The following is a 57671-nucleotide window of genomic DNA, read 5'->3' on the forward strand; positions in this document are numbered from 1 at the left end:
GATAGTCTGCGACAATCGAATCCAGAACCAATTGGTAACTATGATCCTTCATGGGAAGAAAATCTTGAAAGCGACGAATCGGATCTTTGCTAGGATTTTGGAAAAGCAATTGAAAGAGTTGGGGTTCTTTTGAGGCGAAAAGGATATAAGCAACCCCGACAGATCGGAAAGGTTTCTCATCTTCTAAGGCCTTGCGAATATACTCCACCACGACCATCTCCGCAGCACCAATAACCTCTGCTTGTAACTCAGCCATATTAGCAAATTGCCCAAAAATGACTCTTGGTGTGGCTCCCAGTTTCTCTGCTAAAGCTCGAGCCGTCAAACTAGCCATGCCCTGCTCTCTCACCAATTGTAAAGCCGTCCCAATCATAGTCTCTTTACTAAATTTAACCTTTGGTGGCATAAGACTCCTTTCGCGCAACAGTTGTTACGCAACATGTGTTGCATAAAGAATACCATAACAAAGGGAGAATTGTCAAGAAAAATCCGTAAAGCATAAAACAAAAAAACCAGCCCACTGATACAAGTGAAGTCTGGTCTACTAATAAATATTCTATGGCAAATCATTTCCTGCAGCCAGGTAGACTTGGTACCATTCCTTACGCGTTAGGGTGACTGTTGCTACTTTCCCCGCTTCAAGGACATGCTGGGGTTTGGTCGTTCCGATGACGGCCTGCATCTTACCCGGATAGCGGAGGACCCAAGCCAGGGCAATGGCTGTCGGAGTGACCTGGTATTTCTTCGCCAAGTCATTGAGGACGTGATTGAGGGCCGCAAACTCTTCCTTGCCGACAAAATTTCCCTTGAAATAGCCATGCTGGAGGACAGACCAGGCTTGAATCACTGTATCCGTTAAACGACAATACTCAAAGACACTGCCATCTCGCACGGCTGCTTTTGGCCCTTCCATATTGACATGAAAACCAGCTTCAAAACTCGGTGTAAAGGCAGCACTCAACTGCAACTGGTTAACCTTGAGAGGCTGTTTGACAGCCGTTTTGAGCAATTCCATCATCATAGGATTTTGATTGGACACCCCAAAATGACGGACCTTGCCCGCTTGCTCCAAGTGATCGAAAGCTGCTGCCACTTCTTCAGGCTCCATGAGAGCATCAGGTCGGTGAAGGAGGAGACTATCTAAGCGCTCGATCTGTAGGCGCTCGAGAATGCCATCGACGGATTCAAAAATATAGTCCTTAGAAAAATCAAAATAGGTAAAGCCGTCTTTGCGAATCCCACACTTGGACTGGATCCACATCTGGTCCCGAAGATCCGGACGACGCTTGAGAACCTTACCCAGCAGGACCTCACACTGGCCATCGCCATAGATATCTGCCAGATCAAAGGTGTTGATCCCAATCGACAAGGCCGCCTCCACCAAGGCCTCCACTTCATCTTCACTCATCTGGCTGATCCGCATCATCCCAAGGACAATCGTGGACAGACGCTCATTTTCAGCAAACTCAATATAGTTCATGTCCGCCTCCTTTTCTGTAGTTCTATTGTAGTGAAAAGGCTTGCAAAAGTCAATTTGCAATCAAAAAGCCCTCAGCTGTAACTGAGAGCTTGTTTGATTAGCGATAGCTAAGAGCACGTTTGATGGTCTTCCATGGTCCGAGGTCATCGGTCTGAAGGATCAGGCTGGCATAGATACGGGCGATGAGCACTGTTCCCACGATGGTAAAGAGAACCGCAATTCCCAATGAAGCCCAAGATTCAAGACCAGTCGCATAGCCATTAATGGTACGGAAAGGCATGAAGAAGGTTGAAATGAATGGAATGTAGGAACCGATCTTCAATAAGAAGACATCACCGGCACTTCCCAAGGTGGTTACCCCAAAGAAGCTAAAGAGGACTAACATCATCAGTGGCGAAATCGCTTTTCCTGAATCTTCAGGTCGTGCTACTGTGGAGCCTAAGAAGGCAGAGAGCACCACATACATAAAGACCCCAAGGATAATGAAGAAGACGGTATTGAGCGAGATCGCTTCTGCTAGGTGTTGGGTAATTGGAGAGTTTGGAGCGAGAAAATCCTTGACAACAGGGATATCTGCTCTAAAGATCCAAACAGCTACTAGCCCAACTACATAGACAAAAATATGGGTAATAATCACACCGAAGAGTCCGAGCATGCGTGCGAAGAAATAGTCGGTTGCTTTGATACTAGAGAAGACCACTTCCATGATCTTGGTTCCTTTTTCACTGGCCACTTCTTGGGCTGTGATACCAGAGTAGAACATCAAAATCATATAAAGCAGCATTCCTAGAGCACCTGCAACCATGGTTTGCACCATTTTCAAGCCTTCTTTTTTCTCATCAATCTTTTCTTTCAGAGAAACCTGTTGAGACAAGGCTGTCAGTTGTTCTTTGCTTAGATTGGCACGCGCTAGATTGATTCCTTGTTGGACTTGGCTTAATTTCGCAGTGACAAGGGATTTCAATCCCATTTTCATGGCTTGGTCGCCCACATAAGTAGCTTCTAGCTGGCCATCTTTTTCATCGACCGTTAAGTAAGCAGCTGCTTTCTCATCCTTGATGGCTTTTTTAGCTGCAGCTTCATCTTTGTAGTCTAAGGTCAAGCCATCGGTTCCTTTGAGGCTTTCTTTGACAGCTGGCACTTCTGTCACCAAGGCCACCTGGTTTTTGGCTTCTGTAGAAGAACCCGTCAGATAACTGATTCCAATGCTCAATCCTAAAAAGAGGAAGGGACCGAAGACCATGAAGAGGAAACTCCATGATTTTACTTGTCTGATATAGGTTTCTTTCATTACGACAAACATCTGTTTCATACTTCTACTCCTGATTCAAGTTTAAAGATCTCATCAATGGTTGGGGCTTGGTGGTCAAAGGTTGCTAGGTAGTGGCCCTTGGTCAAGTGGTCAAATAATTCTGGACCAGCTGACGCATCATCCAAGATCAACTTCCAAGTCCCTTGCTTGGTCATGCTGACCTTGGTCACGTGTGGCAGAGCTTCTAGCTCTTCTTTGCTAAAGTCGTTAGAGACAAAGAGGCGAGTCTTGCCATAGCTATTCCGGACCTCTTGGACAGGCCCTGAAAGGACAACCGAACCATCACGGATCATTAGGATATCATCACACAATTCTTCGACGTTGGTCATGACGTGGTCAGAAAAGATAATGGTTGCCCCACGCTCTTTTTCTTCAAAGATGACCTGCTTGAGCACTTCTGTATTGACCGGATCCAAGCCACTAAATGGTTCATCTAAAATGATCAATTTAGGCTCATGGATCAAGGTGATGATCAGTTGCACCTTCTGTTGGTTCCCTTTTGAGAGACTCTTGATCTTATCGGTCAATTTCCCTTTTACTTGGAGTTTTTCCATCCAAATCGGTAATTTTTCCTTAACCTCGGCGGTGCTCATTCCTTTTAAGGCAGCCAAATAGCGGACCTGCTCGTAGATGGTCAACTTAGGCATGAGACTCCGCTCTTCTGGCAAATAGCCAATTTCCTTGTAGGTCTCTTGGGTAATCGCTTTGCCACCTAGGCGAATCTCACCGCTGTAGTCCAAAAAGCGCAAGATACTGTGGAAAATAGTTGTTTTCCCTGCCCCATTTTTCCCAACTAAGCCAAGGATATGACCTTGTTGAGCTGTCAGATCCACTCCGAAGAGAACCTGTTTATTCCCAAAGCTTTTTTCTAAATTTCTAATTTCTAACATGGATGACTCCTTTACTCTTTATAATAACGTTTGGTAATTTTGTATTGTGAAATAAGGATATAAATATAGAGAATGGATACGACGAACAAAGCTAAGAGGATATCCGTTTTGAAGGCAACTCCAATGAGGAGGAGAGCAAGGAGAAGGCTCGGCAAGATATAATTGCTTAACTTAATCACCACTTCGAAATTTTCCTCGTAGTTTATCTGTTTTTCTGCCTCATCCATCATACTCATCATAAATTCACGCATTTCCTTGGCATCGGCATTGCGGGGAATCGGTTTCCCGTAAACCAAGTTAAAGGTCTTACGATAGAAGATACCCACTAGGAAAAATAGGACAATCAAGGCAAGAAAAAGATAGAGCATGGTAAAAGGTCCAAAGATAAAAGCCGCAGGTTTATCCAAATACACCAATTGAATATAAAAGATGATAATAAAAAAGTATGGCAAGATCATGATTCCTTTAAAGATGGTCGCTAACCCATACAGTTTTTCCTTCTGGATATCATAGTGATAAGCTTCATCCTCGTCTTCTATATGGAGAATCTTGTAATGAAGTATACTTACCCGCATCAATAGGACCATCGTGATCATAAACACGACCAAGAATAAAACTACTGAGCCCAAAAGGAGCATCTCTTTACTAAAGAAGGATTGGATTTCTAGGGGCTTTTTGGATCCAAACATCACTGTCAAAAATCCGATGACTCCTCCGATCAAAAAGGAAACTGTGATGATTCCCACATTTCTCCAAAAACGGTAACGATCAGATCGTTCTTGTTGTCGCTTTTTCACTTTTATTCTTCTCCCTCTACTAGACTAAATACATTCTCCACCGGTTCCTTGAAAATCTGGGCGATGGTGATGGCAATGATAACCGAAGGGGTGTATTCCCCCCGCTCCAAGAGACTGATGGACTGGCGCGAGACCCCTGCTAGCTTAGCTAGCTCGGATTGGTTGAGCCCATCACGCGCCCTCAGCTCTTTCAGTCGATTTTTTAAGATCATGGCTTTCGCCCCCTTATAGTTGAATACCTTGAATATCTTCGATGCGAACTAATTTTGTCTCTCTTTGTTGTTTATTATTCACACGAGTCAGTTTGACCCAATCTTCGTCGATATCCAAAATTTCATACTCGAACCCAACACCACTCACTGTAACAGTGGCCGTTTGACCTTTCAATTCTTCTAAAATTCTAGACATGTCTTGATTTCCTTTCACTTGTTTTTCTAATCGTCTAATGCGTTTGTTCAACCTTTTAATCTTCTTTTCTGAGCTCGCATAAACCATAATCAGAAAAGGGATAAAAAGAATCCATATGGCTCCCATAAGAAACCTCCCCTTCTTTCAACTAAAATCATTGTAACACTTCTTTTTCTTTTTGACAAGTATGTTTGTCAAAAAAATAAAAATATTTGTCAAAAATAGAAAGATGGTTGACATGGATATTTTGAGTTCTTAAAGGAATTTCTTTATTTTTATAGGGTTTCAAGGCCTATAACTTGCAAATCCTGTAAGAAAAAAACAGCTGAGAAATTCTCAACTGTTTCATATTTTTACGATTTAACGCACTTCTGCGTCTACTTTTTCTTCAAGTGATGCTTGGATTTTTTCCATGTAGCGTGCGACTTCTTCGTCGGTCAAGCTATCTTCTGGATTTTGGAAGGTCAAGCTATAAGCCATGGACTTCATTCCGATACCCAGTTTTTCACCTGAGAAGACGTCAAAGAGTTTGATATCTGTCAAACGTTTCACGCCTGCAGCTTGGATGGCATCGACCACTTCTTGGTGAGTCACTTCTTCTTTGAGGAGAAGGGCGATATCACGGCTGACCGCTGGGAACTTCGTAATTTCCACAAATGGAGCAGCTGGTTGAAGGGCTGCTTCGATAGCTGAAAGGTTAAGCTCAGCCACATAAGTCTCTGGAATATCATAAGCCTTAGCCGTCACAGGGTGTACTTGACCGAGGAAACCAAGAACTTGATTACCGAGTAAAATCAAGGCTGTACGTCCTGGATGGAGACTAGCGATTTCAGAGGTTGCTGTATAAGTCACTTCAAGACCCAAGCGAGCAAATAGGGCTTCCAAGATTCCCTTAGCATAGAAGAAATCAACTGGAACAGCTGGAGTCTGGAAGTCTTTTTCAGCGACTAAACCTGTCAAAGCAAAGGCAAAGCTGTTGATCTCATTTGGCAAGTCTTCTTTTGGATTACCCGTTTGCTCGAAGACTTTTCCAATCTCGTAGAGAGCCAAGTCTTTGTTCTTACGTGCAACGTTGTAGGCAACTGTATCAAGGATACCAGAAACCATATTTTGACGGAGAACTGAGCGGTCCACGGTCATTGGCCACATGAGCTCTGTTAAATTACTTGGGGCAGTTGTAAACTCAACGGCTTTTTCAGGAGTTGTCAGAGCGTAGGTAATGATTTCAGTCAAACCAGCTCCTTCAGCAATCGTCCGAACTTGACGACGGAGTTTTTGTGTCGCAGTCAATTCACCTGCTGTCCCATCGTCTTTTGGAAGACTGGTTGGCAAGCGGTCATAACCATAGATACGAGCGATTTCTTCAAAGAGGTCCGCTTCGATGGTAATATCCCAACGACGACGTGGAACGCTTACTGTGAAGCTGTCAGCATTTCCAGAAAGGCCAAAGCCAAGACGACGGAATACATCTTCTACATCCGCGTAAGAAAGTTCTGTACCAAGGACACGGTTGACGTCTGCAAGGGTTGAAGAAACTTCTACATCAGAAGTATCCAATTGACCTGCTGAAACAATACCTTTACGAACAGTTGCTCCTGCAAGTTCAGCAATCATGCTCGCTGCCGCATCAAGGGCTTCATTGACTGTTGCCACATTGATGCCTTTTTCAAAGCGAGAAGATGATTCAGAACGAAGGTTGAGACGACCACTAGTCTTACGGATAGATTTGCCATTGAAGACAGCAGCTTCAAGGACTACACGACTAGACTTTTCAGAGATTTCTGTAGCCTGACCACCCATGACGCCTGCAAGGGCAACTGGTTTGTCAGCGACCGTAATCACGAGGTCTGACTCCGCCAACTCACGCTCTTCACCATCCAAGGTTACTAATTTTTCACCCGCACGCGCTTCTCGGACACGGATGTCGTTTCCTTCAAAGGTATCCAAATCAAAGGCATGCATCGGTTGACCAAAGTAAAGCAGGATGTAGTTGGTCACGTCAACCACATTATTGATCGGACGGATACCTTCGTTCATAAGGAGGTTTTGCAACCATTGTGGACTTGGTGCGATGGTTACGTTGTCCAAGATACGAGCTGCATAATAAGGAGCCTTGTCTGTGTCAATGCTGACAGAAAGAGCATCCGCTGCAGCTTGGTCTGTTTCTGTTAAACTGAATTCCTTAAAGTTGACTACCTTGTCATAAATCGCTGCTACTTCGTGCGCTACCCCACGCATAGAAAGAGCGTCTGCACGGTTTGGAGTGATGGAAAGTTCGATAATTTCATCATCCAAGTCGAGGTAAGAGAAGACTTCTTCTCCTGGAACAGCATCTTGAGGCAAGATTTGGATTCCATCTGCAAATTCTTTGGGTACAACGGAGTCAGAAATCCCTAATTCACCAAGGGAACAGATCATTCCGAGAGATTCCAAACCACGGATTTTCCCTTTTTTTATCTTGTAGTTGTCCGCGATGCGAGCACCTGGAAGAGCTACCATGACCTTGATGCCAGCGCGAACATTTGGTGCTCCACAGACGATTTGACGGGCTTCTTCTTCACCCACATTGACTTGGCAGACATGCAAGTGTGTTTCTGGCACATCTTCACAAGACAAGACTTCTCCGACGACAATTTTTGAGAGACCGGCAGCTGGTGATGCCACACCTTCTACTTCGATCCCTGTGGTTGACATTTTTTCAGCCAACTCTTGTGATGGCACATCAATGTCCACCAATTCTTTTAACCATTTATAACTAACTAACATATGTAAGATACCAAGGGCCAAGCAGAAATCTAGTTATCTTTCCTAGATCTCCATCCACCCTCGTTTTGATCCTTTCATTTTGTGTTTTCCAGCTCGAGGCTAGCTTAGGAAGGTCTAATAACCTCCCCTTCTCTAGAATGGAAGCTTCCAATTCTGAGACTTCTTGTCCATTCTAGATCAATTTCTTTCTCAACAACCAGTCTGTATCCACGGTATCTCCGGTAACATACTGGTGTTCACTAAATCGTTCAAAACCAAAGCGATAGTAAAAATCTTGCGCCTTAAAGTTGCGTTCCCAGACACCTAGCCAGGCCCACTCAAAGCCCCGGCTCTTGGCTTGATCCAGCGCAAAGATAAACATTTCCTTGCCAAAACCAGCCCCATGAAATTCCTTTTTGACATAGATCCGTTGGATCTCAAAGGACTTGTCCATCTCTACTGGCTCCGTCTGTGCTTGCCCCCAATTGATCTTGAGAAAACCACAGATTTCTTGTTCTTCATTGAGGACAAAATAGATTTCAGATTCTGGATCTAGCAGATCCTTCTCGATTTGCTCCAAAGAGAGCACGGTAGAGAAGTACTCTTCCAAGTCTTCCTCAACAATATAGGGACCAAAGGTCTCCCGATAGGTTTCCACCTCTAGGTCACGTAAGGTCTGTAATTGATCGATTTTTACTCTAACTAACATGATTATTTAAACTGTTCTGAGAAGCGAACATCTCCTTGATAAAAGCCACGGATATCATTGATTCCATAACGAAGCATGGCTACACGCTCCTGACCAAGTCCAAAGGCGAATCCTGAATAGACTGTCGAATCAATGCCACTCATCTCGAGCACGCGTGGGTGAACCATACCGGCCCCCATGATTTCGATCCAACCTGTCTTCTTACATACATTACATCCCGCTCCACCACATTTGAAGCAAGATACATCGACCTCAACGGATGGCTCGGTGAATGGGAAGTAAGAAGGACGCAGACGGATTTGACGTTCTGCACCAAACATCTTTTGCACGATCAACTGAAGCGTTCCTTGAAGGTCCGCCATAGAAATGTTCTTCCCAACAACCAAGCCTTCGATCTGATGGAACTGGTGGCTGTGGGTCGCATCATCTGTATCCCGACGGAAAACACGGCCTGGAGAAATCATTTTCAAAGGTCCCTTGCTAAAGTCATGCGCATCCATTGCACGCGCCTGAACTGGTGATGTGTGGGTCCGAAGCAAGATTTCTTCTGTGATATAGAAGGTATCCTGCATATCACGAGCTGGGTGATCCTTTGGCAAGTTCATGCGTTCAAAGTTGTAGTAGTCTTTTTCGACTTCAAAGCCATCTACAACTTGGTAGCCCATCCCGATAAAGATATCTTCGATTTCTTCACTGGTTTGGGTCAAGACATGGCGATGACCAACTGCGACTGGACGTCCCGGAAGGGTCACATCGATACTCTCACTAGCTAATTTGGCTTGGACTTTCTTTTCTTCCAAGAGCTTAGCTGTTTCTTCAAAGGCAGCCGTCAAAACATCACGGGCTTCATTAACGTGTTTCCCGATGACCGGACGCATCTCAGCAGAGACATCTTTCATCCCTTTGAGGATCTCGGTTAGAGAGCCTTTCTTCCCAAGGACAGAGACGCGTAGCTCTTGCATCTCTTTTTTATTTTCAGCAGAGATCTGCTTCAAGGCTGCCAGCGTTTCTTCTCGAAGCGCTTTTAGTTGTTCTTCAATCGTTGACATATTTCCTCCATCATGGTCCTCACTCAGACATAGAAAAAACCACGCGCCACATCCATATTCGGAGCGTTGACACGCGGTACCATCCGTTTTTTATCTGAAACTCAGACCTTAATTTCTAAATCCTTGCGCAAGTGAATTCACTCAGCTTTCATGCAAAGAGCTTTCAGTCACGGCTCTTCTCCCTGTTGCACTTCCCTTGAGGTACTAGTCTTGCAGATTTCTATTCAATTACTATCTAGTTTAGCAGATTTTTAGTTAAAAAACAAGTTAGATGAGACTAATTTCAATAGACAAAGAAACAAGACCCAGGGCATTATTTATTTGCCTTGTCTGTTTCATCTGCTTTCCTTTTCAATAGAAGAGTTGCTGCTTGGTTAAAACCATCACACCAGTTATACCATTTTGCTTCATACTCATCTTGAGGTAAGATACGATGTTTTAAATCCAAAACAGAGGATATCTTTCTTTCCTCACAAGCTTGCGCATAGAGATGATAAATTTCATCACCACCATCTTTATCAAACTCAGCAGAAATCGTATCCCGACCTGCCAATAAAGACTGATAAGCCCTGTGATGCCCGTTTGTAATCAAGAAGCAATTTCCAAACGCAAGAATACTAATTGGATCCACATTGATGATTTCCGCCGATTGATCAAGCATCTGGATATCATGTAACTTCTTTTCTGATAAATATAGTTGGGTCGGATGAAGATCTGTTATTTTGATTTTCAATTCTTTCTCCTCTACCAAGAGTAAAATAAGCTGGTCCTGGGCACTGGTGAACATTTTTAAAGGTCAGGATTTAAAGACCTGCCAAAGCCAAATTCCTCTGCCGTTCTTGTTATCCGTTTGTTTTTATTCGATGACTTGTCCAGCTTCTTTCAAGACAGATTCTGGAATGGTAATGCCTAATTCTTCTGCCACTTTTTTGTTGATGACAGATTTACCATCTGTGAAGATTTCGACTGGTGTATCACCTGGTTTTTGACCTTTCAAGATTTTCGCAGCCATTTTACCAGTTGCCACTCCAAGATCGTGTTGATCGACAACGACTGAGCCTAAACCACCAGCTTCGACCATGGCTGTCGCACTTGGGAAGATTGGTTTTTTAGCTGTTTTGTTTGCTTCGACTACCGTTGAGAAGGCTGAAGCGATGGTGTTGTCAATTGGAACCCAGATAGCATCCACTTTACCAGTCATGACAGAAACCGTTGAAGCAATTTCATTTGTAGAAGGGACTGAATAAGGAACCACCTTGTAGCCTGCTTTTTCAGCCAATTTTGTAAATTCTTCTACTTGCGTTTTAGAATTATCTTCACTGGTTGAGTAAAGGACACCGATTGTTTTCACGTTTGGAGTCAACTCTTTGATCAATTTCAACTGTTGTTCCGTTGGGTTGTGGTCAGATACTCCTGTGATATTGCCACCTGGTTTTTTCAAATCTTTGACCAAGTTAGCGCCGACTGGGTCTGTGATAGCACCCATGACGATTGGTTTGTCCTTGGTTGCACTAGCCAAACCTTGAGCAGATGGGGTTGCGATTCCGATCAAAACGTCGTTGTTGTTTTGGACCAATTGCTTACTCATGGTAGCAACCTTGTTTTGGTCCCCTTCTGCATTGAGGAATTCAATCTCAATCTTGTCCTTGTCATAGCCTTCTTCAGCCAAGCCATCTTGAATCCCCTTGTAGATTTCGTCTAGCGATGGGTGGCTGACCAACTGCAAGACACCGACTTTTACCTTTTTAGTTCCATCTGCTTTATTAGCTTCATTTTTATTGTTTAACATTGGATAGACTACTGCTACTAAAATAATAGCTAGCAAAGCACCAATCATTCCCAATACACGTTTGTTTTTCATTTTCTTTACCTCAATTATTTATTTTTTCGTTTTTTCGCATCTTTGTTAAAGACTGAGTCGCCATCGTTTCTTCATCTTCTTTTCTCCCTTCTTTTTGAAACAAAAACACGCCCACACATAGCTATAGCTATGTGAGGACGTGTCATCGCGGTGCCACCTCACTTATGGGAAAATGGATATACTCCTCCCATGTCTCTGTCTTGTCTAGCAACAAGTTGCACGATAAGGTGTGCCGACCGAATTTTTATTGTTTCAAATTCATCTCATCATTAGTCCAATTTCATAAATGTCCACTACCCACTTCCACCAACCGTGAGCTCTCTATTAAATTTTCATTTATTACTTTTCTAATTGAATCCATTGTAAATGTTTCCGTAAGCCTTGTCAATACTTTTTTATGTTTTTTTTGAAAACGTTCGTCATTTCCTGAAATTCATTTTCTAACGGATGCTTTTACAAGGATTGAAAACCGCCTTCTTACTGGGTTTTCAGGCACTTTTTTGATATAATTTACTAGAATTAGTCTAGAATGTTGAGGAACCCCATGTCTTTTGATGGATTTTTTTTACACCATATGGTGAATGAATTACAAAGCGAACTCCTAAATGGTCGCATCCAAAAAATTAACCAACCCTTTGAACAAGAGTTGGTTTTACAAATTCGTAGCAATCGCAAGAATCAAAAACTCTTGCTGTCTTCCCACTCTGTTTTTGGTCGGATCCAACGGACTCAGACCAATTTTGAGAATCCTGCCTTCCCTAATACCTTTATCATGGTCATGCGCAAGTATCTCCAAGGGGCAGTCATTGAGCAGATCCAGCAACTGGAGAATGACCGTATTTTAGAAATTGCCGTCTCCAATAAAAATGAGATTGGGGATGATATATCTGTAACCCTGATTATTGAAATCATGGGTAAGCACAGCAATATCATTCTTCTGGACAAGGCAACTGGAAAAATCATCGAAGCAATCAAGCATGTGGGCTTCTCACAAAATAGCTACCGGACCATTCTCCCTGGATCAACCTATGTAGCTCCTCCAAAAACCGAAGCGGTCAACCCCTTTACCATTAAAGACGAAGCCTTATTCGCCTTTCTTCACCGAGAAGAGTTGACACCTAAAAACCTTCAAACCCATTTCCAGGGTCTTGGTCGAGATACTGCTCAAGAATTGGCCAGTCGATTAGAAAGCGGAGAAAAATTAAAAACCTTCCGAGCATTCTTTGAAGCTCCAACAGATCCCCGTCTAACGAAAAAATCTTTTGCTGCTCTCGCTTATGCAGATAGCCAGGAGGAGACCTTTGAAACCTTATCAGATCTACTCGACCACTACTACTTGGACAAGGCTGAGCGCGACCGGGTCCAACAACAAGCTGGGGAACTAATCCGCAAGGTGGATAATGAGCTAGAAAAGAACCGGAAAAAATTGGCCAAACAGGAAGCCGAACTAGCAGCGACAGAAAATGCCGAAGAATTCCGTCAAAAAGGCGAACTACTCACTACCTTCCTCCATCAAGTCCCAAATGATCAAGACCAGGTCACCTTGGACAACTACTATACCAACCAGCCTATTACCATTGCTTTGGATAAGGCCTTGACCCCCAGTCAAAATGCTCAACGCTACTTCAAGCGTTACCAGAAGCTAAAAGAAGCCGTCAAACATTTGACCTCTCTCATCCAGGAAACCAAGGAAACTATCTCCTACCTAGAGACGGTCGAGACCGCTCTGGCCCAAGCCAGCCTTTCTGAAGTAGCCGAGATTCGCGAAGAGCTGATCCAAACAGGCTTTATCAAACGACGCAACCGAGAAAAGATCCACAAACGGAAAAAACCAGAGAAGTACTTAGCATCAGATGGCAAGACCATTATTCTGGTCGGCCGGAACAATCTTCAAAACGAAGAATTGACCTTCAAAATGGCTAAAAAGGACGAACTCTGGTTCCACGCTAAGGATATTCCAGGTAGTCACGTGGTCATTACAGGTAACCTCAACCCTTCAGATGAGGTCAAAACCGATGCAGCTGAGCTTGCAGCCTATTTCTCTAAGGGACGCCTGTCCAATCTGGTCCAAGTCGACATGATTGAAACAAAAAAACTCAACAAACCGACCGGAGGAAAACCTGGATTTGTAACCTATACCGGTCAGAAAACCCTACGGGTCACCCCTGAAGAAGAAAAGATCAAATCTATGCGCATCAATGAGTAATAAAAAGGGCTGAGAATCATCTCAGCCCTTTTGTTTTATTCTGATTTGTGGATATCCTCTTTGACCTGGTCAACGTTGAACTTGGCAAAGAGATACTGGCGGTCCTGGACAGGAAAGCGTTGGTCCAATTGATCAATGGCTCCAACTTCGACGATGCCCTCTTTGATGACAAAATCCATAACATGTCCTCCAAAGGTATGGTCATCTGAGATAAAGTGAAGGTGATAGCCTGCTACACTGACCCCATGAAACATCTCTGGCGTCCAAAAACCAACAATGGTTCCTGTAACATTTTCTCGTGTAAATTCTGGCTGATGGGTTGCTACATCTGCAAACTTGGTCTCCGAAGTTGATTTGGGAATCATGCGCACATGCATTTTGGCGAAATCACCGTGAATCTTGATGGAACGAAACAAATTTTCGCCATCGTAATAAGATTCAATGCGAGCCTCTAACTCCTCATCTGTCATTTCAAAGCGTTGTCGAAAAATCACTTCGGCCTGGTGGGGAACAATGGCTGCATAGGGGACAGTCGCATCTGAAGATACTTCCACAATCTCTGGTTCCTCTCCTGAACCCTTAGCTTGATAAGCCTTACCATCTAAGACAATCAATTCGCCATCGATTGAGTCCAGGGTCCCAATTCCTAAATCTCCATGCTCTAGTAATTCTTTAACCGTAAAGGATCCTCCATAGAGACCAGCCATCAAAGCCCCCAAGGTATTGTATTGAAACAATTTCACCGGTTCCATTATCTTCTCCCTCATTCATCTTGTCTTCTTTTTAGCCCTTCCAGTATACCATATTCTCAAGGACAATAACAGAAAGACTGATTAAAAAAGAGCGGGACCGAACCATGATACAAACTTGTTCTGATTCCCGCCCTTCAAGGGTCAAGTAGTTAATCTTCTAACAGGCTCTCATAGAAAGCTTGCATTTGCCCATCATCTGGGACTAGCTGCAAATAGCCTTCTGCCACTTCCCGGGCTCTTGCGATATTCCCCAACTCTCTCAAGAGGTAACTATAGCTTTCTAAGTACTCTGGATTTTCTTTCAAATCTGGGTAGAGCTCTTCATAGATCGGAGCCGCTTTTTCAACCTCTTCGAGTGCTACCAAGGCACGAGCGATATTCCAACGGGTGACGACATTTTCCACTTCCACTTCTTGCCATTCAAGGACGTCTTCATAACGTTCCTGTTCCAGATAAAGAGTTGTCAGACGAAGGGCGATATCTTCAAGATCCTCAGCAACTTCTTTGGCTTCTAACAAATACTTCTCTGCTTTTTCTGGCTGGTGCAACTCGTAGGCCAATTGGGAGGCTAGAAGGAGGAGATAAGCGTCAAAAGGATTCTTTTGGATTCCTTGCTCTGCTATTGCTAACGCTGTTTCTCGGTCATTTTCAGCTTGAAGAGCCAAGGCATAGCCGTATTCATACCCTTCAAAGTCTGGCGACAGTGTATCAATCTGCTTGAAGTAGATCAGAGAACGTTGATACTCTTCTCGGTCAGAGAGAAGGGTTGCCAATTCATAGGCAATCTGGTCATCAAACTCAATTTCCAAGGCCTTTTCTAAAAACTCAATAGCAGACTCAAACCGACCCAGATTCGCATAAGCATAGCCAATCCGCTGGTATGTGGAAATGCCCGTTTCTTCTAAAATGAGACGGTTGTCTAACTGAGCATACTCTTGAATGGCTTCTTGGTAATTTTCAAGTTCTAAATCAATCTCTGCCAAGCCTAGTTGAATAATAGGGTCATCTGAAAGAGTCGCTGCTTCCATCAGTTTTTCTCGAGCCACATCTGCCAAGCCCTCACTTTGGTAGAGGTCTGCCTTGACTAAGAGACTGGCTAGATACCATTCCGAACTTTCCGGGATTTCTTCCAAATAAGCAAAGGCTTCTTCCATTAGTCCATCTTCCGCTACGATAGTGGCTAGACTCAGATAGACCTCTGGATAATCATCTCTCAGATGCAAGTAGGTTTGCTTGGCTTCTGGGTAAAAACCAATACTTTCAAAATATTGTCCCAATTCTAACAAGGTAGCTGGATCATCTTCTAGCAAAGCCTTATCCAAATAAGCTGGCAGACGATCTAGCTCTTGTTTCTCAATTGCTTCTAGAATTTTTTGACTATTCTTCACTTTGAATTTCCTCAACTTCGTCCTTTTCGTACAAACCACTGACCTCTTTATACCATTCAAATAGAGCACTGATGACTACTTTAGCCGAAGCATAAACCGGGATTCCTAAGAAGACTCCCCAGATTCCAAACATAGAGCCAGAAGTAATCAATACAAACAGAATCGTGATTGGGTGGATATTGAGCTGACTCCCCAAGACAAGTGGGGAAACGAAACGTCCCTCGATTGTTTGCTCAACAATAAAGACAATGACGACTTTGACAAACATCTCTGGTCCTGCCACCAACCCCAAGACTAAGGCTGGGAGCATGGCCAAGAAGCTGCCCAAGTATGGTATCAAGTTCAAAAAGCCAGCGGTTACACCGAGTGTCACAGCGTAACGAAGCCCAATGATCTTAAGCAGAAGAATAAACATTAAAGCTACGATGATAGCAACAGTAATCTGACCTCTGACATAATTAGCCAATTGTGTATTGACATCAGACAGTACTTTGTCTGCAGATTTACGAATCTTGGTTGGCAAGAAACGGATGATTTGCCCTTTTAAGTTCTTTCCATCTCTCAAAAGATAGAAGACGATAAAAGGCATAATAATCAAAGCGATAATGACCTGAGAGGCGACAGTAATCAGATTGCTGACCCAGCTGACTGCTCGGGCGGAAAAAGAACTCGCCCAACTGGTAATATTCTGCGACAATTGGCTGGTCCATTCATCCAGCTGAGGCTTGATTTCTGGCGACACTTTGTTGTCTAAGACATCATCGATGGTCCTATTGGCCTTTTCCAAGTAATCTGGCAGGTTCTTCATAAAACTAAGAACTTGATGTTGAATAGCTGGAATAGCGACAGCCAAGCCCCATAAAATGAGAAGCGCGATCAAAATAAAGACGATGGAAATTGCAATGATCCGTTTGACTCGGTGCCTTTCCAAAAAGTCCACGATTGGATTTAACAAATAATAGAGGAGCCCTGAAATAATGACTGGTAGCATGACTGCTGCTCCAAACTCTAACAGGGGTGTAAAAATAAAACTAATCTTGCTGAGAACTAAAATATTCAATCCCATCAGTAAGGTTACTAGAAAAACAGTAATGGCTTTATTATCTACAAACCATTTAAAAAACCAGGATAAACTAAAATCTTTTTCTTTATGTTCCACGGGAATCTCCTTCGTTTTCAATCTGTCTTTATTTTAGCATTTTTAGTCCATAATTTCACGATATAGCTGAAATGTGAGCTTTTTTTTAATGCTTAGCTTGTCAATCCTTCACCTAATCGTTTTCCATCCCCTTCTTTTCTGATATAATGGAGCTATCAACAAAGTCGAGGTGCATGTGATGCAAGATATTTATTTCGGAACCTATACCAAACGAGACTCTAAAGGAATTTATAAGGCTTCCTTCGATGAAAGAACTGGTCAACTTAGCGACTTAGAACTAGTTGCTCAAGAGCCAAACCCAACCTATCTCGCTTTTTCAAAAGCTGGTTTCTTATACAGTGTGGGTGCGGAGCAAGGTCTTGGCGGCATTGCAAGCTTTAGTCCTGATCACCAGTTAATCAATCATGTGGTCGAGGAAGGGGCGCCCCTCTGTTATGTCTCTGTTGATGAGGCGCGTGGCTTGGTCTATGGAGCTAACTACCACAAGGGACAAGTCCTCTCATATCGCATCCATGAAGATGGTCATTTAACCTTTGTCGACCAAGCGACTCATCAGGGTTCTGGACCTCACGAAAACCAAGCGAGTCCCCATGTACATTATGCAGATCTCACTCCCGATAAGCTACTCATCACTTGTGATTTGGGTACCGATCAAGTAGTGGTCTATCAAGTCGATGATCTTGGTAAACTAACGAAGACTCAAACCTATCAAACAGCTCCAGGTGCTGGTCCACGTCATATCATTTTCCACTCTCATTACAAGACCGCCTACCTCATTAACGAATTAAACGCTACCATCGATGTCCTTTTCTATGACGGACTTGGCTACTTTGAACATTTCCAAACCATCTCAACCCTACCTAAAGAGTATGAAGGTCAAAAATGGGCCGCTGCTATTCGCCTCTCAGAGGATGGGAAATTCCTCTATGCCTCAAATCGTGCCCATAACTCCATTGCAGTTTATGAAATCTTGGCAGATGGTAGCTTAGTGCTTCTGGAAATCGTTCCAACCAATGGACTCAATCCACGTGATTTCATTCTTAGTCCGGACCAAGAATATCTCATTGCAGTTCATCAAGATTCAGACAATGCCACTGTTTTTAAACGCGATAAAACGAGTGGTAGATTGACTGAATTAAGCCATGATTTCCACGTACCAGAGGCGGTTTGTGTCCTCTTCAACTAACAATCAAAACGCTTGCTAGTTTGGTTAAAAAGTGATTAAATAGTGATATTAATAAATAGTTTATAGGAGAAAACTCATGAACCCAATGGATTTATTTAACCAAGTCAAAGAAATGATCGAAAAGAAAGATTTCGATGCTGCTAAAAAATTTATCGATGACAACAAGGATAACCTTGGTGACTACTTAGAACAAGCAAAAGCTCTTGTTGCTGGAAACGATCTAGTGAGCGGTGCTGTTGATAAAATCAAAGGCTTATTCTAATCCCTAAAATTCTCAACTACTTGGTTGAGGATTTTTTGTTTAGCTCGATAGCAAAAAAAATCCTTGAGAAAACTCAAGGATCTTTTTAGTCTAGTAAACTAGCTTATTTTTTCAAGTTGTAGAATGATTTCAATCCACGGTATTCAGCTACTTCACCAAGTTGATCTTCGATACGAAGCAATTGATTGTATTTAGCGATACGGTCTGTACGTGAAAGTGAACCAGTCTTGATTTGTCCTGCGTTTGTTGCAACTGCGATGTCAGCGATTGTTGAATCTTCAGTTTCACCTGAACGGTGTGATACAACGGCAGTGTAACCAGCTTCTTTAGCCATTTCGATAGCATCGAATGTTTCAGTAAGAGTACCGATTTGGTTAACTTTGATAAGGATTGAGTTAGCTGCTCCTTCTGCGATACCCTTTTCAAGGTATGAAGTGTTTGTTACGAAGAAGTCGTCACCAACCAATTGAACTTTTCCACCAAGACGTTCAGTAAGAGCTTTCCATCCGTCCCAGTCATTTTCATCCATACCATCTTCGATAGTGATGATTGGGTATTTGTTAACCAATTCTTCAAGGTAGTCGATTTGTTCTGCAGCAGTACGTACAGCAGCGCCTTCACCTTCGAATTTAGTGTAGTCGTAGACTTTACGTTCTTTATCGTAGAATTCTGATGATGCACAGTCAAACCCGATGAATACGTCTTTACCTGGTACATATCCAGCAGCTTCGATCGCAGCAAGGATAGTTTCAACACCATCTTCAGTTCCTTCGAAACGAGGAGCGAATCCACCTTCGTCACCTACGGCAGTTTCCAAACCACGTGATTTAAGGATTTTCTTAAGAGCGTGGAAGATTTCAGCACCGTAACGAAGAGCTTCTTTAAATGTAGGTGCACCAACTGGCAAGATCATAAACTCTTGGAAAGCGATTGGAGCATCTGAGTGAGAACCACCGTTGATGATGTTCATCATTGGAGTTGGAAGAACTTTAGTGTTGAATCCACCAAGGTAGCTGTAAAGTGGGATTTCAAGGTAGTCAGCAGCAGCACGAGCTACAGCGATAGACACACCAAGGATTGCGTTCGCACCCAATTTACCTTTGTTAGGAGTACCGTCAAGAGCGATCATTGCACGGTCAATAGCTTGTTGATCACGAACATCGTAACCGATGATTGCTTCAGCAATGATGTTGTTTACATTGTCAACAGCTTTTTGAGTTCCAAGACCACCGTAACGAGATTTGTCACCGTCGCGAAGTTCAACTGCTTCGTGTTCACCAGTAGAAGCTCCAGATGGAACCATACCACGTCCGAAAGCACCTGATTCAGTATAAACTTCTACTTCAAGTGTTGGGTTACCGCGTGAGTCTAGGACTTCGCGAGCGTAAACATCAGTAATAATTGACATTTCTTACTCTCCTTTGAGTTTAAATTTTTTACACCTCTATGATACCTTAAAAATACGCGTTTTTCAAGAAAAAACGTTATCTTTGTGCAGATTTTCCTTAACTTTATCAAGAAATCGCTTTCTTTTTGTTTGGAACAGCCTTTATTCGTTTGGCATTTTCAACCTAAAGTATGATATACTATTCTTATGACTGATCTATCTAAAGAAATTATGGAAAAGGCTAACGGTGGCCTAAAATTAAATCCTGATGAACAGCGTCGCTTTCTAGGTACATTTGAAGAGCGCGTTCTAGGATATGCCGATTTAAAAACAAGCAATAGTCCTCAGCTTCAGAAGGGCTTTTTGAAGGTGCTGAAAAGCTTGAATGAACAAGCTAACCCTCTCTTTGTAAAGATCTCTCCAAATGTTGATTCTAGCGTCCAGTTGAGCTATCTAAAACAAGCAAAAGAATTTGGTTGCCAGGCTACAATTGTTTCGGAGGAACACGACTCCTCTCCTTTTGGGCTCGTGATTCATACAGATGCACCAGTGACCACTACTGACAAGGACCTCCGAACTGCTTTTTCGGATCTCTGGGAGGAAGAAAAGAAACCGAGCAAACCTTCTCTTTGGAAGAAATGGTTTGGTTGATCATGACTGTCCCCTAGGCATTTATATCAATAGCAAAAGATTACATAGAAAAAAGCGGTTTAACCGCTTTTTTCTATGCTTAATAGATTTCCAATATTTCTAGCTGTAAAGAGAAGATTTTCCCTTGCGTTCTTCAGAAGTTGGTCTAAACTATCAGGGTGTTTCGTTATGGAAAAAGCTCCGACTATATTTTCAAATGGGAGACTTGGTAAATCATCTGCAAGACTTCCACAAATAGCTATGACAGGGATTCCCTTTGGGGTTCGTCTCGCAACCCCTATCGGAGCTTTCCCGGATAGACTCTGATGGTCCAGTCGTCCTTCACCGACAATGACCATGTCTGCATTGGCTACTTTGGAGTCAAAGTCGATCAAATCTAAACAGCTATCAATCCCTGATACCAGCCTCGCTTGCGCGAAGGCACAAAGACCCGCAGCAAGACCTCCACCAGCTCCCATCCCTGCTTGAGTCAAAATACTTGGACAGTGCTTTTCGTAAAAGCTGTAAATAGCTTGATCCACTTGCTCAAACATATTGGGACTGAGCCCCTTTTGTTTTCCAAAAATATAGGTCGCACCATTTAGTCCACATAAGGGATTGGAAACATCTGCTAAGATCTGTATCTGGACATTGTCTGGGATCTTGAACGCTTCCTCTTTACGGATGGAATCCCATTCTAAAAGACTTTGTCCACAGGCCTTTAATTCTCTTCCTACTCTATCATAGAATTGGTAACCTAGACCTGCTGCAAGTCCCAGGCCCCCATCATTGGTCGCGGTTCCTCCAACCCCGATATAAATCTCCTTTTTCCCCTGTTTGATTAAAAAACAAATCAGTTCACCAATTCCTCGGGTCTCTAGGTCAAGTGGACGGCGTTGATCAACTGGAATTTTTCCTAAACCGATCAAGTCGGCTACTTCAAAGAGAGCCAAAGAATCCTTCTCCATATACCGCATTTCTACCGGCTCTCCAAATGGACCTGTGACAAGGGTAAAAGTTTCCTTCAATCCCAATGAGTAGCTGATGGCATCCACTGTCCCTTCCCCACCATCTCCAACAGGACAGGTGACCGGTTCTACATGGAGGAGAGACTGACGCAAGCCTTCTGCAATAATTTCCGCTACATCTTTCGCAGGTAAGCTTTCTTTGAATGAATCTGGAGCAATTAAAACTTTCATGGACTCATCTCCTTTTTCTATCCTTCCCTTTCCCATCACAGCTTCATTTCCATAAAAAAACATCCAGGAATATTCTCCTGGATGTTTTAGATTAGAATCGGATGGATTCTCTTGTTTTTTCAAATGAGGTAACAAATCTCTCTGTTACTCCTGGTTCAACTGTTTCCAATGCTTCTGAAATGACTTTGAATGAAGCAGGATAGTCATACTCTTTTTCAAAGATGTACAAGGCTTCATCAAACGCTGCTTGGACATGATCGTCGAATGAACGATAGCGATTTGAGTATTGAAGCAACTGCTCTGTTAGAGTAGCATATTGTACTAATTTGTAAGTTTCTTCCTCTAACTCTGTCATATCGTTGGTCAAAATATCCAGGAGACGGTTGGCGTTTTCAATATTGACACGACGACCTTCTAACTCAGCCAAGAGAGCTTCTGTGTTATCACTTGCAGTGAAGAAGATAGTAAGGAAGGATTGAGGGATTCCAGGTAAGTTACGCTTATCCATGTAACGCTTAATGGCATGTAAACGGTTGGCGTAGATATTTACCTTTTGACGAGCATTTGTGTCGTCTTTCTCAATCTTAGACAAGGTTTCGCTCAAAGCAATTTGATCATCTTCAATCTCTTTCAGACGTTCTTCAATCGCTTCTAACTCTTCTTGAAGGATAGAGTAGGCTTTTTGAGTTTCAGATGTATCCTTCAAGGCATCTTCTACAACGAGCTCTTGAGCTGTTAATTCAGCTTCTAACTCCTTCAAATGATTTTCCTTAAGTTCTTTGCTTTCAAATGTTTTGCTGAGACGTTCAACTTCTTCTGCTAAACGCTTGTTATTTTCCTTCGCATGGGCAAGGTAACCTGGTAAGGCTTTGACCAATTTTTCAACAACTTTGTGTGATTCAATTTCACGAGTGAAAATATCATACAAGGCGTTGATTTCTTCTTGAATCTGCTCATTTTCATAGAGCGCATTATCTAATTCAAGAGCAGCAACATTTTGCAGGTTGGCTTTCAAAGCTGCATGCAATTGTTGGAAACGTGCTTCCAAATCAGTCTCTGTAAAATGATAACCAGATTCCAAAAGTTTACGATGACCAGCTTCTAAATCTTCCAATTGATCAGGAAGAGTTGTTTGGACATCCTTCACAATTGCAGGAACTTTTTCAACAATGTGAGTCAAGGCTACAATATGGTTTTCTGCTGTGTCAAGAATTTCAGCAGCTTCAACAGGGTCACCTGATGAATTCAAGGTTACAAATTTTGAAAACTCAACTTGAATATTTTCAGCTTGCTTCTCGATTTCGGGAAGTGCTGGGCCGTATGCGTCTGGATCAGAAGCTACTTGTCTTTGCAAGTTTTCAAACATATCCAAGGCATGAACAACCCGACCGCTATTCTTTTCTTCTTTTTCTTTTAATTCAGATAAAGCTTGACGGATGGCCTTGATATCTTCATCAATCAATTGAACCTGACTCTCAATATTTCCAATTGCTTGCTTGGCTTTTAAAAAGCGGAAAGAATTGTTGTAGCCTTCTGCTTCAAAGAGGTTGTTCTCGATATCAGCAAAAGAATTGAGGGATAGGTCCACCCATTTTTGATTCCATTCACGAAATGCAACTTGACTTTGACCAATCAAATGCATATTCTTCACTTCTTCTACTTCATCATTTACCGGAAGGTTATACAACTGTTCTTTTCGTTCTTCCAGAGATGCCAGTAAGGCTTCGTTACGCTTTCTCAATAAGACTGCCACTACATATCCTAAAACCAAGAGGACCCCAATGACAATAATGAGAATAATTAGTCCACTAGACATATAAAAACTCCTTCATTAAATTACTTGAAAGTAATCGTAGTTATTATATCATAAATATTCGAATAATTGGCAAATATCGCAGAATTTTATACATCAAGTGTACTATATTCGGCATTTTCTTCGATAAATTCACGACGAGGTTCTACTCGATCCCCCATGAGCATATCAAAGATTTTATCTGCTTCTGCTGCATCATCAACTGTCACACGCGCCATGAGGCGATGTTCTGGGTTCATCGTTGTTTCCCAGAGCTGATGATCATCCATCTCACCCAAACCTTTGTATCGTTGAATCGTTGGTTTGGAACGACCTTCAGAATAGCGCTCCAAGGCTTCAGCCAATTCTGCTTCTTGGTTGGCTCCTGGTTGGATGTATTCTTTGATTTCACTACCGACTTTTACACCATAGATTGGTGGTTGGGCGATGTAAACATAGCCTGCCTCCAAAACTGGTTTCATATAGCGATAGATCAAGGTTAAGAGGAGGGTTCGAATATGAGCTCCATCGACATCGGCATCTGTCATGATGACTAATTTTTGATAACGGGCTTTCAATACGTCAAATTCTGCACCAAAACCAGTTCCCATAGCTGTGAAAATGCTACGAATTTCTTCGTTGGCTAAAATCTTATCCATGCTGGCTTTTTCCACGTTGAGGATTTTCCCCCGAATAGGGAGAATCGCCTGGAACTCGCGGTTTCTACCTGATTTAGCAGATCCTCCGGCAGAGTCTCCTTCGACGATGAAGAGTTCTGTCTCAGCTGGATTGTTAGATGAACAGTCTGCTAATTTACCAGGAAGGTTTGAGATTTCTAAACCAGATTTCTTACGGGTGACTTCACGGGCGCGCTTAGCAGCAACACGCGCTTTGGCAGCCAAAATTCCCTTTTCGACAATTTTCTTAGCAATCTGCGGATTTTCCAACAAGAAATCAGAGAAGGCATCGCTGAACAAGCGGTTGGTAATCTTCACCACTTCAGAGTTTCCAAGTTTGGTCTTGGTTTGTCCTTCAAACTGTGGATTTGGGTGTTTGACAGAAATCACTGCCGTCAACCCTTCCCGGACATCTTCCCCTGTTAGATTTTCTTCATTGTCTTTGAGAAGTTTATTCTTACGCGCATAGTCGTTGATAACACGGGTCAAAGCTGTACGGAAACCTTGTTCATGAGTTCCCCCTTCATGGGTATGGATGTTATTGGCAAAACTCATGACGGTTTCGTGATAACCAGTCGTGTACTGCATGGCTACTTCAACCGTGATATCATCCAATTCTCCATCGGTATAAATCGGAGTTTCAAAGATGACATCCTTGTTTTCGTTGATGTATTCTACATAACTAGCAATCCCACCCTCATAGTGGTAATCTTTCGTTTGCTCCTGCCCTTCACGCTTGTCCGTGATCGAGATCCGTAAACCACGGTTCAAAAAGGCTAATTCTTGAATCCGTTTATTCAACTTGTCAAAGTCAAATTCAGTGGTTTCTGTGAAAATCTCTGGGTCTGGAGTAAAATGAACGGTTGTACCAGTTCGATCTGTTTCACCGATCACTTCAAGATCTGCAACGACTTGTCCGCGTTTGTATTCTTGGTAATGAATTTGGCCATTCTTATGGACGTGAACATCTAACTGAGTCGACAAGGCATTTACGACGGATGATCCAACTCCATGGAGTCCACCAGACACCTTGTAACCACCACCGCCAAATTTTCCTCCCGCATGGAGAACGGTAAAGACAGTCTCAACCGCTGGACGACCCGTTTTTTCTTGAATGTCAACCGGAATTCCCCGTCCATCATCGACGACTGTAATCGAATTGTCCGCTTCGATAAAGACTTCGATATGGCTAGCAAATCCTGCAAGGGCCTCATCGATTGAGTTATCGACGATTTCCCAGACCAAATGGTGAAGACCTTCTTTAGAAGTGGATCCGATATACATCCCCGGACGCATCCGAACTGCTTCTAAACCTTCTAAAACCTGAATCTGACTGGCATCATATTCTTGACCAGTCGTTTCTTGCTTCAATTCTTCTGTCATTCTTTCCCTTTTCTAATTAAAAATATAGGCACTTAATTGATCCATTGAGTCAAACAAATAGGTCGCCATACCAGCTCTCTGACCAGCTTCGATATCGATCGGGCGATCTCCAATTACCAAGCCAGACTCAATCGCATACTTGTCTTTTAGATACAACATGGACGTAGGATCTGGTTTACGTGGAAAACCATCATCAGCTGTCACAACTTCTGTAAAGTAATGACGAATCCCTGTTTTTTCTAAGATGGTCTCTACATGATGGTCACGGTGAGAAATCAAAAAATGACGGGCTCCGACCACTGTCAGACGATGCAATAACTCTTCAGTCCCCTCGAATAAGCAGGGGATTTCAAGAGCTTCTTTCTCTCGCTGTTTATACTCTCCCAGAAAGTCTGGAAGGTCTGCGGCAAATTGCTGAACAGCATAATCCGTGGAAACCTTTAAAGCTGCATAAACAGAATCATGATCAGCCTCCCTTTGGAAATACTGTAAGGTCGCTACAAAAGCTTTTGTAGAGGTCTCATAATTGTCCAATAAAGTCCCACCAAGATCCCATATAAAATCATGATAATCCATAGCTTCAATTATACCATATTTTTCAAAAAATTGCTTGTAAAGTCAATGTTTTCACGGTTTTTTTACAGTCATCTCCCACCTATTTTACTTTCATTCAAAAAGCATTTATATTTTAAGAAATCTAGACGATAAAAAAATGAAGACAGGAATTTTCCTACCTTCATTTTTCTTCTCAACAACTAAGGGGCCGATGTTCCAAAAACATCTTGATAGAGCATCCCTTCTCTCAACGCTGTGGCATCTCCCCCAAAATGGTTGACCAGGGCATAGGAAAAAGCAAGTGCTGTTGCAGGACCCCGACTGGTCAAAATGTGACCATCCTGGACCACTGCTTCTTTCACATAATGCTCTCTTCCAATTTCTTTTTCAAAGCCATCATAGCAGGTATAGCGTTTTTCATCAAGTAGTCCAGCGCGATCCAAGACAATCGGAGCTGCACAAATAGCTGCTAGACTTTTTCCTTGTTCATGGGCTTCTTTTAAAGACTGAATCAAGCCCTCATGGTCGCGTAGATTTGCTGCTCCCGGCATCCCTCCTGGAAGGACAATGCCATCAAAATGATCCAACGAACCGGACCAGACCTCATCAACCTTCACTGTGATCCCATGGGAACCTGTCACTTCTGGATCAAATCCAACCATCAAACACTCGATTGCTGCTCTTCGCAAAACATCGACAACGGTCAAGGCTTCGATTTCCTCGAAACCATTTGCTAACATCACTGCTACTTTTGTCATATCAAATTATTCCTTTCTCGTGTAGTCGACTCAATTGTTTCTGTCTCAATAGTCGACTTTCTTTTTTCCGTTCTTCACTCACCCTATTTTGATGGCTCATGGATAATAATAAACCAATCCCAATAAGGTTACTCACAATAGCGGATCCTCCTTGTGAGATAAATGGCAAGGGAATTCCAGTGAGAGGCAAGATCCCCGTTACAGCCCCAATATTCTCAAATATGTGGAAGACCAGCATCATGATGAAACCAGTTGAGATATAGGTGTAAAATTGATTATTAGATTTCAGGGTAATGCGCAACATCTTATAAACTAGAAACATGTATAAGAGAAGGAGGCACAGTCCTCCTACAAATCCAAAATCTTCCGCGATGACCGTAAAAATCATATCACTCTCCCTGACCGGGATCAACAGATTAGATACATTAAAACCTTGCCCCAATAGACCACCGCTGGCAATGGCCAGCTGTCCCTGAGCCTGTTGGAAGGTCATGGTTTGTGCATAATCAAAAGGATTCAACCAGGCTAAAATGCGGTTCATCTGATAGGTGGGCATCCCCAGAGTTTGATGGAGAAAGGCCCGCCCACCGTCGGATAGAAAGACGGCCAAAAAGAGAGCAATTCCACCTGCGAGGGTCAAAAAGACTGGTAAAATGATTTTCCAAGAGACCCCTGAAATAAGGACTACTCCTGAGAAGATAGCCATAAATACCAAGGAGGTTCCAAAATCATGTTGAAAGGCTAGAAGCCCCAGGACCGGTATGGTATAGGCAGCAATTTGGAGAATGAGAGAAAAGTCTTTTTTTAGCGTCCGATTTTCTTCCCTATTGTTTCGTAAAAAATGAACAATCGCACGAGAGACCATCAAGATATAAGAAATTTTCATAAATTCTGATGGCTGAAAGAGGCTGATCCCCTTGTAGGCCACCCAGTTTTTAGAACCGGTCGAAGCAACCAGGTTTGGGTTGTAAAAGTAAAGGGGCAAGACCATTAAGACCAAGCCAAAGACATACAAATAGGGCGTTACTTTCCATAAAAATTCTGTATTAAAGAGCATAACGACAAAACTAATCATACATCCTAAAACAATCCAGGCAACCTGTTGGCCTAAAATAGACCAAACCAAGTCAGGATAATCATTCGAAACTGCAATGTAGACTGCCACCACTCCAAATGCCAATAATAACAAAACAGTGGTGATCAAGGAGAAATCTCCTCTAAGTTTGAAAGACTGACGTCTCTTCATTTCATCTCCCTTTCATTTAGATTCCTAAAACGTGTTGAAGTAGCAAACTAGAAATGGATACAGCTAGCCAGGCCACAAGGCCGATGATGAGAGGAGCCACCCCCTGCTTACGGAAGGCCTGAATAGACACTTGACTTCCAATGCCAACCAAGGCCATGGCCATCAAATATTGTGACAACCATTTACAGAAGGGGATCCAAGAACTTGGAAACCAGCCAAAGGACGTCACTAAAGAAGCCAAAAGGAAATAGAAAATAAACCAAGGAACAATTTTACTCAATTTCACTTGCTTCCCTTCTCGATCCTGTTTCGACCGTCCTAGAAGTTTTAGTCCCAACATCCCAAAACAGATTGGAATAATCATCAAAGCTCGGGTCAACTTTACAACCGTAGCCACTTCACCCGCTGCTTTACTATAGGAAAATGCGGCCGCTACAACAGATGAGGTATCATTAATAGCTGTTCCTGCCCAAAAACCAAATTGCCGATCCGTCATAGCAAGGAGGTGACCAAAGAAAGGAAAGAGGAAAACCGCTAGGATATTAAAGAAAAAGATGGTCGACATAGACAGAGCGATGTCATTTTCATCAGCTTCTAGAACAGGAGAGGCTGCCGCGATTGCAGAACCTCCACAAATAGCTGTCCCCATTCCAACCAAGGCTGTTAGGATCTTTGGAGCTTTTAAGAGGTAGCCCATTACAAAAGCAGAGAGAAAGGCAATACTGATGGTCGGTAAACTAATGACCAAAGAAGACAGGCCCAATTGAGTCACCTTTTGAAAAGACATGGTAAAGCCCATCAAGATAATGGAATATTGCAAGAGTTTTTTCCCTGAATAGGCTAGACCCGGTCTACTATTTTGAGGCAAGAGTTGGCTAGCATTCAAAAGGATGCCACATAGGATAGCAAAGAGACTAGAGCCAAGGATAGGTACTGCTTTTCCTAACACCATAGATAGTCCTGCTGTGAGAGCGGCTAGCAAGACACCGGGAACATACTGAGTTCCATTGGGTTTTTGATTCATGTTAACTCCTAAATTGTTCAACAACTTCTTTTACTTCTCCTGTCTTAACAATGACAAGAGGAGCTATTTTCTCTAAACTGGCTTGAATCTGCGAGCCATATTGGCGATTTAATAAGCGTTGATCTAATAAAATGACCAGAGATTCTTGCTCGCTCGAACGACTCGAGCGTCCAAGAGCCTGCTTCAAGCGTAAGATAGCTAGTGGCAAACTATAATCATAGAAAGGATTTTTCCCTTCTAGACGCAAGGTTTCGTGCAGTTTTTGCACGAAGAAATCACTTGGATTATCAAAAGGAATGCGAGGAATGACTTGAATGATTTTTGCTTGCTGGGCAAAATCGACCCCTTCCCAAAAACTACCGGATCCTAAAAGGACGGAAGCTTCCCCTCTATCAAATCGGCGTTTAATAGTTGCTGCTTCACCATTCTTATACTGAGCCAGATGACCCACTGTCATCAGCTGAGAAGTTGCTAAAAGCAAGTCCTTGGAAGTGAACAAGGCAAAGAGAGGCAAGCCAGTAGCTGCTAGATCATCCAAATAACTTGCTAAAGAGCCAGCTAATTCCTCTTGAGTCAGGTTGGTTAAATCAGGAAATTCTCGATCGATGAAGATGGTTTGCCCTTGATGATAGGACAGTTCTTTCCCAATGAATTGGTAATTCTCAATTCCTAAAATCGAGGCTAGATTGACCTTTTTACTAATGGATAAGGTAGCTGAGACCAAGAGAAGTCTGGTAGTTGTTGGAATAAAGTCTTGAAGGGAAACCAAGCCCTCTCTTCCAGACTGCAAGCGAATTATCGGATGCTGATTCTCTTGTGTACGATCAATCCAAAAAATTTGAAAACGAGGATCAAAGACCGTTTTTAATGCAGCCAAGACTGGACTATCTAGTTCAGATAAATCCTGGCGAATTTTTTTCACCTGTTCCGGTGTTAGTTCGACCTTTCTGCTACCCGATTCAAGATGTTTGAGTAGAGCATTCAATTCAAATTGGAGACTCTCAAGGATCCGTCGTTTCAGCAAGGATTTTTCTATTTCTATCTCCCGTTGCAGATCTAGCATGAAATCTGATAATGATAAGGAAGCCCTTGAAAACTGCTCCAATGAAAAATAAAGTTTTTGTGCTTCATCCACCACTAGAGTCCGATTTTCTACTAGAGAAGGATCATCTTCTAATCGAGTCAATAAATAGGCATGATTGGTGAGCAAGACCCGACTCATTTTGGCTTTTTCTTGACCGAGATGCCAAAAATCTTCTGTGTAAAATAAAGATTTTTTTGATAGCTTTCCGTCATGACGGATTCGTTGAACAAAATTCCCGTAACGATGGAGCTGTCCCACTTCGTTTAGATCACCCGTCCTTGTTTGGGTCAGCCAGACTAGCAATTGCATTTTGAACCGATTCCAGAGGCGATTTTCCTCTGGTTCATGCAAGATTCGAAAGAACTCATCCAGTTTTAGATAATTTTGAGGACTCTTTAGGCTATGAAAAGAAGTCTGAAAAACGTCCTCAATCATCTTAGCTTCCTGTTGCATGATTTGGTCTTGTAAGACCTTGGTTGGAACACTGACAACAATCTGGTCCTTTGTATGCGCTAGTAAGGGAAGGAGGTAGCCATAGGTTTTTCCAATCCCAGTAGGTCCCTCGATAAAGGTTGCTACTTCTCTTGAAGACTGAAGACTTTCTTCAATTGACTGGGCAAACTCTTGTTGCAAGGGACGGGGTTCCATGCCCATTAACTGGATATTAATATCAAACTGATCAGAAAAATTCTTGGCATCTCTTTTGATCAGAGGCTTACGAAGAAAAATCCCATGGTGAGATGTCAAGTCCTCTTTATGAAAAGCTCCCGCATCCTCGAATGCATCCTCTATCAAGAGTCTCGACTCGTAAATCAGATTATCAGAAAATGATAGCAAGGTTTCCACCAATTCCCTTGGTAAGGAAGCAATCGTTTCACGAAGCTTAAGAAATAGCTGGGCGGTTGCTTGCGCATCAGAAATAGCTGAGTGAGCATGGTCTAGAGGAATCGCCAATTCTTCACACAGGCTACTTAAATTGTATCTTTCTAATGTTGGGAAAAAGACTTGGGCCAATTCAACCGTATCGATCCGGGGGGTTATGAGCTCAAAGCCTTCCCAAAACAATGATTCTGCCAAGAGATTGGCATCAAATTTGACATTATGAGCCACAAAGACAGCATCTTCAATCAGTTCGTATACTTGTCTGGCCACCTGTGAAAAGTCAGGGGCCTTCCTGAGTTGCTGATTGGTAATCCCAGTCAGTTGACGAATATGTTCGTCTAGTTCCTCATGCGGATTGACATCAGTCTCATAGGTCTCTACAATCTGCCCATCTTGAATGATGACAATCCCGATTTGAATAATTTTTGCATTGCTGCTTGCACTGGTCGCTTCTAGGTCCACGACAGCATATTTTCTTTTAACATTCGTCGTCATAGCACTTAAAATTATATCATTTTCCGACTCGCTTTGCTTGGTATTTTATGACATTGAAAGGACCAAATCCAGCCAAGCGACGATTCTTCGGTTTCTAGAGGCGTTTTAGTCAGCTATTTTACAATATTTTTGATAGACTAATAGAGAAAGGAGCTCTTATGAAAATCCACCGCATTGTCAATCCCATCGCTTATGAAAACACCTACTTGCTTGAAAACGAGGACTATCTTCTCGTCGTTGATCCTGGGAGTGCTTGGGAACAAATTCGCAGCCGCATCGATCAACTCGCAAAACCAATTGCTGCTATTCTCCTCACCCATACCCACTACGACCATATCATGAGTTTAGAGAAGGTGCGGGAAACTTATGGCCATCCACCTGTTTATGTAGATGCTCATGAAGCAGCCTGGCTTCAAAGTCCTGTGGACAATCTTTCTGGTTTAGACCGCCATTCTGATTTAACGGATGTGGTCTGCCAGCCAGCCGAAGAGCATTTTGAATACCGAACAGATTATCATTTGAAGAACTTCCATTTTTATGTTCTTCACACACCAGGACATTCCATCGGAGGGGTCTCCTTGGTCTTTCCTGATGACCACCTTGTCTTGACAGGAGATGCTCTTTTCCGAGAAACCATTGGACGGACCGATTTGCCAACAGGAAGCGGTCCCCAACTCCTTGAAAGTATTGAGACACAATTGCTCACTCTTCCATCCTCTTATACAGTTTACCCAGGACATGGGAATGACACCACCATCGGTCATGAAAAAATGTTTAATCCCTTTTTTCGGAATCGTTAAAAAAGAGAGTGGGACAGAAATCGGTAATTCGTTAGAATTCGATTTCGTCGTCCCACCTCCGCACAGTTGAGTAGGGCTGTAAAAGCTGATGAAATCAGCGTAGTAGAGCCCACTCAACCACTGCGTCTTGCTCGACAATCCAAAGACAATTGAGAGGCTAGGATTTTTGTCCCAGCCTCTTTTTTTTATATTCTTAAATCTTCAAGAAACGTCTCATTGAAATAGATGAGCCAATCGCTCCAATTAAAATACCGAGACCAAACAGTCCTCCGACCATAATCGGAACAAGAAGGTTTGGACTATATAAGAACAATTTCTGATCTTGTAGGGTATTGTACATGGACTTGTAGACAATATTATAGACATAATAAAGCAAGAGAGCTGGTGGAATTGCACCAATCAAGCCAATCCAGGCACCTTCCAGAAGGAATGGCGCACGAATATAGCCACTTTTAGCCCCTACCAGACGCATAATCTTGATTTCTCGACTTCGTGAAATAATGGTAATCCGAATCGTATTAGAAATCAAGAAGACTGCGATAAAGATTAGTAAAGCGGCACCAATCAAGCCCCAAATACGGATGAAGTTCCCTAGAGCAAAGAGACGTTGAGTATCAACTCCCCCGTCTTTTACTTCAGATACCCCTTCGATTTTCTTAGCGGCTTTAGAGACTTCTTTCACATACTTAGGAGCCGTTGTCTCTACAAAATAGGCGTCATAGAGTGGATTGGCATCTCCGTCAAAAATTTTCCAGTTGTTACCGGCAGTCTTGATCAAGTTTTCATATTGTTCTTCCTTGCTGGAGAACTCAACTTTATCAACATTCTTCATGGCTGTCAACGCATTGTAGACTTTTTTGTAGTCCTCATTATCAACCATCTGGCCTTCTTTTTCGATCTGCTGGCTTTGATCTTGGATATCCTTACGCATATAGACAACAATCCGTACACTATTTTGAATATCATCTGATAGCTTGATCGTATTCGCAATAACTGAGGCAAAAATCGCTACAAGTCCAAGTGTAATCATCACCGAACTAACCGCAGCAATGGTCATCCAGCCATTCCGTTTTAAACTTTTAAATGATTCAATGAGATGGCGGAAAAATCTTCTAATCATCGTATCCGTACTCTCCTTCCGCTTCATCCCGTACAACACGGCCATTTTCAATGGCGATAACACGGTGACGAAGTGTATTTACAATTTGGCTATTATGAGTCGCCATCAAAACAGTGGTACCTTGCAAATTAATTCGCTCTAAGAGGTTCATAATTTCCCAAGAGTTATCTGGGTCCAAGTTCCCTGTTGGTTCGTCCGCAATCAATACTTTAGGATTGTTGACGATGGCACGCGCGATAGCGATCCGTTGTTGCTCACCACCTGAAAGCTCATTTGGGAAGGAACGAACCTTGTGTTTTAAACCAACAAGGTCTAAAACTTCCATAACGCGTTTTTTAATGTTGCGACGACGCTCTCCGATTACTTCCATTGCGTAGGCAATATTTTCATAAACGGTCTTTTTAGGAAGCAATTTGTAGTCTTGGAAGACTACCCCAACGTTCCGACGCAACATCGGAATATCGCGTTTTTTGATTTTATCTAAATCAAAACCAGCAACTTTCAAGCTACCTTTATCATGCTTCACCTCACGGTAAAGCAAGCGAATAAAGGTTGATTTACCTGCACCAGAAGGTCCTACAATATAGGCAAATTCTCCTGGTTCAATATGAACGGTCACTCCTCGAAGAGCTGTCGTTCCGTTGTCATACTTTTTGACAACATCTTTCATTTCAATCATTGACATGTATTGAAAATTCCTTTCCACATTTTATATAGAAGGAGGACTTTAATTGAGACGCCATTTTAAATAGGCATCAATAAAGCCATCAATATCTCCGTCCATTACTTTATCAACTTGGGCTACTTCATAGCTTGTACGGTGATCCTTCACCATGGTATATGGTGTAAAGACGTAGGAGCGAATCTGACTTCCCCAGGTGATTTCTTTTTTATCACCTTTTAAGGAATCTACTTCAGCTGCCTTCTTTTCTTGCTCCAATTGATAAAGTTTCGCCTGCAACATTTTCATTGCACGGTCACGGTTTCCGTACTGAGTCCGGTCAACCGTCGAAGCAACTACAATCCCTGTTGGGATGTGAGTCAAACGAACACCTGTAGAAACCTTGTTGACATTTTGTCCACCAGCTCCACCCGAACGGAAGGTATCCATCTTGATATCATCATCTCGGACTTCCACTTCAATGGTATCATCCAATTCTGGCATGACTTCAACTGATGTGAAGGATGTATGGCGACGTTTAGCTGAGTCGAATGGCGAGATCCGTACCAAACGGTGAACGCCCATTTCAGATTTCAACAAGCCATAGGCATGCGGTCCTTCAAAAGACAAGGTAACAGATTTAATCCCAGCCTCGTCTCCTGCCTGATAGTCCAAGACTTCCACCTTGAAGCCATGAGCATTTCCGAAGCGGGTATACATCCGAAGAAGCATATCTCCCCAGTCCTGAGCCTCAGTACCACCAGATCCCGGATGGATTTCCAAGATTGCATTATTATTATCATAGGGTTCTGATAAGAGAAGCGTCATCTCATAACTGGTCATCATCTTATCCAACTCTGTCAACTTCTCTTCTAGCTCTTCGTGAACGGATTCATCTTCTGAGAGAAACTCAAGAAGGATTTCGGATTCATCAAACAAGTCTGTCATTTGATGGAAATTCTCATAGGTTTGTTTCAACTCATTTAATTCCTGGGATGTCTTTTGCGCCGCAATATTATCATCCCAAAAATCAGGTTCTGTCATTTTGTTTTCCAAAATGGCAATTTCTTCTTCCAGACCCTCTAAGTCAAAGAGACCCCCTGAAAGAAGCTAATTTTTCACGATTCGCGTCAATTTTCTGACGGATTTCTGAAATATCCATAAGTACCTCTTTCTAAGTATCAGTCTATTATACCACAAACCCCGTCATTTGCACATAGTAAGAGATAGTAAGAATAGTTTACCCTACAAAAATCGCATAAAACCAGGTCGTTGTCACCTCCCTTGTTACATAATTGTTAGATTTGTTACATGTTGGTTACCTTTCTCTTTCTCATCAACTTATGATACACTAGTGATATGACACGTATTGGTTTTATGAGTGACCTGCACCTGGATTCCAATCAGTTTGGCGAGGCCGAACGCATGCAACTCCTGCAGGTCCTACAAGAAGAACAGATTGATCATCTTCATCTAGCTGGAGACATCTCTAATGACTTTAAACAGATAAGCCTTCCCTTCATTCAGGACCTCCAAAGACAGCTTCCTGTCTCCTTTAACCTGGGCAATCACGATATGCTATCTCTTTCAGAAGAAGAAATCAAGCAGTATGATTTTCAGGTCCAGACCTTTGGAGACAGCCATTTAGTATCTCTTGCTGGATGGTACGATTATAGCTTTGTTCCTGAAAAGAGCAAGGAAGCCCACCTGCGTACCAAGAATACTTTCTGGTTTGATCGAAGATTGGAACGTCCTTTAGATGATCCAACCATCACGCAAGAAGATCTCTTCCGATTGGATCAGGTCCTCGCTTCTTTAGATGGTAGAATCATCGTCGCTCTTCACTTTGTCCCCCACAAGGACTTCCTCGTTAGTCACCCCTACTTTCAGAAATTCAACGCCTTCTTAGGTAGTCAAGCTTTTCACGATCTCTTTGTAAAGCACGAGGTAGCTGATGTCGTCTTCGGACACTTGCATCATCGCCATCCTTCCAGAGCCATCGATAACGTCCATTATCACATGCGGCCTCTTGGCTATATTCGAGAATGGCAACTGACAGAAGACTTTTTCAAGGCCTATCCACAGTACAAGATCCCTCACATGTATCGTCTTCATAAACGCTACAACGCTGTGAAAGACTTACCTGAATTTCATCAATACAAAAGACAGCAGTTAGCAAGCGAATTTCGTCAGGCTTTAACCATCCTTGACTGCTAAAAAGAAAAAGATTTCGACCCCACAGGGAATCGAAATCTTTTTTTCGTTAAAATAGCTTAAGCTTCAGTTTCAAGGAGATTCTTTGCAACAAGCGCTGCCAAGACACCACCAACGATTGGAGCAAGGATAAAGATCCAAATTTGTTGGAGGGCTGCACCACCTACAAAGAGTGCAGGAGCCAAGCTACGAGCTGGGTTTACAGAAAGACCTGTAATGTTCAAACCTACAAGAATGATCAAGGTCAAGCTCAAACCGATGACAAGACCAGCAATCTTCCCGTTTCCTTTAGAAGCTGATGTCACTGTCATGATGACCAAGATAAAGATAAAGGATGCAATCACTTCAAACAAGAAACCGCCAAATGGAGTTACTCCTTTAGCCAAGGCATTTTCACCAAGACTAGCTGTTGACATCCCTGAATTAGACAAAAGGAAGAAGACAGAAGCAGTCGCAAGGAAAGCTCCTACTACTTGCGCTACAATGTAGTTGACTAAGTCTTTAGATGACAAGCGTTTGTTGACAAACATAGCAATCGAAACAGCAGGATTCAAGTGAGCACCAGAAACAGTCCCAATAGAGTATGCAGCTGCAACAATGGACAAACCAAATGCCAAGGCAATTCCTAAATGCCCAAGACCTTCTGTCCCATTTCCAAAAACAACTGCGCCAGTCCCGATAAAGACAAGCATATATGTGCCGATTACTTCAGCAAAAAACTTTTTCATAATATAAGTTTCCTTTCTTCAAACTGTTGTCTAGTTTATCAAAAATCCAGTCTTGCCTCAAGAAATATGCCCAGACATCTCTGCACACAAAAAAGCCATCCGAAGATGACTTTTGATACGCGTTTAAATGGCGTTTTTATCCTTACCAAGTGCACGTTGAACGGCTTTGACAATCTCAACCAAAACAACAATCATAAGGGCACCTACAGCAACAACTAACCATTGCGTCAAGCTCAAATGAGACACGTGGAAGAGTTTATTGAATCCAGGTACCATAATCGTCGCCATTAAGAGAATAAAGGCAACTGGGATGGACCAGTTAAAGGTCTTGTTCTTGAAGAGTCCCACTTTAAAGATAGATTGGTAAACAGACTTGACGTTAAAGGCATGGAGTAATTGGATCAATCCAAGAGTCGCAAAGGCCATGGTCAAAGCATCTGCATGGATTTCTGCTCGGGTAGAGTGTTCAGGAAAAATCAAAGCCCAACCGTAAACACCAAGTACCAAGATAGTTTGGAAGATCCCTTGATAGAGGATAGCGCCGAAAACCCCACCGTCAAAGAAATTAGATTTGCGGCCACGAGGTTTGTGGGTCATGACACCTGGCTCAGCTGGTTCCACACCAAGAGCGATGGCTGGAAGCGTGTCGGTTATCAAGTTGATCCAGAGAAGATGTACTGGTTGCAACACATCCCAACCAAAGAGGGTTGCAAAGAAGATGGTGAAGACTTCAGCCATATTGGCAGACAAGAGGTATTGGATAGATTTTTGGATATTGGAGAAGACCTTACGTCCTTCTTCTACCGCTACGATAATGGTTGCAAAGTTATCATCAGCAAGGACCATATCAGAAGCTCCCTTAGAAACTTCTGTACCTGTAATCCCCATACCGATACCGATGTCAGCTGTCTTAAGTGAAGGCGCATCGTTAACCCCGTCACCTGTCATAGCAACAACCTTACCTTCTTTTTGCCATGCTTTCACGATACGAACCTTGTGCTCAGGTGATACACGAGCGTAAACAGAGTATTGCTTGAAGACCTTTTGGAATTCTTCATCAGAGAGTTCATTCAACTCAGCTCCTGTAAAGACGTGGTCTTCTGTATCATTTGGATCGATGATTCCAAGACGTTTGGCAATGGCTTCCGCTGTATCTTGGTGGTCACCTGTGATCATGATTGGGCGGATACCTGCTTCCTTAGCGACACGTACAGCTTCGGCAGCTTCTGGACGCTCAGGGTCAATCATGCCGACCAAACCAGAGAAGATGAGGTCAGACTCAACAATTTCAGATTCCAAGGTTGGGATTTCCTTGCTTGTCTTATAAGCCATCATCAAGACACGAAGGGCTTGTTTGGCCAAGTCTTTGTTGATTGCAAGGATAGCTTTCTTGTCTTCTTCTGTGATAGGGCGAACTTCCCCATTTACTTCAATACGTGTCACACGCTTGAGCAATTGGTCAGGCGCACCCTTGACAGCGATAAAGTATGAACCATCAGCTTCCTTATGGATAGTCGACATAAGCTTACGGTCTGAGTCAAATGGTAATTCAGCAACACGTGGCTCATCCTTCAAGACTTCACGAACATCAAAGTTGTGGTCCAAACCAAACTGTACAAGAGCAGTTTCAGTAGGGTCACCGATCAATTTGCCAGATGGATCCACCTTGGTATCATTGGCAAAGTTCATGATACGGAGGGTATTATTGTTAGCAGCAATTTCAGATGCCGAACTTTGCAATTGACCATTGGTATAAACTTTTTCAACCGTCATTTGGTTCATAGTCAAGGTACCTGTTTTATCAGATGCGATGATTTCTGTTGAACCAAGAGTTTCAACCGCTGGCAATTTGCGGACAATCGAATTACGTTTTGCAAGGGTTGTAGTTCCCAAAGATAGAACGATAGTTACAATGGCAGGAAGCCCTTCTGGAATAGCCGCTACTGCAAGGGCAACCGCCACCATCAAGCCTTCTAATGGATGTTCACCACGAACAAAGACTCCAACCAAGAAGGTAATCACTGCAATCACAATGATTAAGTAAGTCAAGGCCTTAGATAATTGTTCCAGGCTTTGCTTCAATGGTGTCTCTGTCTCGTCAGCATTAGCCAACATATCTGCAATCTTACCAACTTCTGTATACATACCAGTGTTAGTCACAACACCAATACCACGACCGTAAGTTACGTTTGAGTTTTGGTAACCCATGTTAACACGATCCCCGATACCAGCATCTGCTTCAACAAGTCCTGTCACATCTTTTTCAACTGGGACAGACTCCCCTGTAAGTGCTGCTTCTTCTATTTTAAGAGAAGCTGCTTCAAACAAACGCATATCTGCAGGCACGACATCTCCCGCTTCAAGCAAGACGATATCTCCAGGTACCAATTCTTTTGAGTCAATCTCAATCACATGACCATCACGACGAACACGGGCCATCGGGCTAGACATATTTTTCAGAGCTTCAATGGCTGCTTCTGCTTGCCCTTCTTGGTAAACCCCAAAGGCAGCATTCAAGACAACAACGGCCAAGATGATAATGGCATCCGTTAGACCGTCCATTCCTTCTGTAATCACAGAAAGTGCCGCTGCCGCAAGCAAGATGATAATCATCAAATCCTTAAATTGATCAAGGAATTTAGCTAGTAGGCTCCGTTTTTCGCCCTCTTCCAACTCATTGCGACCATAAGTCACTAAGCGTTCTTGAGCCTGGGCAGTTGACAAACCTTCAACGGATGAGTCCAAGTTCTTTAGGACTTCTTCTGAGGTCTGTGTGTAAAACAAGTCTTTATTTTGTTCTTTTGACAAAACAGTCTCCTCCTTTTTGGCCTCTTTTTACAAAAAAAGAGACCTGTTTTTTTAAAAAAAAAGTCTCGCTGTTTAATATAGTGCCGGAAATAATTCGTAATGACGACACTATCGCGGTTAACCGCCAGCTACTCCCTTGAGTGGTTTCATTATACCACAACTCGTAAAAAAATCAAGAAAAACTACTGATAAACTAGTCTTCCCATGTCACTTCTAATCGATAGGTCGCAAACTGTTGACTTCCGTCTGCCGTTAACAACTGATAGGACAAACCAAGCCTATTTTGCTCCAATCTATATTCCTGAGTATCAATCACAAACTGCTGCATGCCTAGGGGAGTTGGAATGAGCGCATGACCTTTCTCTGAAGCTATAAATTTCATGATGGATTTTGGCGTTGAAAAGCGCGTCATGGTCAATTCTTGATCATGAAATTTCAAAGCGACTTTTTCGCCTTCTTCGTTAACGTAAAGCAGATAGTGATAGCCGCCTCTTTCCTTCCATTCCCCTTCGTAATATTGGTCCATCACTTCCACTTGATCATCAAATTGAATCTGATTTTGTATTCTAATCTTCAAAAGTTCCCATCCTTTCCCTCTTTCCTTTATTTTACCAAAAACTTCTTTCTTTTTGCTATTGCAACCATCTCTCGATACCAATTTAGGCCGTTTTCTGCTATAATAGAGGCATGAATGAAAAAGTATTTCGGGATCCTGTGCACAACTATATTCACGTGGATCACCCAGTCATTTACAAGCTCATTAATACAAAAGAATTTCAACGACTACGTCGCATCAAACAGTTAGGAACCTCTGGGTTTACCTTTCATGGGGGCGAGCATAGTCGTTTTTCGCACTGTCTAGGAGCCTATGAAATTGCTCGGCGCATCCTATCAATCTTTGATGAGAAATACACCGACCAATGGGACTCAAGCGAATCCCTTCTCACCATGGTTGCCGCCTTGCTCCATGATATCGGACACGGTGCTTATTCGCATACCTTTGAAGGGCTATTTGATACAGATCATGAAAAAATGACCCAGGAAATTATTACCTGTCCTGAAACAGAAATCTACCAGGTATTAATTCAAGTAGCACCAGACTTCCCTCAAAAGGTAGCCAGTGTTATCGACCACACCTACCCTAATAAACAGGTGGTGCAGTTAATCTCTAGTCAGATTGATGTCGATCGCATGGATTACCTTCTACGAGACGCCTACTTCACTGGTGCCTCTTACGGGAACTTTGATTTAACTCGTATTTTGCGTGTTATTCGTCCAGTAGAAAACGGGATTGCCTTTCAGGTCAATGGGATGCATGCGGTTGAAGATTATGTTGTTTCTCGTTACCAAATGTATATGCAGGTCTACTTTCACCCAGCCACTAGAGCAATGGAAGTCCTATTGCAAAACCTACTCAAGCGAGCACGTCATCTCTATGCTACGCACAAGGAGTTCTTTCACGCGACTTCACCTCGCTTGATTCCATTCTTTGAACACCAAGTGAACCTTGCCGATTACTTGGCTTTGGACGACGGCGTCATGAATACCTATTTTCAATCTTGGATGGAGAGTCCTGATTCTGTTCTCTCTGATTTGGCCCAGCGTTTTATCAATCGCAAGGTTTTCAAATCCATTCTCTTTCAAGATAAGGATGAAAAACAATTAGCTGCTCTCAAACAACTGATTCAAGAGGTTGGTTTTGATCCGATCTATTATACAGCTATCCATCGAAACTTTGACCTTCCTTACGACGTTTACCGACCAGATTCAGAAAAACCTCGTACTCAAATTGAGATCATCCAAAAGGATGGTAAATTAGCTGAGCTATCCTTACTCTCTCCTATCGTTGCTTCCTTAGCTGGTAGTAGACAAGGGGATAACCGCTTCTATTTCCCGAAAGAAATGTTGCTTGAAAATAGCTTGTTTACACCTCAACTACAATTATTCCAGTCCTATATTATTAACGATACCTTCACAGGAGAGAAACATGAACATTAAACTTGTTGCCTTGGATATCGATGGAACCCTTTTAACGTCTGACGGCCAAGTAACCCCCGAAGTTTTCCAGGCTATCCAAGATGCCAAAGCTCAAGGGGTTCATGTTGTCTTAGCAACTGGTCGTCCTCGTTCTGGTGTCCTTCGATTGTTGGAGGAACTTCATTTGGATCAACCAGGTGACCTCGTCATCACCTTCAATGGGGGACTGATTCAAGACGCCCACACTGGTGAAACTCTCTATGAAGAACACCTCTCCTACAACGATTATTTGGATATTGAAGCGCTAGCTCGTAAGTTGGCTGTTCCTATGCACGCTAGTACCAAGTCTGGCATTTATACAGCTAATCGTAACATTGGTACCTATACCGTCCATGAAGCCAAATTGGTCCACTCGGATCTTTTCTATCGGACTCCTGAAGAAATGGAGCACCATACGGTTCTCAAGTGTATGTATGTCGATGAACCAGACATCTTAGAAACGGTCCTCTCCGCTATTCCGGATAATTTTTACGATCGATTTACGATTGTGCGTTCCGCACCTTTTTACCTTGAGATATTACCTAAGACAGTAAATAAAGGTCAAGCCCTCTTACAGTTAGCGTCCAAGTTAAACCTAAGTCCGGACCAAGTGATGGCGGTCGGAGATCAAGAAAACGACCAGGCTATGCTAGAGGTTGCTGGTCTCCCTGTAGCAATGGACAATGCCAGTCCTGAATTAAAAAAGATCGCTAAAGTCGTCACGCGCTCCAACGATGAGTCGGGTGTCGCTTACGCCCTTAGAAAGTGGGTACTCCATTAATGTATAGTTATAAAATCGGTATTACAGCCGAAGAACATGATGAATTCGTTAAAAATAGCCCCCAAACCAATTTGCTTCAAAGCTCAGATTGGGCAAAGATCAAAGATAACTGGGGCAATGAACGCCTTGGGATTTACCAAGATCAAAAACTAGTTGCAGTTGCAAGTATTTTAATCCAACCACTCCCACTTGGTTTTACTATGCTCTATATCCCACGTGGACCTATAATGGATTACCAAAATAGCCAATTAGTGTCCTTTATGCTCCAATCCATCAAAACATATGCTAAAAGTAAGCGAGCTGTTTTCGCCAAATTTGATCCCTCTCTTTTCCTTAGAAAAGGGTTAATTGGCCAAGAGGCAAAGGATCAAGAGGCTACTTTAGAGATTATCCAATCTTTAAAAGAATGTGGAGTGGAATGGGTTGGTCGGACGGAAGATATGGGGGAAACCATTCAACCACGTTTCCAGGCCAATATCTACAAGGAATACTTCACAGAGGACCAACTGTCTAAATCCACCAAGCAAGCCATTCGGACCGCCCGAAATAAAGGAGTCGAAGTCATCTTTGGAGGCACTGAACTCTTAGACGAATTTGCAGCTCTAATGAAAAAAACAGAGGCTCGTAAAGGTATCCATCTTCGTGGAAAAGACTATTATGAGAAACTGCTAACAACCTATGCAGGACAATCTTACATCACTCTATCAAGAATTAACTTGGCTCAACGCCTTGCTTCACTCAAAGAGCAACTGGAAAAAAATCAAGCAGAAGCTAGTCGTTTTAACGAAAAAACAAAACCAGGCAAGATTGACAACAACCGTCAAGAAAAAGAACGTTTGGAAGAAGAAATCCAATTTCTCAATCAAGAGCTAAAAGACGGCCAAGAAATCGTTTCTCTTTCTGGAACCTTGACTCTTGAATTTGGAGGCACTTCAGAGAATGTCTATGCAGGGATGGATGAGAACTTCCGCCGTTATCAACCAGCTATTTTGACTTGGTATGAAACAGCCCAGCATGCCTTTGACCGTGGAGCTGATTGGCAAAATATGGGAGGAGTTGAGAACCATTTAGATGGAGGACTCTACCACTTCAAGTCAAAATTTAATCCAATGATCGAAGAATTTGTTGGCGAATTCAACCTCCCAACAAGTATTCTTTATCCCCTTGTTAACAAGGCCTATCAATTACGAAAAAAACTAAGAAATAAACAGTAAGGTGACCTATGACATTCAATATTATTAGTAGGGAAGAATTTTACCAACACTCTCTTACTACTTCCAATCACTCTTTTTTACAGAGTATTGAAATGGCTGATTTGCTTCAAAAAAGAGGCGCAACTATTCAATATATTGGATGGAAAGAGCAAGGAACATTAGCTATCTCTGCCATTTTATATAGCCTACCCATGACAGGAGGCTTGCATTACGAAATCAATAGTGGACCAATCGTGACGGATGCTCGCTACCTACCAGATTTTTACGAAGCATTGCAGGATTATGTAAAAGAAAATGGTGGTATCGAATTTATTTTAAAACCTTATGACCACTATCAAGTTTTCGATAGCAATGGAAACCCGACCGAAGAAGAGCAAAAACAACTTCTCCATTCATTACTGGATCTTGGCTATCAATTTGATGGCTTACAAGTAGGCTATCCAGGAGGAGAACCTGTTTGGCATTATCTGAAAGACCTAACTGATTATGATGCGAAATCTCTCCTAAAATCCTTCAACAAAAACTGTAGCCGTAATATTACGACTGCCCTTAACTATGACATTTCCATCCGAAATATTAGTAGAGATGAGATCCCTCAGTTTAAACAAATTATTGAGGAAACTGGAAAACGTCAAGGCTTTGAAGACAAGAGCCTGGACTACTACTACGATCTCTATGATACCTTTGGAGACAAAGCAGAATTTCTCATTGCTGAAATCAATACAGCAGATGCAATCGCTTACTTAGACCAGAAGATTTCCTTGCTCAATCCTTCATCCAAACAATATGAGCAACAATTGCAAAAATTAGAGAAACAAAAGACAATTGTCCGGGAGACCTTGGCGGACGAAACGGTTGAAACAGTACCCTTGGCCTGTGCCCTGATCATCTATAATCCATCAGAAGTGACCTATTTGTTTGGTGGTTCGTATACCAAATATCAGAAATTCTCTGCAGCCTTCTTGATTCAATACCATGCCATGAAGCGTGCACTAGAAAAAGGAATCACCTTATACAATTTCCTTGGTATTCAAGGGATCTTCGACGGTTCAGACGGCGTTCTTCGTTTTAAACAAAACTTCAATGGCTATATCGTTCGTAAGATGGGAACCTTCCGTTATTACCCAAATCCTCTGAAATTTAAAGCCTTGTCCTTGATCAAACGAATCTTAGGACGCTCATAAAAAAACAAAGAGGCTGGGACAAAAGTCCTAGCCTCTTAATTGTCTTTGGATTGTCGAGCAAGACGCAGTGGTTGAGTGGGCTCTACTACGCTGATTTCATCAGCTTTTAGAGCCCTACTCAACTGTGCGGAGGTGGGACGACGAAATCAAATTCTAACGAATTACCGATTTCTGTCCCACTCTCTTTTAAGACAATAAAAAGACGAGAAGTCTCTCGCCTTTTTTATTCTGCATTAGTTTACGAAGTTCAACAATGCCAAGAAGCTTTCTGGATCAAGGGATGCACCACCTACAAGAGCTCCATCAACGTCTGGACAAGCCATGTATTCTGCAACGTTTTCAGGTTTCACTGAACCACCGTATTGAACACGTACTTTGTCAGCAACTTCTTGACCGAAGTCAGCAGCTACAACGTCACGAACCACTTTACACATTTTTTGTGCGTCGTCTTGTGAAGCTGATTTACCTGTACCGATAGCCCAAATAGGCTCATAAGCGATAACAGATGCAGCGACTTGCTCAGCTGTCAAGCCAGCCAAAGCAGCTGATACTTGAGCACCTACGAATTCAGCAGCTTTACCAGCTTCGTAAGTTTCAAGTGACTCACCACAACAGATGATTGGAAGCAAACCATTTGCAAAGATTGCTTTTGCTTTTTTGTTGATATCTTCGTCTGTTTCGTGGAAGTAGTCACGACGTTCTGAGTGACCGATGACTACGTAGTCTGTACCAATTTCTTTCAAAACTTGTGGGCTAGTTTCACCAGTGAAAGCACCAGCGTTTTCAAAGTAGCAGTTTTGAGCAGCAACTTTAAGGTTTGAACCTTTCGCTGCAGCAAGAACAGTTGTCAAGTCAAGTGCAGGAGCTGCAATTCCAGCTTCAACAAGATCAGATGAAGGAAGTTTTGATGCTACTGCTTCAACGAATGCTTTTGCTTCTTCTGGGTTTTTGTTCATTTTCCAGTTACCAGCAATAAATGGTTTACGTGACATTTCACATACCTCGTTTTTCTAATTTTATACTAACTATTTTACCATAATTTTCGTCATAATGAAAGGTTGCACAAGCTCATTTTGCTTTTTAACATAATAAAAACCCCGTCTTCACGGGGTTTTCTGTCTGTCTATATAATTGTTAATCTGGGAACTAGATCGAATTAAGCTTCGATTTCAGTAACCATACCTGAACCAACAGTACGTCCACCTTCACGGATTGAGAATGTAGTACCTTGTTCTACGGCGATTGGGTGGATCAACTCAACGTCGATAGTCACGTTATCACCAGGCATTACCATTTCAGTTCCAGCTGGAAGTTCGATAGATCCAGTTACGTCAGTTGTACGGAAGTAGAACTGTGGACGGTAGTTGTTGAAGAATGGAGTGTGACGTCCACCTTCTTCTTTAGAAAGGATGTAAACTTCACCTTTAAATTTAGTGTGTGGGTTGATTGAACCTGGTTTAGCAATAACTTGTCCACGTTCGATTTCATCACGTTGGATACCACGAAGAAGCACACCAACGTTGTCCCCTGCAAGACCTTCGTCAAGTTGTTTACGGAACATTTCAACACCAGTAACAACCGCTTTTTGGATTTCTTCTTTAATACCAACGATTTCGATTTCGTCGTTGACTTTAACGATACCACGGTCGATACGTCCTGATGCTACAGTACCACGTCCAGTGATTGAGAATACGTCTTCGACTGGAAGAAGCAATGGTTTGTCAGTATCGCGTTCTGGTTCTGGGATGTACTCATCAACAGTATTCATCAAGTCCATGATGATGTCTTCATATTTAGAATCACCTTCAAGAGCTTTAAGAGCTGAACCTTGGATAACTGGAAGGTCATCACCTGGGAAATCGTATTCTGAAAGAAGGTCACGGATTTCCATTTCAACCAATTCAAGCAATTCTTCATCGTCAACCAAGTCAACTTTGTTCATGAAGACGATCAAGTGTTTAACACCAACCTGACGTGAAAGAAGGATGTGCTCACGAGTTTGTGGCATTGGTCCATCTGTAGAAGCTACTACAAGGATAGCACCGTCCATTTGGGCAGCACCAGTGATCATGTTTTTAACGTAGTCCGCGTGTCCTGGCGCATCGATGTGAGCGTAGTGACGTTTTTCAGTTTCATACTCAACGTGTGCAGTGTTGATGGTGATACCGCGTTCGCGTTCTTCTGGAGCAGCATCGATAGACGCATAGTCTTTAGGTTGGTTAACTGATGAAGGCAAGCGACGTGCCAAAACAGTTGTGATAGCTGCAGTTAGGGTAGTTTTACCGTGGTCAACGTGTCCGATAGTACCAATGTTAACGTGTGGTTTACTACGATCGTATTTTTCTTTTGCCATTTGAGTAAAAGCCTCCAATAAAATATATTTTATAGATAGACAGTAGGCAATACAGTCTAACTTTCCTTACTATTCTATCTAATTTTAGATGAAATTGCAAGCCTTTTACCTATATTTTCTTAATTATTCCTTTTCTAATCTTTTATTTTTCCATCTGACAGAAAGATCTTGATCGAGCTTTGAAAAATATCCCATTAAATCCCCTATCTCTTCTGCTTCTAAGTAGAAAAAAATCGGAACTCTCGTTCCGATTTTTTAGCCTGAATTACGCAATCCTGTCGCGACACCATTGATTGTGATATGAATCAACTTGTCCTGATCTGCAGGCAATTCACCACGTCTTTGGCGTTTAATTAATTCTAATTGGATATAGTTCAAAACATTAAAGTATGGCATACGATAATCTAAACTATCTTTTAGATAAGGGTTCTCAGCCAAGAGTTCATCATGACCCTCAATTTGTAAAATAACATCTTTAGTCAATTGCCATTCATCCAGGATAATATTGAAAATGTCACGAACCTCCTCTTCTTCACATAGCTTGGCGTATTCAAAAGCAATGTTCATATTGGCTTTTGAAAGTACCATGTCTACGTTTGAAAGAAGTGACTTGAAGAATGGCCATTTTTGGTACATATAACGCAAGGTTTCAATGTTTTCAGGGTCTGCATCGATAAATTCCTTAAAGCTAGAACCAACACCGTACCAACCAGGGAACATCACCCGACTTTGTGACCATGAGAAGACCCACGGAATAGCGCGCAGGCCACCAATTTCTTTGATGGTTTTACGGGCTGCTGGACGGGAACCAATGTTAAAGCTAGAAATCGCTTTAATGGGACTGGACTCAAAGAAGTAATCATAGAAATGTTCGTTGCCAAACACCAGTTCACGATAAATATCGTAGCTACGATTGACAATCTGGTCCATAATCTCATTGTACTGATCGGACATGCTCTTTTCACTCTTCTGCTTAGCAATCATCCGGTTAATTGTTGCAGAGACCAACATTTCCAAGTTGTAATAAGCTGCATCCTTGTTCCCATATTTGTTGCCAATGACCTCACCTTGCTCCGTCAAACGAATGCGGTCATTAATGGATCTCAATGGTTGTGAGGTAATGGCTTCATAGGTTGGACCACCCCCACGACCAACCGTTCCCCCACGGCCATGGAAGAAGGTAATTTTGACACCAAACTCGTCGCCAATCGCTGTTAATTGTTGCTGGGCCTTATAAAGAGTCCAACAAGAAGATAGATAACCACCATCTTTGTTACTATCTGAGTAACCAAGCATAATTTCTTGGTAGTTATTCTTAGAAGCAATCCAGCGTTTAGCAATTGGAAGTGATAGATACTTTCTCATTGTGTCTTCAGATTGGTCCAAGTCTTCAATTGTCTCAAAGAGGGGAACAATTTGCACACGTGCACCATCTTTATCGATCAGTCCTACTTCTTTCAACATGATGGCCAACTCAAGCATATCAGATACACTGGTTGCATGAGAAATAATGGTTTGACGAATAACGTCTTCACCAAGTCGATCCTTTAATTCACGCGCTGTTTGGAAAATAGCTAATTCTTTTTCAAGCAATTCTGATTTTTCTGCATGGGTAGCTGATAAAATCCGAGGATCTTCTAACAACTCTTGTAAAAGCAAGTCGCACTTTTCGTCTTCTGACAAATCACTGTAATGGTCATTGATTCCAGCTTCTTTGAGAAGTTCTGCAACACAGGCTTCATGGACACTCGAATCTTGACGCATATCAATCGAAGCCAAGAAGAATCCAAAGACTTCTACTGCTTCTAATAACTCAGCAAACTCACCTGAGATTAAAGCCTCTGCCTTATTTTCAATCAATGATTCTTGAATCAGGGTCAAATCCTGTTTAAATTCTTCAACTGTTTCGTAATAAGGAGGACGATCTTCTGCCAACTCTTGGATAGCACCACTGATACGGGTACCAATATAATCGGAAACCACTCCTTGTTGATGGGTGTGAGCACCGAGAAGACGTTCAATCGGATGGCGCTCATCTACTGTTGAGCCAACTACTGACCATTCCTTAATATTCAATAAGGTTTGGACCAATTTGGATTGAATATAATGGAAGGCTCGACGGTAGGGTTCCTTCTCTCTAAAGACAGAGGTATCACTCGAACGGGCCGCCATCTCTTCAACCGCTTGACTGGTTTTTGAAAGATTGGTAGAAAGGGAGAAATTCCGATATAGGCTAGATATTTTCTGAATATAGTAGTTTAGAATAACTTCACTTTGAATGGTAGCTGATCGCTTCAAGGTCTCAGCAGTTACAAAAGGATTCCCATCCCGGTCTCCACCAATCCACATTCCCATCGTAATCGGTTTAGGTTGCTGTAACTCGATCCCTTGCTCCTTGGCAAGACGTTTGTATTCCAACATTAAGTTAGGAACAGCCTGAAGGAAGGAACTATTATAGTATTCCATGACATTGGTAATCTCATTTGTTACCTTGAGTTTCTTTTCACGGATCATATCGGTTTGCATCATAATTTCAATATTTCGACGCAAATTATTGTACCATTTGGTCTCGTTCATCAAGCCTGCTTTTACATCCCGGTGTTGGCGCAAAAGGCTGTGAATCTGAGTGGTTAGGTCCAACATGGTTTTCCGTTGCACTTGGGTCGGATGAGCTGTCAATACTGGTACCACGTTGAGGCGTTCCAAAATTTCCTGAGCATTTTCAGTCTCAGCCACCTGGCGGATGGTTGACGATAGTTTCCCTAGATAGTCCTGTCCCACATTATTCTGATGATTGATTTCAAAAGCCAAATCGACATCTTCAGAGATATTAATCAATAAGGGGAGAATGGCAAAGTATCGAGAAATCACGATCATCTCTTCATTCGATAGCTCTCTAACAATTTGATCCAATTTTAAATAGTCTTTTGAGACAGATAGTTTTTTCAATTCAAGAATCTTATCAAAGGTTTCTGGACTCACCAAATTTTTAGCAATGTCTTCTAAAATAGTGGTTAAAATCTCAACTTCTTCTTTGATAATCTCTTTGTTGGTATAGCTCTCTAGTTTTTGTAAAGTCATGATAACTCCTTTCTTTACTCACTCCGGTTTAGTAATAGCTTTGGATTTTCTGAGGCTTCTCGTAAGAAGGGGCCTCTTGAATAGCCCGGGCGCGCTTTTCACTCGCATCAATATTCAAGACAAGGGCAATCGCAATAGATAAGACCCACAAACTATTTCCTCCTTGTGATAGGAAGGGGAAGGTCACCCCTGTCGAAGGAATCAACCCAGAAATCCCACCAATATTAATAAAGGTTTGAGTCAGAAGCATCCCTCCTATACCGATGGCCATCATCGAATTAAATGGATCTCTAGCCCGTATCCCCACAAGAATAATACGCAAAATTAAGAAGAACAACAAGGCTAAGATGAGACTAGCTCCCACAAAACCAAGTTCTTCAATGACGATCGAAAAGACAAAGTCTGTATGTGCTTCTGGCAAATACCCTTGCTTTTCAATCGAATTTCCAAGACCTAAGCCAAACCAGCCCCCATTACTCATGGCGTAATAGGAATTGGCCAATTGGTGTCCAGAATCTGATAAATCATTAAAGGGGTTATAAAAAGCACTGAAACGTTTCGCTACATATCCAAAAACAGGGATTTTAGAAAATCTCTCAACCCCAATTAACTTAATGGAATAAAGGAGAACAGTCGATCCCCCCACTAGCATAGCTAATAAGCTTGAGAACCAGCGGTAGGCTATCCCACTTGCACTAATCATGATTAAAGTTGTTAGTGCGAGAATGGTCGCATTTCCTAAGTCTGGCATGATGACTACAATAGCGATCAAGAAGAGCACCATCCAACGCCAATCTGCCAAATCACGAGGAATCCATTGATTATGGGTAAGTGCCTGGTAATCATATTGCTGAATCTCTTCTTGCTTTTTAGAGAAAACTAAGGCCAAATACCAAACTAGGATAATTTTCAAGTACTCAGCTGGCTGAATAGAGAAACCTCCAAAATTCAACCACCCATGCGCCCCATTCACCGTGTCTGTGATAAAACGCGATAGCAAGAGAAGGATCGTCTCCGCAATGATAACAATCCCAATGAAAGCCTTTTTCTTAAGGTTATTCAATTTTACCTTATAGATAAAGAGAATGGTAACCAAACTCAGAACAAAAAAGATTCCCTGGCTTTTGATCATCCCAAAAGGACTAACTCCTTTTTGGATGGCTAATGCACTCGTTGTCGAGTAGACAATAATCAATCCTAATATTGACAAAAGGAGGTACGGAATCAGGATTGAATAGTTTAAAAAATGACGTTTTTCTAATTTCATGTAACACCCATACTTCTAATTTTCAGTCTTCATTATATCACCTTTCAATAGTAAAAAAAAGGAAATACCAAATAAGATTCGGTTTTCACCTGTCATAGAGGATTAATCAGATCAGTCTAGCCCTTTTTTTTCCTCCTACTAGCTTAGTCCAAAAAAGTAATCCGCATTTTTACGACAATCGTTTGTTTTTGCGCTTTCAGACCCTTTGTTTTGCCTTTTTCCATCTTTTGCGGTAAAATGATTCTGTATGAGAAAAAGGATTAAACCAATTGTCCTCTTCGTCTTTTTCCTAAGCATCTTTTCCTTTCTGCTCATTTCTAAAACAGTAGCAGATATTCAAAGGAATCAACTTGCTAGAAGCAAGACTACACAAGAGGCAAAGAAAACCAATCAATCAAAACTCCCATCTAGTTCTTCTTCTGACTCAGTAGAAGAACTAGATCAAGAATTTTTGAATCGACCAATTATTGACATCTCTGGTTGGCAATTGCCAAGCGAGATTGATTATGATCTCTTAGCACAGAATGTTTCTGGAGTCATTGTTCGCGTTCATAGTGGCGCTCAAGCTAAAAAAGAAAATGCTGCGACTTATTTAAATGGAATAGACAAATCATACGAAACTCATATTAAAGAGTTTCAAAAACGAGATATTCCAGTTGCGGTATATGCTTACGTAGCTGCCAAGGACAAGAAAGAAATGGAAAAGGAAGCAGAAGAGTTCTATCAGGCATCCAAAAAATACAAACCAACCTATTATTGGCTGGATGTAGAAGAAAAAACCATGGGTGATATGAACGCTGGAGTGGAAGCCTTCCGTGCCAAGCTAGCATCATTGGGAGCCAAAAATATCGGAATCTATATTGGGACCTATTTCATGGAAGAACATAGTATCTCCACTGATAAATTTACCGCCCTCTGGATTCCAACTTATGGGTATGATGATGGCTATTACAATGCAGCTCCATCTACTGATGATGAGTATGATCTTCACCAGTACACCTCTCAGGGGCAATTGAATGGCTTCACCCACTACTTGGACTTAAACCAGATTGCACCTACACAAGATCAAGAAAAAATCTACCGAAAACTATTTACAGTAGAAAAGAATTAAAAGAGGCAGACGCCTCTTTTTCTCTTAAACTGCAACTCAAAGAGTATGATATAATATTAGAAAATTTAGAGAAAGACAACAGTAAGATGGCAAAAAAACAAAAAGTAAAAAAAACATTGGTTGAACAAATCTTACAAAAAGCAAAAATCCCCCATACAGGACTACAAATTAATGCCCTTAAGGGAATGATTCCAGAAGGGATTAGGACTGAGCAAATTTATAAGACACTGGCCCTTACAGGTGATAAAACTGGTCCTGTTATCGGAATTGTTCCCATCTCTGCGCACTTGTCAGAGAAAAAATTGGCCAAACTATCTGGCAATAAAAAAGTCAGTATGATTCCACAGAAAGATTTAGAAAAAACAACAGGCTATGTTCACGGGGCCAATAATCCTGTTGGCATTCGACAAAAACACAACTACCCCATTTTCATTGACCAATCTGCCTTGCAACTTGATCAGATGATTGTCTCTGCAGGTGAAGTTGGTCACAGTATTCAAATCAAGGCGCAAGATTTAGCTGATTTGGTCAAGGCTAGCTTCGAGGACTTGGTCGAGTAAAGGATAAAACTACTATGAAACTATATTTTGTCCGTCATGGACGCACTGAGTGGAACGAGGAGGGCCGTATCCAAGGGGCAAACGGCGACTCCCCGCTTTTAGAATCTTCCATACAGCAGTTAGAAGCCTTGGGTCGGCATCTATCTCAAACACGCTTTGATGCGGCTTATTCAAGCGATTTGCCTAGAGCCGTCCATACTGCTCAAATCCTCCTCAAGCAAAATCAGCATCCTACCTCCCTCCAAGAGACTCCTGCTCTACGGGAATGGCAGCTTGGTAGGCTAGAAGGTGGAAAAATTGTGGAGTTGAAAGCTCTCTATCCTGAGGAAATGAAGGCTTTCCGACACGATCTATCACAATTCCATCACGACCTATTTGAGGCAGAATCCGTTTCTGAAACAACCAAGCGTACCTGTGATTTTGTGAAAAGCCTGAAAGGAAAAGAGTTCGATACCGTTCTTATCGTTGGACATGGGGCGAATTTAACAGCTTCCATTCGGACCCTACTTGGCTATAAAGCAGAGGAACTCCGTAAAAACGGTGGCCTCAACAATGCTAGTGTGACCATTTTGACAACAGATGATTTTGAGCACTTTTATTTAGAAACTTGGAATGATACCTCTTATTTGGAGACTTAAAAACACTGATTGCAAGATAATTGTTTTAGAATAGAGGCAAAGTTCACTTAGAAACTTTCCTTAGGTGAATGCGGACGTCAGCGAACTTCGAAGAAGTTCCATGACTTAGTTTTGGACCTAAGGTTCCAAAACTCCCGAGTTCCTGAAACAATTTAGTTTCAGGAACTTTTCTCACTGCGGAAAGTTTTTAATCTTCTTAAATAACAAAAAAATAAAAGATATTTTTTGAAAATCATCTAGTTGTCTTATGTAAAACAATAGTCTGTATACATTCAAAAACACTGATCTTGTGATCAGTGTTTTCTTTTAGCTTATTTCATAGTTGGGAAGAGCAATACGTCACGGATAGTAGTCGTATCAGTAAGGAGCATGCAGAGACGGTCGATACCGATTCCGAGTCCTCCTGTTGGTGGCATACCATATTCAAGAGCTTCAATATAGTCGTAGTCAATACCAGTCGCTTCATCGTCTCCCAATTCTTTGGCGCGTGCCTGCGCTTTGAAGCGTTCCAATTGGTCGATTGGGTCGTTCAATTCTGTAAAGGCATTGGCATATTCCTTGGTCATGATGAAGAGCTCAAAACGATCCGTGAAACGAGGATCTTCATCATTCTTCTTGGCCAATGGAGATACAGCTACAGGGTGTCCATAGACAAAGGTTGGTTGTGTCAAGGTTTCTTCCACATATTCTTCGAAGAAGGCATTGATGATGTGACCTACTTCAGTGTAGTGTTTTTCATCTGGCACATGTTTTTCTTTGGCAAGGGCTACTGCTTCTTCAAAGCTCATTTCCTTCCAGAAATCAACGCCAGCAATTTCCTTGATGGCATCCACCATGTGAACCCGTTTAAAGGGTTCATTGATCTTGATTTCAGTTCCTTGGTAGTTAACTGGACCATCCCCATGAATGGCTTTAGCAGCGTGTTGGATAATGCCTTCTGTCAAGTCCATAATATCTTGGTAGTCAGCATAGGCTTGGTAGACTTCGATGGAGGTAAATTCAGGGTTGTGGGTAGCATCCATTCCTTCATTACGGAAGATACGTCCGATTTCATAGACGCGTTCCATTCCACCAACGATCAAGCGCTTCAAGTGAAGCTCAGTCGCAATCCGAAGGACCATATCAATGTTTTGGGCATTGTGGTGAGTGATAAATGGACGCGCAGATGCTCCACCAGCTTCGTTGTGAAGGACAGGTGTTTCTACCTCAAGGAAGCCTTGACCATCCAAGTAACGACGGATTTCTGAAATGATTTTTGAACGAGTTACAAAGCGGTTAAAGCTTTCACGGTTAGAAATCAAGTCCAAGTAGCGTTTGCGGTAGATGGTTTCCACATCTGAAAGCCCATGGAATTTTTCAGGCAAGGGACGAAGTGCTTTAGATAAATGAGTGATGTGAGTAGCTTTGATTGAAAGCTCACCCATGTCTGTCCGCATCACTTCTCCTTCTACACCAAGGAAATCTCCAAGGTCAGCCTTTTTGAAAATTTCATAATTTTCTTCGCCAACCGCGTCTTTACGAACGTAAATTTGGATTTGACCTTCACGGTCTTGAAGGTGGGCAAAACCAACCTTCCCTTTTCCACGTTTGGTCACGAGACGGCCTGCAATAATAGCTGTCTCGTTCAAGTCATGAAGTTGTTCTTTATCTAATTCTGAATATTTTTCTTTTAATTGACCAGAATCTGCAGTACGTTCGAATCGCTTTCCAAATGGGTCGATTCCTTGTTCACGAAGGGCCGCCATCTTTTCGCGACGGACAATCTGCTGGTCATTTAATTCTTCCATATGTTCAGTAGTCATTTGGAACCTCCTAAGTTATTCTCCCCTATTTTATCATATTTACCAGGGAAATACACTATTCTTGAGCAGGAAAAATGAAAAAAGGAATGGAAGGAAAGGGAGTTTGCTACCTTTCCTATCACATTCCTAGATTTCAGAAGGGAACACGACGATTGTCCCAATCCATCATTCAAGTCATTCTACCTTATTCATAGCGGAGGGCTTCAATTGGGTCTAGTTTTGATGCCTTGCTAGCTGGTAGGATACCAAAGATAATTCCGACACAAGCTGAGAAGATGATACTTCCAATAGCCACTGACATGGAGACGACTGGAGGCCCTTCTAGAGCACCTGCAGCAGCTGTGGCGATGAGAGCATTGACACCATAGGCCAATCCCAAACCGAGAATTCCTCCCATCATGGTCAAGACCATTGATTCGATGAGGAATTGAATCAAGATTTTGCTACGAGTAGCTCCAAGTGCTTTTCTTAGACCGATTTCACGTGTCCGCTCAGTCACAGAAACCAACATGATATTCATGACCCCAATCCCACCAACGAGAAGGGAAATTCCTGCAATCGCACCAATGACTGTTGTCATAATACTGAGCATTTGATTGGTCTGCTCTAAGAGACTATCCATATTAAAAATTTGGAACTCCCCTTGGCGAACTCCTGATAGCTCGGTTAATTTTTTCGCTGCTTCGATTCCAGTTGGTTTAATCTGTTTGACATCCGGGATATGCACCACAATAGTAGAAATTTCTTCTGTTCCAAATTCTGAAGCTACTTGGGTATTAGCCATCAAGGCACTTCCTCCAGAAGAAGCCCCATATAATGCAGATCCAGCATTTGGATCCTTGAAGATTCCTACCACCCGATAGTTATTGTCTCCGACAGCAACCACTTGGTTGAGAGCACTTTCCGTTCCAAACAAGGTCGAAGCTAAGCCTTCATCCAGCATGATGACCCGAGAAAAACTCTGGTAATCTGAGGCATTTAGTTTTCTTCCTGAAACCAATTCAAATTTTCTAACAGAGAAATAGGTATCATTGACTCCCATAATATTCACCCCTTCAGATTTTTTCTTCTGAAAGGAGATAGTAGCATTGGCTGTATTACCAACATAGTAGCCATCAACCCCAGGAATCTTGGTCAGTTCTTTGACCCATTCTTCTTGGACAACAGGAGGGGTTTCAAGGATTGGATTATCAACATCTTCGCTAGTTTCCTCTCCATAGCCAGCTGGTGGTGACATTCCTTGGTCTTCTTCACTTGCGACGCCACCTTCCCCACCACCTTCAGCGCCGCCTTCTTCTGAGACAGGTTCTGGGCCAAGATTAAAACCAGTCATGTAGCCACTCTTTCGGGCGGAATAAGAAATCTGAACATACTGTTGATCCTTAGTAAAGGTCTTGGTCACTCCAGCTTTCATCCCATCTCCGAGAGCCATGATGACAACGACTGAGGCAACCCCGATAATAATCCCTACCATGGTTAAGAAAGATCTCATTTTATGTCCCATAATGGAACTAATGGCGAATTTCCAGTTCTGCATCAGGCCCTCCTTTCATTGCGACTATCCGATGATATCACTCCATCTCGAATGACAATCTGACGTTTGGCATAGGCAGCAATCTCCGTTTCGTGGGTTACCATGATGATGGTTTTCCCTTCTTGATTGAGTGCTGTCAAAAGCTCCATAATTTGTTCGCCGGTTTTGGAATCAAGAGCTCCTGTTGGTTCATCCGCTAAGATAATAGAAGGATGATTCACCAAAGCCCGGGCAATGGCCACCCGTTGTTTTTGCCCTCCGGACAATTCAGAAGGAAGGTGGTGCATCCGCGTATCTAGCTCAACTTTCTTTAAAAACTGTTCGGCTAATTCCTTTCGTTTGGAAGGATTCACTCCTGCATAAATTAAGGGGAGCTCGACATTTTGAAAGGCATTAAGTTTTGATAGGAGAAAAAATTGTTGAAAGACAAAGCCAATTTGCTCATTGCGAACCTGAGCCAACTTCTTCTCACTGAGGTTCCCA

50 protein-coding genes and 1 other annotated feature (2 of these 51 running past the window's edge) are annotated in these 57671 nt (G+C 42.3%); of the genes, 13 read left to right on the plus strand and 37 right to left on the minus strand.

The genetic code is table 11. The annotated features are described in order from the left end of the window. The 12 genes from ABT997_RS01690 to trpX form a co-directional block, all read right to left on the minus strand. A protein-coding gene (locus ABT997_RS01690; RefSeq protein ID WP_350018585.1) for a TetR/AcrR family transcriptional regulator crosses the window boundary here: on the minus strand, positions 1–406 show its 5' portion. Its footprint begins 170 nt before the window's first position; the window shows 406 of its 576 coding nt (coding positions 1–406); it begins with the start codon at positions 404–406; the stop codon falls past the left edge of the window. A gap of 150 nt (positions 407–556) precedes the next feature. Further along, entirely contained in the window at positions 557–1480 is a 924-nt protein-coding gene (locus ABT997_RS01695; RefSeq protein WP_350018586.1) for an aldo/keto reductase, read from the minus strand. A gap of 97 nt (positions 1481–1577) precedes the next feature. Then, the gene (locus tag ABT997_RS01700; RefSeq protein ID WP_350018587.1) at positions 1578–2792 is read right to left on the minus strand and encodes an ABC transporter permease; all 1215 of its coding nucleotides are present in this window, start codon (positions 2790–2792) and stop codon (positions 1578–1580) included. Continuing rightward, complete coding sequence (locus ABT997_RS01705; protein WP_070466251.1) at positions 2789–3682, minus strand: ABC transporter ATP-binding protein; 894 nt, start codon at positions 3680–3682, stop codon at positions 2789–2791. Before ABT997_RS01705 ends, ABT997_RS01700 begins: the two co-directional genes overlap by 4 nt. Before the next feature lie 11 nt (positions 3683–3693). After that, positions 3694–4479 (minus strand): DUF3169 family protein, encoded by a 786-nt coding sequence (locus tag ABT997_RS01710; RefSeq protein WP_350018588.1) that lies wholly within the window; start codon positions 4477–4479, stop codon positions 3694–3696. Between the two features lie 2 nt (positions 4480–4481). Then, a complete protein-coding gene (locus tag ABT997_RS01715; RefSeq protein ID WP_003002675.1) occupies positions 4482–4691 on the minus strand; it encodes a helix-turn-helix transcriptional regulator in 210 nt (69 codons plus the stop codon). A 13-nt stretch (positions 4692–4704) separates the two neighbouring features. After that, positions 4705–5013 (minus strand): hypothetical protein, encoded by a 309-nt coding sequence (locus ABT997_RS01720; protein ID WP_061455075.1) that lies wholly within the window; start codon positions 5011–5013, stop codon positions 4705–4707. 234 nt (positions 5014–5247) lie between these two features. Further along, positions 5248–7653 carry a phenylalanine--tRNA ligase subunit beta gene (pheT, locus tag ABT997_RS01725; RefSeq protein ID WP_350018589.1) on the minus strand — a complete coding sequence of 802 codons (2406 nt, stop codon included), beginning with the start codon at positions 7651–7653 and terminating at the stop codon, positions 5248–5250. 172 nt (positions 7654–7825) lie between these two features. Continuing rightward, positions 7826–8341: a GNAT family N-acetyltransferase gene (locus ABT997_RS01730; protein ID WP_048691034.1), complete on the minus strand. Its 516-nt coding sequence runs from the start codon at positions 8339–8341 to the stop codon at positions 7826–7828. Between the two features lie 2 nt (positions 8342–8343). Beyond that, positions 8344–9390 carry a phenylalanine--tRNA ligase subunit alpha gene (pheS, locus tag ABT997_RS01735; protein WP_048691032.1) on the minus strand — a complete coding sequence of 349 codons (1047 nt, stop codon included), beginning with the start codon at positions 9388–9390 and terminating at the stop codon, positions 8344–8346. Positions 9391–9703: 313 nt separating this feature from the next. Further along, a complete protein-coding gene (locus tag ABT997_RS01740; RefSeq protein ID WP_048714892.1) occupies positions 9704–10123 on the minus strand; it encodes a hypothetical protein in 420 nt (139 codons plus the stop codon). A 123-nt stretch (positions 10124–10246) separates the two neighbouring features. After that, on the minus strand, positions 10247–11251 hold the full coding sequence (gene trpX / locus ABT997_RS01745) for a tryptophan ABC transporter substrate-binding protein (protein WP_048714894.1): 1005 nt from the start codon (positions 11249–11251) through the stop codon (positions 10247–10249). A gap of 130 nt (positions 11252–11381) precedes the next feature. Continuing rightward, positions 11382–11616: a binding site (T-box leader), on the minus strand. Between the two features lie 179 nt (positions 11617–11795). Between trpX and ABT997_RS01750 the strand changes: the two genes are divergently transcribed. Next, positions 11796–13457: an Rqc2 family fibronectin-binding protein gene (locus ABT997_RS01750; protein ID WP_350018590.1), complete on the plus strand. Its 1662-nt coding sequence runs from the start codon at positions 11796–11798 to the stop codon at positions 13455–13457. Positions 13458–13492: 35 nt separating this feature from the next. Here ABT997_RS01750 and budA read toward each other — a convergent pair whose 3' ends face one another. The 3 genes from budA to ABT997_RS01765 all read right to left on the minus strand — a co-directional run bounded on the left by budA (position 13493) and on the right by ABT997_RS01765 (position 16756). Further along, entirely contained in the window at positions 13493–14209 is a 717-nt protein-coding gene (gene budA / locus ABT997_RS01755) for an acetolactate decarboxylase (protein WP_048714898.1), read from the minus strand. 149 nt (positions 14210–14358) lie between these two features. After that, entirely contained in the window at positions 14359–15597 is a 1239-nt protein-coding gene (locus tag ABT997_RS01760) for a tetratricopeptide repeat protein (RefSeq protein WP_350018591.1), read from the minus strand. Next, entirely contained in the window at positions 15587–16756 is a 1170-nt protein-coding gene (locus tag ABT997_RS01765; RefSeq protein ID WP_350018592.1) for an AI-2E family transporter, read from the minus strand. The genes ABT997_RS01760 and ABT997_RS01765 overlap by 11 nt, the downstream gene beginning before the upstream one ends. 175 nt (positions 16757–16931) lie before the next feature. Here ABT997_RS01765 and ABT997_RS01770 point away from each other — a divergent pair, with 175 nt between their 5' ends. Both ABT997_RS01770 and ABT997_RS01775 read left to right on the plus strand, forming a co-directional pair. Beyond that, complete coding sequence (locus ABT997_RS01770) at positions 16932–17942, plus strand: lactonase family protein (protein ID WP_042361161.1); 1011 nt, start codon at positions 16932–16934, stop codon at positions 17940–17942. A 76-nt stretch (positions 17943–18018) separates the two neighbouring features. Next, on the plus strand, positions 18019–18204 hold the full coding sequence (locus tag ABT997_RS01775; RefSeq protein WP_023023803.1) for a hypothetical protein: 186 nt from the start codon (positions 18019–18021) through the stop codon (positions 18202–18204). Between the two features lie 103 nt (positions 18205–18307). On the opposite strand, the gene eno is transcribed toward ABT997_RS01775, so the two are convergent. Beyond that, the gene (gene eno / locus ABT997_RS01780) at positions 18308–19612 is read right to left on the minus strand and encodes a surface-displayed alpha-enolase (protein WP_048691017.1); all 1305 of its coding nucleotides are present in this window, start codon (positions 19610–19612) and stop codon (positions 18308–18310) included. 186 nt (positions 19613–19798) lie between these two features. Here eno and ABT997_RS01785 point away from each other — a divergent pair, with 186 nt between their 5' ends. After that, entirely contained in the window at positions 19799–20242 is a 444-nt protein-coding gene (locus ABT997_RS01785) for a DUF1694 domain-containing protein (RefSeq protein WP_154853371.1), read from the plus strand. A gap of 59 nt (positions 20243–20301) precedes the next feature. Here the strand turns inward: ABT997_RS01785 and ABT997_RS01790 are convergent, their stop codons facing one another. From ABT997_RS01790 to ABT997_RS01825, 8 genes are all read right to left on the minus strand, one after another. Further along, a complete protein-coding gene (locus ABT997_RS01790) occupies positions 20302–21420 on the minus strand; it encodes a glycerate kinase (RefSeq protein ID WP_350018593.1) in 1119 nt (372 codons plus the stop codon). 91 nt (positions 21421–21511) lie between these two features. Continuing rightward, positions 21512–23236 carry a septation ring formation regulator EzrA gene (ezrA, locus tag ABT997_RS01795; RefSeq protein WP_006595947.1) on the minus strand — a complete coding sequence of 575 codons (1725 nt, stop codon included), beginning with the start codon at positions 23234–23236 and terminating at the stop codon, positions 21512–21514. 86 nt (positions 23237–23322) lie between these two features. Then, positions 23323–25272 carry a DNA topoisomerase (ATP-hydrolyzing) subunit B gene (gene gyrB / locus ABT997_RS01800; protein ID WP_350018594.1) on the minus strand — a complete coding sequence of 650 codons (1950 nt, stop codon included), beginning with the start codon at positions 25270–25272 and terminating at the stop codon, positions 23323–23325. 12 nt (positions 25273–25284) lie between these two features. Next, complete coding sequence (locus ABT997_RS01805; RefSeq protein WP_129821908.1) at positions 25285–25848, minus strand: HAD-IA family hydrolase; 564 nt, start codon at positions 25846–25848, stop codon at positions 25285–25287. A gap of 179 nt (positions 25849–26027) precedes the next feature. Continuing rightward, positions 26028–26585 carry a DJ-1 family glyoxalase III gene (locus ABT997_RS01810; RefSeq protein ID WP_006595944.1) on the minus strand — a complete coding sequence of 186 codons (558 nt, stop codon included), beginning with the start codon at positions 26583–26585 and terminating at the stop codon, positions 26028–26030. A 1-nt stretch (position 26586) separates the two neighbouring features. Continuing rightward, the gene (locus ABT997_RS01815; protein ID WP_061564172.1) at positions 26587–27831 is read right to left on the minus strand and encodes an FtsW/RodA/SpoVE family cell cycle protein; all 1245 of its coding nucleotides are present in this window, start codon (positions 27829–27831) and stop codon (positions 26587–26589) included. 16 nt (positions 27832–27847) lie between these two features. After that, positions 27848–28855, minus strand: a complete 1008-nt coding sequence (locus tag ABT997_RS01820; RefSeq protein ID WP_350018595.1) for a YeiH family protein — start codon at positions 28853–28855, stop codon at positions 27848–27850. Between the two features lies 1 nt (position 28856). Then, positions 28857–31316, minus strand: coding sequence for a bifunctional DnaQ family exonuclease/ATP-dependent helicase (locus tag ABT997_RS01825; RefSeq protein WP_350018596.1), 2460 nt, complete (start codon positions 31314–31316; stop codon positions 28857–28859). 158 nt (positions 31317–31474) lie between these two features. Here ABT997_RS01825 and ABT997_RS01830 point away from each other — a divergent pair, with 158 nt between their 5' ends. Further along, entirely contained in the window at positions 31475–32116 is a 642-nt protein-coding gene (locus tag ABT997_RS01830) for an MBL fold metallo-hydrolase (RefSeq protein ID WP_350018597.1), read from the plus strand. A 193-nt stretch (positions 32117–32309) separates the two neighbouring features. Here ABT997_RS01830 and ftsX read toward each other — a convergent pair whose 3' ends face one another. The 3 genes from ftsX to prfB all read right to left on the minus strand — a co-directional run bounded on the left by ftsX (position 32310) and on the right by prfB (position 35059). Further along, the gene (gene ftsX / locus ABT997_RS01835; RefSeq protein WP_006595939.1) at positions 32310–33236 is read right to left on the minus strand and encodes a permease-like cell division protein FtsX; all 927 of its coding nucleotides are present in this window, start codon (positions 33234–33236) and stop codon (positions 32310–32312) included. Next, entirely contained in the window at positions 33229–33921 is a 693-nt protein-coding gene (gene ftsE / locus ABT997_RS01840) for a cell division ATP-binding protein FtsE (RefSeq protein ID WP_006595938.1), read from the minus strand. The genes ftsX and ftsE overlap by 8 nt, the downstream gene beginning before the upstream one ends. A 42-nt stretch (positions 33922–33963) precedes the next feature. Continuing rightward, positions 33964–35059, minus strand: a protein-coding gene (gene prfB / locus ABT997_RS01845) for a peptide chain release factor 2 (RefSeq protein WP_129821903.1) whose coding sequence is annotated in 2 segments (ribosomal slippage) — positions 33964–34986 and positions 34988–35059 — 1095 coding nt in all. Because the reading frame shifts where the segments join, the coding sequence is not laid out codon by codon here. A 197-nt stretch (positions 35060–35256) separates the two neighbouring features. Here prfB and ABT997_RS01850 point away from each other — a divergent pair. Next, positions 35257–36114, plus strand: coding sequence for a metallophosphoesterase (locus ABT997_RS01850; RefSeq protein WP_129821902.1), 858 nt, complete (start codon positions 35257–35259; stop codon positions 36112–36114). 56 nt (positions 36115–36170) lie between these two features. On the opposite strand, the gene ABT997_RS01855 is transcribed toward ABT997_RS01850, so the two are convergent. The 3 genes from ABT997_RS01855 to ABT997_RS01865 form a co-directional block, all read right to left on the minus strand. Continuing rightward, positions 36171–36839 carry an MIP/aquaporin family protein gene (locus tag ABT997_RS01855; RefSeq protein WP_129821901.1) on the minus strand — a complete coding sequence of 223 codons (669 nt, stop codon included), beginning with the start codon at positions 36837–36839 and terminating at the stop codon, positions 36171–36173. Between the two features lie 123 nt (positions 36840–36962). Then, positions 36963–39647 carry a cation-translocating P-type ATPase gene (locus tag ABT997_RS01860; RefSeq protein ID WP_129821900.1) on the minus strand — a complete coding sequence of 895 codons (2685 nt, stop codon included), beginning with the start codon at positions 39645–39647 and terminating at the stop codon, positions 36963–36965. A 193-nt stretch (positions 39648–39840) separates the two neighbouring features. Then, entirely contained in the window at positions 39841–40224 is a 384-nt protein-coding gene (locus tag ABT997_RS01865; RefSeq protein WP_129821899.1) for a YwiB family protein, read from the minus strand. Positions 40225–40334: 110 nt separating this feature from the next. Here ABT997_RS01865 and ABT997_RS01870 point away from each other — a divergent pair, with 110 nt between their 5' ends. Genes ABT997_RS01870 through ABT997_RS01885 form a run of 4 tightly spaced genes read left to right on the plus strand, consistent with a single transcriptional unit; the run spans position 40335 to position 44842 of the window. Further along, complete coding sequence (locus ABT997_RS01870) at positions 40335–41645, plus strand: HD domain-containing protein (protein ID WP_350018598.1); 1311 nt, start codon at positions 40335–40337, stop codon at positions 41643–41645. Then, positions 41635–42444, plus strand: coding sequence for a sugar-phosphatase (gene yidA / locus ABT997_RS01875; RefSeq protein WP_154853404.1), 810 nt, complete (start codon positions 41635–41637; stop codon positions 42442–42444). Before ABT997_RS01870 ends, yidA begins: the two co-directional genes overlap by 11 nt. Then, positions 42444–43658 (plus strand): aminoacyltransferase, encoded by a 1215-nt coding sequence (locus tag ABT997_RS01880; protein WP_023027076.1) that lies wholly within the window; start codon positions 42444–42446, stop codon positions 43656–43658. Before yidA ends, ABT997_RS01880 begins: the two co-directional genes overlap by 1 nt. Positions 43659–43666: 8 nt before the next feature. Next, positions 43667–44842, plus strand: a complete 1176-nt coding sequence (locus tag ABT997_RS01885) for an aminoacyltransferase (RefSeq protein ID WP_306474791.1) — start codon at positions 43667–43669, stop codon at positions 44840–44842. Between the two features lie 233 nt (positions 44843–45075). Here ABT997_RS01885 and tpiA read toward each other — a convergent pair whose 3' ends face one another. From tpiA to ftsW, 4 genes are all read right to left on the minus strand, one after another. Further along, on the minus strand, positions 45076–45834 hold the full coding sequence (gene tpiA / locus ABT997_RS01890) for a triose-phosphate isomerase (RefSeq protein ID WP_023027078.1): 759 nt from the start codon (positions 45832–45834) through the stop codon (positions 45076–45078). 164 nt (positions 45835–45998) lie between these two features. Then, a complete protein-coding gene (tuf, locus tag ABT997_RS01895; protein ID WP_061564186.1) occupies positions 45999–47195 on the minus strand; it encodes an elongation factor Tu in 1197 nt (398 codons plus the stop codon). Positions 47196–47450: 255 nt separating this feature from the next. Further along, positions 47451–50276 (minus strand): phosphoenolpyruvate carboxylase, encoded by a 2826-nt coding sequence (gene ppc, locus ABT997_RS01900; RefSeq protein WP_350018599.1) that lies wholly within the window; start codon positions 50274–50276, stop codon positions 47451–47453. Positions 50277–50304: 28 nt separating this feature from the next. After that, on the minus strand, positions 50305–51543 hold the full coding sequence (gene ftsW, locus ABT997_RS01905) for a cell division peptidoglycan polymerase FtsW (protein ID WP_270285300.1): 1239 nt from the start codon (positions 51541–51543) through the stop codon (positions 50305–50307). A gap of 247 nt (positions 51544–51790) precedes the next feature. On the opposite strand from ftsW, the gene ABT997_RS01910 reads away from it, so the two are divergent. The 3 genes from ABT997_RS01910 to ABT997_RS01920 all read left to right on the plus strand — a co-directional run bounded on the left by ABT997_RS01910 (position 51791) and on the right by ABT997_RS01920 (position 53852). Continuing rightward, the gene (locus ABT997_RS01910; RefSeq protein WP_270285299.1) at positions 51791–52654 is read left to right on the plus strand and encodes a GH25 family lysozyme; all 864 of its coding nucleotides are present in this window, start codon (positions 51791–51793) and stop codon (positions 52652–52654) included. Positions 52655–52740: 86 nt separating this feature from the next. After that, the gene (locus tag ABT997_RS01915) at positions 52741–53214 is read left to right on the plus strand and encodes an aminoacyl-tRNA deacylase (RefSeq protein WP_270308800.1); all 474 of its coding nucleotides are present in this window, start codon (positions 52741–52743) and stop codon (positions 53212–53214) included. A 14-nt stretch (positions 53215–53228) separates the two neighbouring features. Further along, on the plus strand, positions 53229–53852 hold the full coding sequence (locus ABT997_RS01920) for a histidine phosphatase family protein (RefSeq protein ID WP_350018600.1): 624 nt from the start codon (positions 53229–53231) through the stop codon (positions 53850–53852). A 311-nt stretch (positions 53853–54163) separates the two neighbouring features. Here the strand turns inward: ABT997_RS01920 and lysS are convergent, their stop codons facing one another. The 3 genes from lysS to ABT997_RS01935 all read right to left on the minus strand — a co-directional run. After that, positions 54164–55654, minus strand: coding sequence for a lysine--tRNA ligase (gene lysS, locus ABT997_RS01925; protein ID WP_350018601.1), 1491 nt, complete (start codon positions 55652–55654; stop codon positions 54164–54166). 184 nt (positions 55655–55838) lie between these two features. Beyond that, positions 55839–57191, minus strand: a complete 1353-nt coding sequence (locus ABT997_RS01930; protein WP_306474678.1) for an ABC transporter permease — start codon at positions 57189–57191, stop codon at positions 55839–55841. Continuing rightward, positions 57191–57671: the 3' portion of an ABC transporter ATP-binding protein gene (locus tag ABT997_RS01935; RefSeq protein WP_023023871.1), read on the minus strand. The gene runs 215 nt beyond the window's last position; 481 of the gene's 696 nt are visible here — the last part of the coding sequence; its start codon lies off the right edge, out of view; the stop codon is at positions 57191–57193. Before ABT997_RS01935 ends, ABT997_RS01930 begins: the two co-directional genes overlap by 1 nt.

The sequence above is a fragment of the Streptococcus australis genome, assembly GCF_040226615.1.
GTDB lineage: Bacteria > Bacillota > Bacilli > Lactobacillales > Streptococcaceae > Streptococcus > Streptococcus australis_E.

Excerpts from the sequence above, each read along its gene's own strand:
- ABT997_RS01815 (WP_061564172.1), bottom strand. The coding sequence starts at position 27,831 with ATGAAGAGACGTCAGTCTTTCAAACTTAGAGGAGATTTCTCCTTGATC.
- ABT997_RS01785 (WP_154853371.1), top strand. The coding sequence starts at position 19,799 with ATGACTGATCTATCTAAAGAAATTATGGAAAAGGCTAACGGTGGCCTA.
- ABT997_RS01700 (WP_350018587.1), bottom strand. The coding sequence starts at position 2,792 with ATGAAACAGATGTTTGTCGTAATGAAAGAAACCTATATCAGACAAGTA.
- ABT997_RS01695 (WP_350018586.1), bottom strand. The coding sequence starts at position 1,480 with ATGAACTATATTGAGTTTGCTGAAAATGAGCGTCTGTCCACGATTGTC.
- ABT997_RS01885 (WP_306474791.1), top strand. The coding sequence starts at position 43,667 with ATGACATTCAATATTATTAGTAGGGAAGAATTTTACCAACACTCTCTT.
- ftsE (WP_006595938.1), bottom strand. The coding sequence starts at position 33,921 with ATGTCAATGATTGAAATGAAAGATGTTGTCAAAAAGTATGACAACGGA.
- pheS (WP_048691032.1), bottom strand. The coding sequence starts at position 9,390 with ATGTCAACGATTGAAGAACAACTAAAAGCGCTTCGAGAAGAAACGCTG.
- ABT997_RS01805 (WP_129821908.1), bottom strand. The coding sequence starts at position 25,848 with ATGGATTATCATGATTTTATATGGGATCTTGGTGGGACTTTATTGGAC.
- ppc (WP_350018599.1), bottom strand. The coding sequence starts at position 50,276 with ATGACTTTACAAAAACTAGAGAGCTATACCAACAAAGAGATTATCAAA.
- ABT997_RS01910 (WP_270285299.1), top strand. The coding sequence starts at position 51,791 with ATGAGAAAAAGGATTAAACCAATTGTCCTCTTCGTCTTTTTCCTAAGC.
- ABT997_RS01880 (WP_023027076.1), top strand. The coding sequence starts at position 42,444 with ATGTATAGTTATAAAATCGGTATTACAGCCGAAGAACATGATGAATTC.
- ABT997_RS01810 (WP_006595944.1), bottom strand. The coding sequence starts at position 26,585 with ATGACAAAAGTAGCAGTGATGTTAGCAAATGGTTTCGAGGAAATCGAA.
- ABT997_RS01850 (WP_129821902.1), top strand. The coding sequence starts at position 35,257 with ATGACACGTATTGGTTTTATGAGTGACCTGCACCTGGATTCCAATCAG.
- ABT997_RS01715 (WP_003002675.1), bottom strand. The coding sequence starts at position 4,691 with ATGATCTTAAAAAATCGACTGAAAGAGCTGAGGGCGCGTGATGGGCTC.
- ABT997_RS01820 (WP_350018595.1), bottom strand. The coding sequence starts at position 28,855 with ATGAATCAAAAACCCAATGGAACTCAGTATGTTCCCGGTGTCTTGCTA.
- lysS (WP_350018601.1), bottom strand. The coding sequence starts at position 55,654 with ATGACTACTGAACATATGGAAGAATTAAATGACCAGCAGATTGTCCGT.
- tpiA (WP_023027078.1), bottom strand. The coding sequence starts at position 45,834 with ATGTCACGTAAACCATTTATTGCTGGTAACTGGAAAATGAACAAAAAC.
- eno (WP_048691017.1), bottom strand. The coding sequence starts at position 19,612 with ATGTCAATTATTACTGATGTTTACGCTCGCGAAGTCCTAGACTCACGC.
- ABT997_RS01830 (WP_350018597.1), top strand. The coding sequence starts at position 31,475 with ATGAAAATCCACCGCATTGTCAATCCCATCGCTTATGAAAACACCTAC.
- ABT997_RS01930 (WP_306474678.1), bottom strand. The coding sequence starts at position 57,191 with ATGCAGAACTGGAAATTCGCCATTAGTTCCATTATGGGACATAAAATG.
- ezrA (WP_006595947.1), bottom strand. The coding sequence starts at position 23,236 with ATGTCTAGTGGACTAATTATTCTCATTATTGTCATTGGGGTCCTCTTG.
- budA (WP_048714898.1), bottom strand. The coding sequence starts at position 14,209 with ATGGAACCGGTGAAATTGTTTCAATACAATACCTTGGGGGCTTTGATG.
- ABT997_RS01790 (WP_350018593.1), bottom strand. The coding sequence starts at position 21,420 with ATGAAAGTTTTAATTGCTCCAGATTCATTCAAAGAAAGCTTACCTGCG.
- ABT997_RS01870 (WP_350018598.1), top strand. The coding sequence starts at position 40,335 with ATGAATGAAAAAGTATTTCGGGATCCTGTGCACAACTATATTCACGTG.
- ftsX (WP_006595939.1), bottom strand. The coding sequence starts at position 33,236 with ATGATTAGAAGATTTTTCCGCCATCTCATTGAATCATTTAAAAGTTTA.
- tuf (WP_061564186.1), bottom strand. The coding sequence starts at position 47,195 with ATGGCAAAAGAAAAATACGATCGTAGTAAACCACACGTTAACATTGGT.
- gyrB (WP_350018594.1), bottom strand. The coding sequence starts at position 25,272 with ATGACAGAAGAATTGAAGCAAGAAACGACTGGTCAAGAATATGATGCC.
- yidA (WP_154853404.1), top strand. The coding sequence starts at position 41,635 with ATGAACATTAAACTTGTTGCCTTGGATATCGATGGAACCCTTTTAACG.
- ABT997_RS01730 (WP_048691034.1), bottom strand. The coding sequence starts at position 8,341 with ATGTTAGTTAGAGTAAAAATCGATCAATTACAGACCTTACGTGACCTA.
- ftsW (WP_270285300.1), bottom strand. The coding sequence starts at position 51,543 with ATGAAATTAGAAAAACGTCATTTTTTAAACTATTCAATCCTGATTCCG.
- trpX (WP_048714894.1), bottom strand. The coding sequence starts at position 11,251 with ATGAAAAACAAACGTGTATTGGGAATGATTGGTGCTTTGCTAGCTATT.
- ABT997_RS01720 (WP_061455075.1), bottom strand. The coding sequence starts at position 5,013 with ATGGGAGCCATATGGATTCTTTTTATCCCTTTTCTGATTATGGTTTAT.
- pheT (WP_350018589.1), bottom strand. The coding sequence starts at position 7,653 with ATGTTAGTTAGTTATAAATGGTTAAAAGAATTGGTGGACATTGATGTG.
- ABT997_RS01855 (WP_129821901.1), bottom strand. The coding sequence starts at position 36,839 with ATGAAAAAGTTTTTTGCTGAAGTAATCGGCACATATATGCTTGTCTTT.
- ABT997_RS01705 (WP_070466251.1), bottom strand. The coding sequence starts at position 3,682 with ATGTTAGAAATTAGAAATTTAGAAAAAAGCTTTGGGAATAAACAGGTT.
- ABT997_RS01775 (WP_023023803.1), top strand. The coding sequence starts at position 18,019 with ATGAACCCAATGGATTTATTTAACCAAGTCAAAGAAATGATCGAAAAG.
- ABT997_RS01915 (WP_270308800.1), top strand. The coding sequence starts at position 52,741 with ATGGCAAAAAAACAAAAAGTAAAAAAAACATTGGTTGAACAAATCTTA.
- ABT997_RS01750 (WP_350018590.1), top strand. The coding sequence starts at position 11,796 with ATGTCTTTTGATGGATTTTTTTTACACCATATGGTGAATGAATTACAA.
- ABT997_RS01825 (WP_350018596.1), bottom strand. The coding sequence starts at position 31,316 with ATGACGACGAATGTTAAAAGAAAATATGCTGTCGTGGACCTAGAAGCG.
- ABT997_RS01920 (WP_350018600.1), top strand. The coding sequence starts at position 53,229 with ATGAAACTATATTTTGTCCGTCATGGACGCACTGAGTGGAACGAGGAG.